Below are 57,278 nucleotides of genomic sequence, written 5' to 3' on the forward strand. Positions count from 1 at the left end.
GTCCTGCAGGATCTGCCCTTGCGCCGGCGCATCGAGGTGCGTCAGGTCAGCCATTGGTTCGGCGACGGCCAGACGCGGCTGCAGGTCCTCGACCGGGTGGACCTGAAGGTCGAGCCGGGCGAATTCGTCGCGCTGCTGGGGCCGAGCGGCTGCGGCAAGTCGACGCTGCTGCGGCTGGTCGCGGGCCTCGATGCGCCGGCGCAAGGGCAGATCCTGCAGGACGGCGCGACCATCGCGGAGCCGGACCCGTCCCGCATCGTCGTGTTCCAGGACCCGACGCTGTTTCCGTGGCGACGCGTGTGGGATAACGTGGCGCTGGGCCTGCAGGCGCGCGGACTGCTGGGCCGCGAACACCATCGCGTCGACGCCGCGCTCGAACGGGTGGGTCTGAAGGACTTCGCGCGCGCCTTTCCGCATCAGCTGTCGGGCGGCATGGCGCAGCGCGTGGCGCTGGCCCGCGCGCTGGTCAACGATCCGCGCCTGTTGGTCCTCGACGAGCCGCTCGGCAAGCTGGACTCGCTGACGCGGCTGGCGATGCAGAGCGAGCTGGTCGCGCTGTGGCAGCGCGCCGGGTTCTCGGCCCTGCTGGTCACGCACGATGTCGAGGAGGCGTTGTTCCTGGCGCAGCGGGTCATCGTGTTCAGCGATCGGCCGGCGCGTATCCGCGCCGAGATCGAGGTCGATCTGCCGTATCCGCGCCATCGCGGCGATCCGCGGCTGACCGAGATGCGGCACGAGGCGCTGCGCCATCTGGGTCTGGACGCGAGTTGGTGATGGGCGAAGGGATGGCGCACGCAATGGCGCGAGTGCGCGAGGAAGCGGTGGGGCGAGCGGTTCGATGAACGGCGTGGTGTTGCCGGTCTGGCTCGATGCGCTGTTGACCATCGTCGAGCAAGCACAGTTCGCGTTGCTGCGGCTATGGCATTGGCTGGGCCTGACCGGCGAAGCGCACGGACAGCCGGCCTGGCCCTGGAGCCATCGCATCGCCGGCGAAACCCTGCTGATCGATCTCGGCGTGGCCCGGCAGCTGGCGTGGAGCGGAATCGCGGTCGGGTTGGCGCTGACGGCGATGCTGCTGGCGCTGGCATGGCGGCGTCGCCGTGCGCTGCTGCTGACGATGGCCGCCGCGTGCCTGGTGTTGGCCCCCTGGCCCGCACCAGCGCTGCTGTTCGCGCGCGCCGCGCCGACCAGCTTTCATGCCAGCCCGACCGGCTTCTCGGTCGAAGCGATCGCACTCGGCGCACGCGTCTATGGACAGCACTGTGCGGCCTGCCACGGCGAAGACGGACGCGGCGAAGGGCCGCTGGCGGCAACGCTGCCGCGCTGGCCGCCGACGCTGGGCGGCCCGCTGCTCGGTCGCCGGGCCGATGGCGAGCTGTTCTGGCATATCGCCGATGGCATGCGCGATGACGATGGCCGCCTCGTCATGCCGGCCTTCGCCGGGGTGCTGCGCGACGAGGAGATCTGGGCGGCGCTCGACTACGCCAAGGCGCTCGCGGCCGGCGAAGGCGCGAAGGCCGCAGGCAGCTGGCCGATGGCCGTGCCCGTTCCCGACATGACGATACGCTGCGGCGCCGACACGCCGCGACGGCTCGCGCAGTGGCGCGGCGGTCAACGGCTGCGGCTGGTGGCCTTCGATGGATCGCCGCAACGTATCCCCATGGAGGATCCGCGTTTCCTGACGCTGCTGGTGACGCCCGACGGCAAGCCGCCTGCCTCGGTGCCGCAATTTCGCAGCGACTGCGTGGCGGTGTCCGGGCTCGCCTGGGATGCGGTGGCGCGGCTCGCCGGTGTGCCGTCTTCACGCCTTGCCGGCACCGAGCTGCTGGCCGATCGCGACGGCTGGCTGCGCGCCCGCGGCACGCCGCAGCAGAAGGGCTGGTCCGATGCCGACCTGCTGTGCGAGTCCGGACAGGCCCGGAAGCCCGCAGCGGGCGGCCAGCCGGCGCTCGACGGGCTGACCGCGCTGCTGCTGAGGATGGACGCCGAGCCGGTGCGCTTCGTCAAGGGCGGCATCGTCCATTAGCGGCAAGGCCGGCACCGGCGCGCGGCCGTGCGCTTTATCGCTTCATCATCGCCACCAGCGTATCGACGAAATCCAGCGCCAGCCGCGACAGCGGCTCGGTCTCGACATGGAAGATCTGCGCCGACGCGGTGATGCGGGTCTTGACCGGCACCGCGACAATGTCGGGCCAGCTCTGCCCGAACACCGTCATCGCGTCGACCAGCGCGATGCCGGCACCGGCCTGCGCCAGCGCCCGGGCGACGTGAGCCTGCTCCACCTGCACGCTGAAGTCGGGCTGGTCGGCCTCGCCGCCGAACATCTCGCGGATCAGCAGGCCGAACGGCACATCGTCGCTGTAGCCGATCAGCGCCTCGCCCGCCAGGTCGGCCGGCCGCACCGCGCTGCGGCCGGCGAGTCGGTGGCCCTCGGGCACCAGCGCGACGATCGGATTGCGCGCCAGCACGCGCGCCTCCAGATTCGGATGCGTCAGCGGCATGGTCGACACGCCTAGCTCGGCCTGTCCCGATAGCAGCGCGCGCAGCATATTGGCCGGGATCTGTGTGCGCACCACGATGCGCACCTCGGGATGCGCGAGACGAAAGCGCGCGATCGCGCGCGGCAGCACCGTCTGCCCCAGATTGGGGCTGCACGACACGCGCAGGCTGCCGGTACGGTTCGCCGCCAGGTCCTCGGCAATCTCGTTGACCCGCTCGATGCCTTCGTAGACCGAGTTGACCTCGGCCAGCATGCGCCGGGCTTCCGGCGTCGGATAGAGCCGCCCCTTGGTGCGACGGAACAGCGCGAAGCCCAGGCGCTGCTCCGTATGCGACAGCAGGCGGCTGATGGCCGGCTGCGACACATACAGCAGCTTGGCGGCCGCGCTGATGGAGCCCGTCAGCATCACCGCGCGGAACACTTCGATCTGGCGCAGATTGATTTTCATGACATAACACGATGTTAAGCATCACCGATATATAAGCATATGACAGTCATGGCTGCGCTCCCTACACTGATTTCGGCGCTTGCACGACGCTTGCACGACGGGATTCACGACGTCCAAAACATCAGGAGAGGGTATGAGCGACATCCATCTGACGTACCTCAACGGCAAGGACATCGCGCAGCTTGCGATGACCGACGCCGAGATTCTGGCCGCGGTCGAGCAGGGGCTGGTGGCGCAGGGCAACGGGCAGACCGTGATCGAGCCGCGCATGCATCTGATTCCGGACCCCGCCTTCAACGGGCACTTCAACGTGCTGCGCGGTTATGTCGCGCCGCTCGGACTGGCGGGCGTCAAGATCGTCGGCGACTTCGTCGACAACTACAAGCAAGGGCTGCCGTCCGAAATGGCGCTGCTCAATCTGTTCGACCCACGCACCGGCATGCCGGTGGCCGTGATCGACGCGACCTTCATCACCGATGCCCGTACCGGGGCGCTGACCGCGCTGGGCGCCCGCCATCTGGCGCGACGCAACAGCAAGGTGCTAGGCCATATCGGCGCACGCGGTACCTCGTACTGGAACATCCGGCTGCTCGACAGCCTGTTCGACTTCGACGAGATCCGCGTGCACTCGCGCCGTCCCGAGAGCCGCAATGCGTTTGCGGCCAGGCTCGAGCGCGACCTCGGCAAGCCGATCGTCGTCACCGAGGACTGGGAGTCGTGCGTGCGCGGCGCCGACATCGTGGTCGAAGCCTCGCGGCTGGAACGGCCCACGCCGCTGCTGAAGACCGAATGGATCGCGAAGGGCGCGTTCGTGGTGCCCTACGGCACGATGAGCGCGGTGGAGCTGTCGCTGACCGACATCATGGACAAGCTGGTGGTCGACGACTGGAGCCAGTGCAAGGGCGGCATGTTCGGCTCGCTGCGCGCGCATGTCGAGGCCGGCAAGCTGTCGGAGCAGACGCTGTACGCCGAACTCGGAGAGATTGTCGCCGGCCGCAAGCCCGGACGGCAGAGCGACGACGAGACCAATCTGTTCTGGCACCGCGGCCTGTCGCTCAGCGACATCGCGCTCGGCCACGCCGTCATGCAGAAGGCGCAGCGCATGGGCATCGGTCAAAGGCTGGTGTACGCATGATCGCCAATGCACGGATGTATTCGGTGTCGGAGCAGGCGGCCGATGCCTGGCGGACGCTGCTGATGCGCGTGGCGCAGCGCGCCGGCGTAGCGCTCGATTACGTCGAACACGAGCCACCGGCGCCGATCCGCTCGCTGTGGGAGCGCGACGACTGCGCCTGCGTGCTGATGTGCGGCTATCCGTTCGCGACCGCGCCAGTGCGTTACCGGCTGCTGGCCGCGCCGGTACCGAACCTGGCGCGCTATGGCGGCTTGCCGCGTTATTTCAGCGAATTCATCGTGCGGGCCGATGCGCCGTGCACCTCGCTGGCGCAGACGTTCGGCACGCGCCTTGCGTGCATGCTGCCGGAATCGAATTCGGGCTACAACGCGCCGCGCCGCTATCTGATGGAGTTCGGGCTGGTGGACGGGGCGTTGTATCTGCCGACCGAAGAGGCCACGCCGACCCCGCAGGACGTGATCGAGGCCGTGATTGCCGGGACGGCGGAGGTTGGCGTGGTGGACAGTTATGTGCTGGACCTGTTGCGCCTGCATGCGCCGGAACGGATGGGCGAGTTGCGCACGCTCGCCGTGACGCATGGCGCGCCGATTCCGCCCCTGGTCGCTTCGGCCGGCATCGACGAAGGCGTCGCCGAGCGGCTCCGCGTCGCGCTGCTGCGCGCGCATTGCGATCCGGATTGCGCCGAAGCGTTCGCCACGCTGCGGCTGTCCCGTTTCGCGGCGGTGGTGCCGGGCGATTACGATCGTCTGGTGCGATGGGCCAATGAAGCCGACCGCGCCGGCATCGCCCTGACCGCTTCGCATCCCGTTGCGCACACGTTCGATCGATTGCTCTGACCACTCGGGGAGATTCACATGACGCGATTGCTTTCCACGATTCTGGGCGCGCTGCTTGCCGCAAGCTTGCCGCTGGGCGCGCTGGCGCAGGGCAGCGGCAGCGGGGGTGGAGGCGCTGCGCAGGGCTTTCCCGCCAAGCCGGTCCGGCTGGTGGTGCCCTTCGCCGCCGGCGGGCCCGCCGATGTGCTGGGGCGCGCGGTGGGCGATGGCCTGTCCAAACGCTGGGGCCAGCCGGTCGTGGTCGAGAACAAGGCCGGCGCGGCCGGTACGATCGGCGTCGATCAGGTCGCCAAGGCCACGCCCGATGGCCATACGCTGGCCGTGGTGCCGGTCGGCAATATCGCCGTCAATCCTTCGCTGATGCCGAACCTGCCGTACAAGGCGGCGGATCTGGTGCCGATCGCGATGCTGGCGACGGCGGAGAACGTGCTGGTGGTCCACCCCGGCGTCCAGGCCAGGTCCCTCGGCGATCTGCTCAAGCTCGCCCGCCAGCAGCCGGGCAAGCTGACCTTCGCCTCGCCCGGTGCCGGCAGCCAGGCGCATCTGGCCGGTGAACTGCTGCAGCTCGACGCCAACGTCAAGCTGATCCACGTGCCCTACAAGGGCGTCAGCCCCGCAATGACCGATCTCGTCGGCGGCCAGGTCACGATGATGTTCGCGCAGATGTCGGCGGCGCTGCCGTATATCCAGGCCGGCCGCCTACGCGCACTGGGCGTGGCCAGTGGCAAGCGCTCGGCCGTGCTGCCCGATGTGCCCACCATCGCCGAGCAGGGCTTTCCGCAATTCGAGGCGGTGTCCTGGTACGCGCTGATGGCACCGGCCGGCACGCCGCCCCAGGTAGTCGAGCAACTGAACCGCCAGACCGGCGAGGTGCTGGCCGATCCGGGCCTGAAGAGCAAGCTGGCGACGCTAGGGATGGACGTCGGCGGCGGCACGCCGCGGCAGCTCGCCGAGACGATCCAGAAAGAGACGGCGCGTTGGGCGGCGGTGATCAAGCAACGGGGTATCTCGGTGGAGTGAAAGGCAGCGGGACGACCGTGCGGGCAAATTTAATCCGGGTAATATTGACATCTGATTTTACCCGGATAAAATGACGCCAATTCACGGAGATCCATCATGTCGAAACCAGCCACCTGCACCGCGTTCATCGGCGAACGCTTGCTGGCTTCCGGCGCGCCCGGCGCCGTCGCCCTTGCCGTCAAGCGAGCCCTCCCGCAACAGGAGAACGACATGTCTGCGCAGGCGGTGTTGATCTTCGATGATCGCAGCGGCCGACAGATCGATTTCGATCTGCGCGGCACGGATCAGGAGATCGTCGCGAGGCTGCAGCCGCAGGGGCAACAGCCGACCTCGGAGCAGGCGGAACGCGAAGGGGAAGAGAACAAGGGCGAACCCCGGACGCCAGGCCGTCCCAGGCTCGGCGTGGTGGCACGCGAGGTAACCCTGCTGCCGCGCCACTGGGAATGGCTCGCCGCCCAGCCAGGCGGTGCATCGGTGACGCTGCGCAAACTGGTGGAGCAAGCGCGTGCCCAGGATGGAGGACGGCAGGCGATTCGCGAAGCGCAGCAAGCCGCTGATCGCTTCATGATGACGATGCTGGGCAACCAGCCCGGCTATGAGGACGCGTCCCGCGCGCTGTATGCCGGTGACCGGCAGCGTTTCATCACGCTGACGAAGTCATGGCCGCGCGACTTGCGGGAACATGTGAGGCGCTTGGCCGAGCCGGCGTTCCCAGAGGAGGCGGCAGGCGGAGAGGCGGCCGAACCGTTGGCCCCGCCGCGCCGTCGCGTCGCCACGCAACAGAAGCAGCCGTAGCGCATCGGATCGTGGTCCGCCGGACCAGAGCTTTTCCGGCATCCGCTGTGCGGCGTACAAAATGAAGCGGCCCGCGCGAGGCGGGCCACTGACGTACCTAGAGTCATCACCGGCATGGTCATCCGGGAGAGGACAGATTAGGGCTGCCCGGCGATTCTACCCCACCTTTGGCGTATTCGAAACTTCGCGACGAGCTCCGCTCGAAAAAACTGCGAGGCTGGCACACCATAGCGCACCGCACGAAAGCATGGAGGAGCTGTGGATTGGCAACAGTTTGAACAGGCCTTTTCGTCGCCGAGGGTCGGCCGCTACCTGGCGCACTGTCGTGGTAATCGGAGCATGGCGATGGAGGCGTACCGCCATAACCTGCTGATCGCCGGCGCTCTCACTCCGTTCCTGGCAGTCGTAGAGGTGTGTTTGCGCAATGCAATCAATCGGCAGCTGGTTGACCACTACGGCAGGTTGGACTGGTGGGAGGCTTGGAGAGGTGTTCCACTGTTCGAGAAGCAGTCTTCGCAGGTTGTGGCCGCGAAGGCGAAACTTCTCTTTCGTAAAGAGCCCGTTACGCCGGACAAGATCATTGCCGAACTGACCTTCGGTTTCTGGGTCACCTTGTTCAACGCCGAGTTTCAGGCTTTTCTGTGGAAACCGCTGAGAAAGATGTTCCGGCATCTTCCCAAAGTCGAGCGTCAGCGCCACAACGTGTCACCCATCTTGAACCGCCTGCGGGCATTGCGAAATCGAGTCTTTCACCACGAATCGGTGCTGTGGCTCAGCCCCAGTGATCTCGGGCAGATCTATAAGGAAGGCGTCGCGATGCTCGCGTGGATCGATGATGCTTTGCCGCGCTGGTGCAACGGCCATTGTCAGGTTCAAGCTGCATGGTCGGCTTGGTCGGAGGCCGACAGAAGGTTGCATACCTTATTGCTGCGGACCAGCCAATCTGGAGCGCCCATGTTGAGCAATACCGAAAATCGAAAGCGGGCACAGCATCTCACCGCGCCGGATGGCGCGATTTCTCCGATCGATGAATAGGTGGCGTCGTCCCTTGACTACTCCCCCTTCTCCGCCAAATACTCCCGCCGCTCGATCCCATGCCGATGCAGCTTGTCGTAGAAGGTCTTGCGGGCAATCCCCAGCGATTCCAGCGTTGCCCGTACATTGCCGCCGTTCGCGGCAAGCGTGTCCCGGATCAGCTGGGCTTCGTAGCGGTCCATCCGTTCGGCCAGCGTGCCTTCGCCGCCGGTGTCGCCTGAGGCCGCGGACGGGGCGGTGGGGGACGTCGGCAGCGTATGCACGCCGAGCACGAAGCGTTCGGCGAAATGCAGCAGTTCCCGTACATTGCCCGGCCAGTGATGCGTGTTCAGGTAGCGCCGTACGGCATCGGTGACCGGCGGTGCCTCGCGCTGGAAGCGGCGCGCGGCCTGGCCGGTGAAGACTTCGAACAGCAGCGGGATGTCTTCGCGCCGCTCGCGCAGGGGCGGCATATATAGCGTGACGACGTTGAGCCGGTAGTACAGGTCTTCGCGAAATTCGCCTCGCTGCGCGGGGTCGCCGAGATCGACCTTGCTTGCGGCGATCACGCGAAGGTCCACCGGGCGCATCTCGTTGGTGCCCAGCGGCGCGACGCTGCGCGTCTCGAGCACACGCAGCAACTTCAACTGCACCGACGGCGGCATGCCTTCGATCTCGTCGAGAAACAGCGTGCCGCCGTTCGCATGTTCGATGCGGCCGATCCGCTTGCGTTGGGCGCCGGTGAACGCGCCCGGTTCGTGGCCGAACAGCTCGCTCTCGATCACGCTCTCGGGCAGTGCCGCGCAGTTCAGCGCGACGAATTCGCCGGCGCTGCGCCGGCTCCAGCGATGCAGCGCGGTCGCCGCCATTTCCTTGCCGCTGCCGGTCTCGCCGACCACCAGCACATCCACGTCCGCATCGGCGATATGGCGGATGGTCTGGCGCAGCCGCTCCATCGCGGGCGTCACGCCGATCAGCGGCCACGCGCTTTCGGCCTGCGCCGCGGCATCCTGCAGCCGGCGATTCTCGAGCACCAGCCGGCGCTGCTCCCACGCATGGCCGACCGCGGTCAGCAGCCGGTGAGTGGCGTAGGGCTTCTCGAGAAAATCGTAGGCGCCGCGGCGCATCGCCTCGACCGCCTGCGCGATATCGCCATGCCCCGTGATGAAGATCACCGGCAGGCTGGCGTCGCGCTCCAGCACGCGCTCGAACAGTTGCAGGCCGTCGAGCCCCGGCATCCGCATATCGGTGACCAGCACTTCGGGGTAGCCGTCGCGCAGGCTGTCGAGAAAGGATTGGGCGCTGGCATGCGCGTCGACCCGATAGCCGGCGAGCGTCAGGCTTTCGGCAGCGGCCGCGCGGACGTCGTGGTCGTCGTCGACCAGCGCAACCCGGCGCACCGGGCCCCGGCTGGCTTGCGCTTCGGTAGTTTGCGTCATGGGGCTGAATTCAGTGTGATGGTGAAGATCGCGCCGCCGCGATCGGCCGGGCGGGTATCCAGCGCGCCGCCGAAGTCGGCGACGATGTCGCGGCTGATCACCAGCCCCAACCCCATGCCTTCCGGCTTCGAGGTCGAGAAGGGCGTGAACAGCCGTTCGGCGATGTCGGGTGCAATGCCGGGGCCGTTGTCGGCGATCTCGATGCGCACGCACGGACTGTCCGCATGGACGGCAATGTCGATCCGCGGATCGTGGCGGCCGGCCACGGCGTCGAGCGCGTTCTGCAGCAGATTGACCAGCACCTGTTCCAGCCGCAGGCGATCGGCCTGCACACGCAGGCCGGTCTGGCCGGAGCGCGTCAGGGCCACCGGCTGCGTGCGCAGCCGCGGGCCGAGCAATAGCAGCGCGCCGTCGATCGCCGCATCGACCGGCGTCGGCTCGCGCGCGCCCGAACCCTTGCGGGCAAACGCCCGCAGCTGGCCCGTGATGGCGCCGATGCGCTCGGTCAGCGCGCCGATGCGCGCGAGGCTCGAGCGCGCCCCCTCGGCCTCGCCGCGTTCCAGATAGCTGCCCGCGTTGTCGGCATAGCTGCGGATCGCAGCCACCGGCTGATTGATTTCATGCGCAACGCCGGCGGCGATCTGGCCGAGGAAGGTCAGCTTGTTGGCCTGCACCAGCTCCTCCTGGGCGGCATGCAGCCGCAACTCGGCCTGCCGGCGTTCCTCCATTTCCGCGCGCAGCTGATCGTTGGCCGCCTGCAGTTCGGCGGTGCGCGCCTGCACCCGCGCGGTCAGCTCGGCGCGAATCGCGGCCTGCTGGGCGTTATGCCGCTGCAGGCGGCGCCGCGCGTAGATCGCGGTGGCGATGGCGATATAAGCGAGCAGCAGCACCACCAGCGCCTGCGCCTGCATCCGTGCCGCGATGCCGGTCCGCTCGTCGCGGGTGGGCGCCAGCAAATGGAAGGTCCAGTGCGTGGAGGGCACGGGCAGCGCAACGTGGATATAGCTGTCGCCGGCCGAATGACCGGGCACGTCGGCACGCACCTCCTCGCCGCTGGCCGGCGGTTTGGGCGCCGGCGCGCCACCGGCCGTGGCGGAAAACGACCGGATCGGCAGCGGGGCGAAGGTTGCATCGCCGAACTGCAGGCTGCGCCGCAACTGGTCGGCCGCCGCTTCGCCCAGCGGCACCAGGGACCGGAAACGCCAGTCCGGCTCGCTCGTCAGCAGCACCACGCCGTCGCTGTTGGCGACGAAGACCGGCTCGGCCAGATGCGCCCAGTCTTCTTCCAGGCCGGGGAACTCGACCTTGACGACCACCACACCGACCGCCTGTCCGGCGGCATCGACCAGCCGGTGCGACAGGTACAGGCCGGGACGACGGCTGATGGTGCCCAGCGCAAAGTGCTCGGCGGCGCCGCCGGCCATCGCGCCCTGGTAGTAGGGGCGGAAGGCGTAGTTCTCTCCAACGAAGCTGTCGGGACCGCGCCAATTGCTCGAAGCGACCGTCAGGCCGCGGCGGTCGACCGCGTAGATCACCGACGCGCCGGTGCCGGCGGCCAGCGCTTCCAGTTTGCCGTTCAGCGCGGCAACGCGCTTCGGGTCGGAGGTTATCAGCGCGCTCTTCAAGTCGGGATCCTGCGCCAGCACGAATGGCAGCGCGCGGTGCTTTTCCAGGTCGCGCCGCAGCGTGGCGACGTTGAACTGCGCGGCCGTGAGCGCGCGCTGGGTGACGGTCGCGGCGGCCTCGCGATGCGCGATCCGCTCGACCAAACGCAACACCGCGACGGTCAGCGCGAGCATCAGCAGCACCGCCAGCGCGACGCCGACAGCGGCGCGCGGCGAGAGCGATGGGCGCGCTGGCGTGTCTTCGGTCGGCAGGGTCGAGGCGGGCGGCTGGGCCATCGGTGGGGAAAACGGGTGGCGGAGTGGAGGTGCGTATCGCGTGGTCCGAGGTCGGGCCCGTGTGCGGTTCGGGTTGTGTGGATTTCCATACAACCGGGCCGAATTCTATGTGGATTTCCACTCAAATGCCAGCGAAGCCACCTGCGCTTCCGGATTTTTTCTTTAAAGATCAACCACTTGTGAAAGCTATTTGGCTGGCACACGCATTGCGATAGCGGCTGGTCCGGCGCCGCATCCGCTCGGCCAGGATATTTCAAGAAACTCGCTACCGCGTGCCCCCATGGCGCCCGGCAGCCCATTGGCAGGGGACACCCGCATGATCGACACCCACACCGCCGCGGCCACGGCCGCGCAGCCTCGTCCGTTCTATCGCCATCTGTACGTGCAGGTGCTGGTCGCCATCGTCGCCGGCATCGCGCTTGGCCACTACTGGCCCGACCTCGGCTCGAGCATGAAGCCGCTCGGCGACGGCTTCATCAAGCTGGTCAAGATGATCATCGCGCCGGTGATTTTCCTGACCGTGGTGACCGGCATCGCAGGCATGTCGGACCTGAAGAAGGTTGGCCGCGTGGCCGGCAAGGCGATGATCTACTTCTTGACCTTCTCGACGCTGGCGCTGGCGGTCGGCATGATCGTCGGCAACGTGGTCCAGCCCGGTCATGGCCTGCACATCGACCCGGCCTCGCTGGATTCGAACGCGGTGTCCGGCTACGTCGCCAAGGCGCACGATTCGACCATCACCGGCTTTCTGATGAACATCATCCCGACCACGGTGCTGAGCCCGATGGTCAATGGCGACATCCTGCAGGTGCTGTTCGTCGCGGTGCTGTTCGGCATCTCGCTGGCGCTGGTCGGCGAGCGCGGCAAGCCGGTGGTCGATTTCCTGCAGGCGGTCACGCTGCCGGTGTTCCGCCTGGTGTCGATCCTGATGAAGGTCGCGCCGATCGGCGCGTTCGGCGCGATGTCGTTCACCATCGGCAAGTACGGCATCAAGTCGGTGGCCAACCTGGCGATGCTGGTCGGCACCTTCTATCTGACCTCGCTGCTGTTCGTGCTGATCGTGCTTGGCCTGGTGGCGCGCTATAACGGCTTCTCGATCGTCAAGCTGATCCGCTATATCCGCGAGGAACTGCTGCTGGTGCTGGGCACCAGCTCGTCGGAAGCCGCGCTGCCGACGCTGATGCAGAAGATGGAACGCGCCGGCTGCGCCAAATCGGTGGTTGGCCTGGTCGTGCCGACCGGCTATTCCTTCAATCTGGACGGCACCAATATCTATATGACGATGGCCGCGCTGTTCATCGCGCAGGCCTGCGACATCCACCTGTCGTTCGGCGACCAGATCCTGCTGCTGCTGGTCGCGATGCTCAGTTCCAAGGGCGCGGCCGGCGTGACCGGCGCGGGCTTCATCACGCTGGCGGCGACGCTGGCGGTGGTGCCGTCGGTGCCGGTCGCCGGCATGGCCCTGATCCTCGGCGTGGACCGTTTCATGTCGGAATGCCGCGCGCTGACCAACCTGGTCGGCAATGCCACCGCCGCGATCGTGGTCGCGCGCTGGGAAGGCGAGCTGGACAAGGAGCAACTGCGCAAGGCGATGGCGGGCGAGGCCGTCGCGCCGGCCGCAGCGGGCACGCCCGAGCTGACGCAGTCGGCGGCGTAGCCTTCGACAACTTCCGAGCCGAATGCCGGACGCGGTGAATCGCGTCCGGCATTTTTTTTGCGCATTGCGGTTCGCTTTTGTGGCGTCTATGCTGGCATGGATCCATACGCGTCACTTTTCCGCCGGCACTGGCGGGCAAGGGTGAGAACTCGATGCAGATTCGCCTCGATCCGGTCGCCTCGGTGCTGATCGCCGTACTGGTCCTGCTGCTCGGTACGCTGATCAATCGCCGGGTTGCCTTTCTGTCGCGCTACAACATTCCCGATCCGATCACCGGCGGCATCCTCTTCGCCGCGGTCGCGGCGGTCGCCCAGGCGCTGTTCGACTTCCGCGTCGTCATCGATGCCGCCATCAAGCCGGTGCTGCTGCTGATGTTCTTTGCCGGTGTCGGCATGGCCGCCGACCTGCGCGCGCTCAAGCAGGGCGGCAAGGCGCTGGTCATCTTCCTGATCGTGCTGTTTCCCTATATCGCCGTACAGAACATCGTCGGCGTCGGCATGGCCAAGGCGATGGACCTGCATCCGATCTTCGGGCTGGTCGGCGGTTCGATCACGCTGGTCGGCGGGCACGGCACCGGCGCGGCCTATGCCGAGCGCTTCGCCGAGATCAACAATCTGCAGTCGGTGATGGAGCTGTCGATGACGGTGGCGACGATCGGGCTGATCGTCGGCGGCATTATCGCGGGGCCGGTCGCGCAGTACCTGATCTCGCGATATCGGCTGCGCTCGCAGGGCGAGGATGAGGCGAGCGTCGAGGCCGAGGCCCATGGTTTTCCCATCACGACCGTCGCCGCGGTTGGCGCGCTCGGCGGCATCCTGGTCGCGGTGGTGGTCGGACGCTGGCTGGCCACGCTGTTCTCGGGCCAGGCCATCACCATACCGGGCTTCCTGTGGTGCATGCTGACCGGCATCGCGATCCGCAACCTGTTGCCGCTTGCCGGCGTGCGCTTCGACGACCGGCCGGCCGAGCTGATCTCCAATGTCAGCCTGTCGCTGTTCCTGGTGATGACGATGATGGCGCTCGATCTGGTCGACGTGGCCCTGTCCGCGGGGCCGTTCCTGGCGATCATCGCGATGCAGGTGGTCTTTATCGTGCTGTACGTGGTGCTGGTGTGCTTCCGCTTCATGGGACGCGACTACGAGGCGGCGGTGCTGTCGGCGGCCTTCATCGGCTTCAATATGGGCTCGACCGCCACCGCCATGGCCAATATGCAGGCCATTACCGCCAAGCACGGACCGGCACCGAAGAGCTTCGTGGTGGCACCGCTGGCCGGCGCCTTCTTCGTCGACATCATGAATGCCTTTGTGCTGACGCTGATGCTGGCGATGCCGCTGATGGGAGGCTGACCGTGCGCCGCCTGTTCACCGCGCTGTTTGCACTGACCGTGGCGCTGCTGCTGGCGGGATGCCAGCGCGGACCGGATGCCGACGCGCTGCGCAAGGATGTCGCCGCGCGGCTCGCGCAGGCGCTCCCGCCGGGGACGGTGGAGCTCGCGGAACTGCGCCGCCAGGGCTCGCAAACCGATCGGCGCGGTCCGCCCGGTGAAGACCGGCGCGTCGTCTACTTCGACGCGGAGCTGAAGCTGACGCGCGACTTCGACTTCGGCGCATGGGATGCGCCCGGCGTCGCCGGCCTGATCTCGGCACTCGGCGCTGCGCCCAAGGGCGTGCAAGGAATCGCGCTGGGCGGCAACAAGGCCGGCGACATCATTCGGGCGCATGGTGCGGCGGTGTACCGTGAGGAGCAGGGCCGGTGGGTGCCCGTGACGTCCGGAGGTTATCGGCCGGTCGCCGCGCCTGCCTATGCGGGCAGTGCCCCGCAGGGCGCGGCGGCGATGCTGGAGGCCATGCGCCGCATCGTCGAATCCGTACCGGCCGAATCCTCGCCCGAACAGCACGCGATGATCACGCAGGAACTGGCGGCCGCGCATGCCAGCATCCGCGCCCGGCTGGCACGCGACAAGCAGGGCTACCCAATGGCCGCCGGTGCGGAGGGCGGGCAATACCTGCGCTTTGCCCAGGCCCTTGCCGCCAAACCCGGTACCCGTGTCGTGCCGCTGGTTACGCGCGGGGGCGACGAGAACCTGCGCATGCTGCGCCAGGGCAAGGCCTCGCTGGCGCTGGCGCAGGCCGACGCGGCGCTCGACGCCTATCGCGGCGACGGCGACTTCGCCGCCGATGGACCGTTCACCTCGCTGCGCGCGATCGGCAGTCTGTATCCCGAAGCCGTCCATGTTCTCGTGCGCGCCGATGCGGCCGTCAAGACGGTGGCGGACCTGCGCGGCAAGCGCATCGCCATCGGGGAAAAGGGCGGCGCTTCGCAGCGGACCGCCCTGCGTGTCCTCGCCGCACATGGCCTGCGGCCCACGGATTTCTCCGGGCGCGAGCTGGGCATCAACGCCTCGCTGGTCGCACTGCGGCAGAACGAGGTCGACGCGGTAATACAGATCATTGGCGTGCCATCGGAGAGCATCCGCGACGCCCTGGCCGCGATTCCGCTGCGCCTGCTGCCGCTCAGCGAGAAGGCCGCCGCCGCGCTCGCCGATTCCGGCCGTGGTTATTTGCGCTATACGGTGCCCGCCGGCACCTATGCGAACCAGGCAAACAGCGTGGCCACCGTGGCCGTCGCCGCGCAATTGCTGGTAGCCGCCGATCTGTCCGACGCCGAGGTCGGCGCAATCGCGCGCAACGTCTATGCGCCCGGCGCGGACTTCACGGCACGCGGCAGCGCCCAGGGCGCGCAGATCTCGCCGGTCACTGCCGCGCAGGGCTTGTCGGTGCCGCAGCATCTGGCGGCGGCCAGGGCAATCGAGGCTCTGGTCAAGGGCGGTGCTGCGCGGCAGGGGAAATGAGCGCCGGCCCCCGGAGCTGACGGCCAACAATCTTTCTATCCGATGGACCGCGTGTCCGCGCCAGCATGTCCTTGCGAAAGCCTCGATGACTCGCGCATATTCAGCGGCGCCTATTGGTATCCACCATTTCCTTGCGTGAATCGCAACCGCGGCCTCGCCTGACCTGCCGGCCTGCGCTGCCCTTGGGATACACAGGAGCCTTCGTTAATCCACTGCGGGGTGGTCCTCTGAAGCGGACGCCGCCACGCCGATGAAAACCATGTCGTTACCAGCGAAAGAGCGTTACCATATGTCGGCAAGTTTTTCATATTTGCCGACATTAGATAACACCATGGCTGCCAGTCAAATCACCCATCGCCAACGCGCCCTGGTTCTTGCCAAGGACCGTGGCATCGCGCGTGCCCGGGACTTCAAGGCGGCAGGGATCCCGCTTGTCTACCTGAAGCGGCTGACCGACTCCGGTGACCTCGTCCGCCTGGGGCGGGGCCTTTACCAGGATGCCGAACTCGTGGGGGAGAGTGCCGCTCACAATCTGGCGGAAGCCGCTCGGCTTGTCCCGAGCGGCGTGATTAGCCTGGTCAGCGCCCTCCGATACCACGGGCTGACGACGCAGCTACCGCACGCGGTGTGGATCACCATCCCCCACAAGGCCAGAGCGCCGAAGGCCGAAAGCATCAAGCTGGAGATCGTTCGAGCGACCGGAGAGGCTCTGACTGCAGGTGTCGAACATTTCCGGATCGAGGGTGTCGCCGTACCGATTTATGGCATCGCCAAGACGATTGCCGATTGCTTCAAACATCGGCGCCATGTCGGCGAGGACGTGGCCATTGAAGCGCTGCGGAACGCATTGGAGCAAAGGCGGACCACGGCAAGCGAGCTGATGCAATTTGCCGCAATCAATCGGGTTGTCCGGCGGATGGACCCCTACATCAAGGCGATGCTATGAAGGGCAAGGCCTCTCGAAATTGCGCGGGGTCTATCAGGGCGAGGCTGCTGAACTACGCCAAGCAGCGGGGTGACGACTATCGGCGCGTCCTTACCCGCTTTGCCATCGAACGTCTTCTCTATCGGCTTGGCCTGACGGATGCTGGGGAGCGCTATGTTTTGAAGGGAGCCACGCTGTTTCTGACGTGGCCTGAGCATATATACCGCCCCTCAGGCGATCTCGATTTGCTAGGCATGGGCGACCCTGACCCGGATGCCATCGTTGGCCTCTTCACCCGGATTTGTCGCGTGGAAGCGCCCGACGACGGCATCGTTTTTGATCCGGCCACATTGAAAGCGGAGCCGGTGCGTGAAGCAAACCGTTACCACGGCATTCAGTTGAGCTTGAAAGGCGAACTGGCCAAGGCGGTCATCCACGTGCAGGTGGACATTGGATTTGGCGACCATGTCTACCCGCCGCCGAAGCGCTGCATTTTTCCTACCCTTCTACCGGATCTTCCGGCCGCCAGCATCCTGATGTATCCGCCCGAAACCGTGGTGGCAGAGAAATTCGAGGCGCTGATTCGCTTCGGCGAGGCGAATGGGAGGATCAAGGATTTTCACGACATCTGGGTCATGATGCGCACGTTCCCGTTCGAGCTTTCCAGCCTGATGGAGGCGATCCGCGGAACATTGCGGCGCCGCGAAACCCCGATCCCTATTGAAATGCCCGTTGGCCTGACCGAAGTGTTCGCGAAGATCGTAGAGGAGCGGGGCTTGTGGACTGGCTTTCTTCGCCGCAGCTCCCCGACGCTACGCCCGCCGCCATTCGTTGAATTGCTGCAGGAACTGCGCCGCTTCTTCGGGCCCATCATCGCCAAGCTCGCGCGACCAGAGGAAGCAACGGGGCGCTGGGATCCCAATAGCGCAGCATGGAACTGAAAGCCCCGCTCAGGACGGCCGCGTGCGCGTTTTTCATGTGCTCGCCTTTCGCCGTGCTGGCTTCTTACCTGTTTCCATCTCCGCAGCCGCCAACCGTAAGCAGTCCACCAGATGCTCGGCACTGGCGCCCAGCCCAGCGTCCCGCGATGCCCGCAGCGTGATGATCCCCACCGGCGGCAACTCGATCGGCACGGCGATGTTGACGATGTCGAGCCTGCCCTCGCTGGCGAACTGTCGTGCCACCGAACGCGCCAGGAAGCCGACCGCGTCGCGCTGCGCGACGAAGGTCGATACCGCCAGATAGGACGAGGTCTCGATCCGGTCCGATGGCGGTTCCAAACCCTGCCCCAGGAACGCCTGCTCCAGCTTGACTCGCAGTGAGGCCCACGGTGGCGGCATCACGCAGGGCAGCTTCGCCAGGTCCGCCCAGCCCGGCTTGCGCCTGCTGGCCAGCGGATGGCCGGGTCGAACGACGGCGACCATCGGCTCGTTGTATAGCGCCTCGGTGGCAAGGTCCGGCGCCGCATAGCCCGGTTCCAGCCGGCCCACGATCAGGTCCAGTTCGGACAGCCGCAGCTTGGGCAGCAGATGCGTCAGGTCGCCTTCCTCGATCAGCACGGTGGCCTGCGCCGAACGCGACTTCAGCCGGGCGGTGGCGCGCGCCAGCAGCACCGGCAGCGCGGCGCCCATTGCGCCGACGCGCACGCGGCCGGCGGCGCCGGTATCGACGGCTTCGATCTCCTCCCGCGTGCGATCGTATTGCGCCAGCACACGGCGGGAGAAGCGGATCAGGGCTTCGCCGGCCGCGGTCGGCTCGGTGCCGCGGGTGGAGCGGGAGAACAGCACCAGACCGAGCATCTTCTCGACCTCGGTCAGCGTCTTGGATACCGCGGGCTGGCTGATCGCCAGGAATTCGGCGGTCTTGCCGAGATGGCGGAACTCGTCCAGCGCCACCAGCAGCTGCAGATGGCGTAGCTTGATATTGGAGCGCAGCGCGCGGTCGATATGGGGCATGCCGCGCAGTCTACCTCGTGGTCTACTTAACGCAAAGGTTATGAAGCAATGACGATAATGGATTGGATCGTTATGTCGTAGCCGGACACAATGCCGCCCATGGCGTTGCCTCGATGCACGCCGGCCACCACCGATAACACAGTGCGAGGACGACAAATGAACCCAGGTTCCCCCACCAATCCCGCGCGCCGCCGTCTGATCCTGGGCGCCAGCGCGGGCGTTGCCACCGCCGCGGCAGCCGCCGCAACCGGGACCGCCGGCATGCTGCTGGCCAGAAGCGCCAGCGCCGCCGCCTATCCCGAACGCCCGATCACCTTCATCTGCCCATGGCCGGTGGGCGGCACCGCCGATCAATCGATGCGCGCGTTGTGCCAGGTCGCCTCGGGCATCCTGAAGCAATCGATCGTGGTCGAGAACCGTGCCGGTGCCTCGGGCATGATCGGCACCCGCGCGCTGGCGCGCGCCAAGCCCGACGGCTACACCATCGGCCAGATCCCGATCTCGGTGACGCGCTTCTCGCAGCTCGGCATGCTGGAGATCGATCCGCGCACCGAGCTGACCTATCTGGCGCGCACCTCGGGCCAGACCTTCGGTATCGCGGTGCCGGCAAGTTCGCCCTACAAGACGCTGCAGGAAGTCGTTGCGGCGGCCAAGGCCAATCCCGGCAGGCTGACCTATGCGCACGCCGGCATCGGCGGTGCCACCCATGTCGGCATGGAGCAGTTCGCGCTGGCCGCGGGCGTGCGTTTCAACGCGATCGCCTACAAGGGCGGCTCGGCGGCCCTGCAGGATGTGCTCGGCGGTCAGGTCGATCTGCTGGCCGATTCCAGCTCGTGGGCGCCGCATGTCGAGTCGGGGAAGCTTCGCCTGTTGGCGACCTGGGGCGAGCAGCGGACGCCGCGCTTCAAGGACACGCCGACACTGCGCGAGCTCGGCTACGACGTCGTTGTGGAAGCGCCCAACGGTATCGGCGCGCCCAAGGGGCTGGACCCGGCGATCGAGAAGCAGTTGCGCGACGCCTTCCGCGCCGCGGTCGCCAGCAAGGAATTCAAGCAGGTGGCCGCGCGCATCGACGCGCCGGTGATGTACCTCGACGGGCCCGACTACAAGAAGTACGTGGCGACGGTCTACGAGCAGGAAACGCAGTTGATCCAGCGGCTGAAGCTCAAGGAAATGCTGCAGCAGAGCTGATCCTGCGAGCCGGACCGTAGTAATCATCGCCCATCGCCCATCGCCCATCGCCATCGCCATCCACAGGAATTGTTCGACGTGAACGTCAATGCCGTCATCCGCCTGCACGCCAACGACAACGTGCTGATCGCGCGCCAGGACCTGGCGCTGGGGCAGCCGCTGGCCGAGCTTGGCGTGCGGGCCCGTGCCCAGGTGCCGGCCGGCCACAAGATCGCCGCCTGCGCGATTGCGAAGGGCGAGCCTGTGCGCAAGTACGACACCGTGATCGGCGTGGCCGACCGCGATATCGCGCCGGGCGAGCACGTGCATTCGCACAATCTGAAGCTGGTCGATTTCTATCGCGATCCGGCCTTCTGCACCGATGTGCGCCCAATCGACTATGTGCCCGAGGCCGAGCGCGCGACGTTCCAGGGCTTCGTGCGCGCGGACGGCCGCGTCGGCACGCGCAATTTCATCGGCATTCTGTCGTCGGTCAACTGCTCGGCCACCGTGATTCGGCATATCGCCGACCACTTCACGCGGGAGCGGCTGGCCGCCTATCCGAATGTCGATGGCGTGGTGGCGTTCGCGCATGGCACCGGCTGCGGCATGTCGTCGCCCAGCGAGCATTTCGATCTGCTGCGGCGTACGCTGGCCGGTTATGCGCGTCATCCGAATCTGGCCGGGGTGCTGATCGTGGGCCTGGGCTGTGAGCGCAATCAGGTCGCGTCGCTGGTCGAGTCACAGCAGCTGCAGCCCGGCAATCAACTGCATACGATGGTGATGCAGGACACCGGCGGCACGCGCGAGACCATCGCGGCCGGCATCCGGGCAATCGAATCGATGCTGCCTGCCGCCAATGCCGCGCAACGCCAGTCCGTTTCCGCCAGTCATCTGAAGATCGGCCTCGAATGCGGGGGCTCGGACGGATTTTCGGGTATCACCGCCAACCCCGCGCTGGGCGCGGCGATGGACATCCTGGTGCGCCACGGCGGCACCGCGATCCTGTCGGAGACCCCGGAGATCCACGGCGTCGAATACATGCTGACGCGGCGCGCCGTCACGCCGGAGGTCGGCCAGAAGCTGCTCGATCGGCTGGCCTGGTGGGAGCGCTATACCGCCGGCCACAACGCGCAGTTCAACGGCGTGGTCGGCCACGGCAACCAGCAGGGCGGCCTCGCCAATATTTTCGAGAAGTCGCTGGGTTCGGCGATGAAGGGCGGAACCACGCCGCTGCAGGCGGTCTACGAGTACGCCGAGCCGATCGACAAGGCCGGCTTCGTCTTCATGGATTCGCCGGGCTACGATCCGGTCGCGGTGACCGGCCAGATCGCCAGCGGTGCCAATCTGATCTGCTTCACCACCGGCCGCGGCTCGATGTTCGGTTCGAAGCCCGCGCCGACGATCAAGCTCGCCTCCAACACGCCGATGTACCGGCGCCTGTCCGACGACATGGACATCAACTGCGGCGTCATCGTCGATGGCGAACTGACGGTTGCCGAAATGGGGCAACGGATCTTCGACCATATCCTGCGCGTGGCTTCGGGCGAGAAGACGCGCAGCGAGCTGCTCGGCCTCGGCGACAACGAGTTCGTGCCCTGGCATATGGGCATCGTCAGCTGATTCGCGTGGGCGGTCGCGCGTTTTCCCGCTCGCCGTCCCGTTCACCGTCCTTCCCAAGACCTCCATCGGATCATGTCCCTGCCGCTTTCCCACACCGCGCTGCTGCGCGGCCAGAACCTGATTGGTCCGCACTGGCTGCCCGCCGCCAGCGGTGACCGCCTCGACGTCACCAACCCCGCGGATGGCGCGACGCTGACGCAAGTCGCGGACAGCGGGGCCGACGATGCGCGCCGCGCCGCCGATGCCGCGCATGCCGCCTTCGCCGACTGGAGCCGCCGCCCGGCCAAGGAACGCGCGCGGCTGCTGCAGCGCTGGCACGCGCTGATTCTCGAACACCAGGAAGACCTGGCCCGCATCATCTCGGCGGAGCAGGGCAAGCCGATGCACGAGAGCCGCGGCGAGGTGCAGTACGGCGCCTCGTATGTCGAGTGGTTTGCGGCCGAGGCAGTCCGCATCTGCGGCGATATCGTGGCGGAGGCCGTGCCGGGCCGCAAGCTGCTGGTGCTGAAGGAACCGGTCGGCGTGGTGGCGGCGATCACGCCATGGAATTTCCCGCTGGCGATGATCGCCCGCAAGATCGCGCCGGCACTGGCAGCCGGCTGCACCGTGGTCGCCAAGCCGGCCGAGGACACGCCGCTGACCGCGCTGGCGCTGGTCTATCTGGCCGAGCTCGCCGGCGTGCCGCCGGGCGTGCTGAACATCGTCACCGCGTCGCGCGAACGCACGCCCGAGGTGGTCGACGTCTGGCTCGCCGACAGCCGCGTGCGCAAGATCACGTTCACCGGCTCGACGCCGGTCGGCAAGCATCTGGCGCGCGAGTCCGCCTCCACGCTGAAGAAGCTGTCGCTGGAGCTGGGCGGCAACGCGCCCTTTATCGTGTTCGAGGACGCCGATCTCGATGCCGCGGTCGAAGGACTGATGGCGTCGAAGTTCCGCAACGGCGGCCAGACCTGCGTCTGCCCGAACCGCATCTACGTGCACGAGGCCGTCCACGACGATTTCGTCGAACGGCTGGCGCGCCGCGTCGGTGCGCTGAAGGTCGGGCCGGCCAGCGAGGAGGGCTCGCAGATCGGCCCGATGATCAATGCGCGAGCGGTGGACAAGATCGCCCGCCATGTCGAGGATGCGGTCGCAAAGGGCGCGCGCGTCGTCACGGGCGGCAAGCGCGTGCGTACCGAGGACGGTCCGCACTACTACGCGCCGACCGTGCTGATCGGCGCCACGCCGCAGATGGCGCTGTCCTGCGAGGAAACTTTCGGCCCGGTCGCGCCGATCTTCCGCTTCGCGAGCGAGGACGAGGTGATCGGCCACGCCAACGACACGCCGTTTGGCCTCGCCGCCTACTTCTATTCGAACGATGTGCGCCGCATCTGGCGCGTCGCGCAGGCGCTGGAGACCGGCATCGTCGGCATCAACGAAGGGGCCATCGCGGCCGAGGCGGCGCCGTTCGGCGGCGTCAAGGAGTCCGGCTACGGGCGCGAGGGTTCTCGCCATGGACTGGACGATTATCTGCATTTGAAGTATTTGTGCCTGGGCCAGCTGGACTGAAGCCCCACCGCAGCCGTACCGATCTGTACAGCGCCGTACAACGCCTTACAAGGCCAGTCCCGAGCCCATCGAACCGCATCGCTTTGACAGGACCCGTCATGCCCGCATCCAATTCCTTCAAGACCGCATTGGCCGCCCGCCGGCCGCAAATCGGCCTGTGGCTGTCGATGGCCGAACCGTATCTGGCCGAGGTCGCGGCCACCGCCGGCTTCGACTGGCTGCTGATCGATGGCGAACATGCGCCAAACGATGTGCGTAGCATCCTTGCCCAGCTGCAGGCGGTTGCCGCGTATCCCAGCGCGCCGGTCGTGCGCGCCGTGGCGGGCGACGTGCCGCTGATCAAGCAGCTGCTCGATATCGGCGCGACCACGTTGCTGGTGCCGATGGTCGATACCGCCGAGCAGGCAAGCATGCTGGTCAGCGCGACGCGCTATCCGCCGCAGGGCATCCGCGGCGTCGGCAGCGCGGTGGCCCGTGCCTCGCGCTGGAGCGGTCGGGCCGACTATCTCGATGTCGCAGATGACGAGGTCTGCCTGCTGGTGCAGGCAGAGACCGTGACCGCGCTGGCAAATCTCGAAGCGATCTGCGCGGTCGACGGCATCGACGGCGTCTTTATCGGACCGGCCGATCTGGCCGCGTCGATGGGCCATCGCGGCAATCCAGGCCACCCGGAAGTCCAGGCCGCGATCGAAAACGCGATGCGCACCATCGTCGCGAGCGGCAAGGCCGCGGGCACGCTGACATCCGATGCCGCGCTGGCGCGACGCTATCTCGAGCTGGGCTGCACCTTCGTCGCTACCGGCGTCGATGTGCTGCTGTTCGCCAAGGCCGCGCGTCAGTTGGCGGCGTCGTTTCGCGAAGCAGGCGCCGCCCCCGCACAGCCGTCCTCCGCCGCCTACTGAACGCTTTCCCGAGTTCTAGTCACCATGTCCCTGGATAGTTCTACTCGCGACGCCACGCTGCGCGCCATGCAAGCCATCGTCGGAGACAACGCCTGCCTCGTTGCCGACGCCGATACCGAGTCCTACGTCACCGACTACCGGCGCATCAGTCGCGGCAAGGCCAGCGTGGTGGTGCTGCCGTCGAGCACCGAGCAGGTCAGCGCGGTAATGGCGTGGTGCCATGCGCACGATGTACCCGTGGTGCCGCAGGGCGGCAATACCTCGCTGATGGGCGGGGCCGTGCCGGACACGCGCGGCGATGCCGTGGTACTGAACCTGCGCCGCATGAACCGGGTGCTGGCGATCGACACCGTCAACGACACGTTGACCGTGCAGGCCGGCGTGACGCTGGCCGCCGCACGCGCGGCGGCGGAAGAGGGCGGCCGCCTGTTTCCGCTGCGCATCGGCTCCGAGGGCTCGTGCCAGATCGGCGGCAATCTGTCGACCAACGCCGGTGGCACCGCGGTGCTGCGCTACGGCAATATGCGCGACCTTGTGCTCGGCATCGAGGCGGTGCTGCCGGATGGCCGCATCTATTCGTCGCTGCGCGGTCTGCGCAAGGACAATACCGGCTACGACCTGAAGCATCTATTCATCGGTGCCGAAGGCACGCTGGGCATCATCACCGGTGCGGTGCTGAAGCTGATGCCGCAGCCGCGTGCGAGCGCGGTCGCCTTCGTCGCCGTGAGGTCGCCGGACGCGGCCGTGCGGCTGCTGGGCGAGGCCAAGCGGCTGTCGGGCGGCGCCGTCACGGCCTTCGAGCTGATCTCGGGCCCGGCACTCGACCTGGTGCTCGACTACCTCGGCAATGTCGCCTCGCCACTGGCGCAGCGGCACGACTGGATGGTGCTGATGGAATTGAGCTCCGGCGCGGATGCCGCCAGCCTCGAAGCGACGCTGCTGGAGATCCTCGAAAGCGGCTACGAACAGGAACTGGTCCAGGACGCGGCGATCGCGGCCAGCGTCGCCGACGCGCAGACCTTCTGGCGCATCCGCGAGGAGATTTCGGACGCGCAGACGCGCACCGGCGGCAGCATCAAGTGCGATGTCTCGGTGCCGTTGTCGCGCATCGCGGACTTCGTCGACGAGGCCTCGCGCCGCGTGCTGGAACTGGTGCCCGATGCCCGCATGGTGATCTACGGCCATATGGGCGACGGCAACGTCCACTTCAATCCGCTGCGACCCAAGGACGCCGATGCGAAGGCGTTCCTTGCGCAGTGGTACAAGCCGGTATCCGATCTGGTCGATGGCCTCGCGCACGGCGAAGGCGGCTCGATCTCGGCCGAGCACGGCATCGGCGCGGTCAAGCGCGACGATCTGCGGCGCTACAAGTCGCAGGTCGAGCTCGAGCTGATGTGGCAGGTCAAGCGGGCGCTGGACCCGAAGAATCTGATGAATCCGGGCCGGGTGTTGCCGGCGATGGGCGAGGGCGGCTGAGCCTTCTGGCCCTGCCGTCCTGGCGTTTGGCCCCTACGCTGAAGCCGGCTCGGCGGCCGGCTCCGACAGTCGCAGCGTGCGAAGCACCGCCTTGGCCACGCCATACGCGCTGCCCGGATTCTGTCCGGTGATCAGCCTTCCATCCTCGACCACATAGGGCGCGAACGGCAGCATCGCCTTGCTGTATTGCGCGCCCCGCTTGCCAAGCTCCTGTTCCAGCCCGAACGGCACGGCGAAGTCGCGCTTGGCCATGATCTCCTCGTTCCACGAGAAGCCGGTCACGCGCTTGCCTTGCACCAGCAGTTCGCCGTTGGAGAGCCTCACGTCCAGCAAACCGGCCGGACCGTGGCATACCGCCGACACCACGCGCCCCTGCTCGTACATCGCCGCAATCAGCCGCGCCAGCGGCTCGCAACCCGGGAAGTCGAACATCACGCCATGCCCGCCGGTCAGGTAGATGGCATCGAACTCGCCCGCATCGATCGCTGCCACATTGACCGACTCGTTCAGCAGGTCCATGAAGATCCGGTCCTCATAGCGTTTGAAAACACTGCTGCGCATGCCGGCACTTCGTGCAAGTTCCGACAGCATCAGGTTCTCCGGATCGATCGGGATCATGCCGCCGGACGGCGACGCCAGCTGCAGCGTATGGCCCGCTTCCTCGGCCACATCCCAGAAGTGCGTGAGTTCGCTGAGCCACAGGCCGGTACGAAAGCCCACTTTTTGGTACTGGTCGACGTTGGTCGCGACCACCAGGATTCGGCGTTGCGATGGCATGGGTGCCTCCTGACTTTCGGGGAAGTTCGAAAGCTGCAAGAAGCGTTCCGCATGCGAAGCCGGTAGGTGGCGTTTCTCCGAGAATGGCCGCCCTGTGCCTCGTTCAGAGGGGCGATTGCAAGGACCCAGTTCGTGGCACGACCTTATTTCACGCCTGTAGTCCTCCAGGGCGAGATCATCGACTTTGCGCACCTGGAGCCGTTCTCTCTAGAAGTGGAACGCAACCTTGCAAAGAAAAGGCTTCGCATCCACGTCACCCAGTTGCTACCAAAAGGTAGGCCACAAATAAGAAAGGCGCCGCTGGGGCGCCTTTCTGTACAGCAGATCCGGACACCACTTACGACCCGCCTTGCGCGAGTACGGCTTTCGCCGCTGGGAAGCGCTCAGTCTCATCCGGTCAGTCGCTTCGATCTGCCGAATCTAAACGACTTGGGCGGGCCGGTCAATCACGCCAGTCAGCGACGGTCCCATCGAAGCAAGGGTTAACCCTTGATCTCGTAAACTCTATTTTCATGGCACAGCTATTGCGTGTAAATTTGTTTACATCGATAGCCGTTCCCCGGATGCACCAATTTGCGTCCAGTCCACTGCAGAGCCATGACTGCTTCCCGTTCCGGCCCCGCTGCCAAGCCGGCCGTTTCCACACCAGGCACCGCACCAGACACCGCGCCCGACGCCTCGGTCTCGCAGCGCATCGCGAAGGCGTTTCCTTCGCTGACGCCGGCGCACCAACGCATGGCGGATTACGTGCTGGCCAACCCGTTCCGCGCGGCGACGATGCGAATCGACGAGTTCGCGCAGGCGGTGCAGGTGTCGGTGGCGACGGCGAACCGCTTTGCCCATGCGCTGGGCTTCGACGGCTACCCGCAATTCCGCGCCGAACTGGTGCGCGGATTCGAGGCCACGCTGGCGCCGGTCGAGAAGCTGCGCACCGAACTGGAGCGGCCGGCCACCGTCACGGAAGTCATCGCCGCCTCGCTGGAGGAAAACGAGCGCAACCTGCAGGCGACGCGGCGCGCGCTCGATGACGATGCGTGCGAACGCGCGGTGACGGCGATCCTCGAGGCCGAGCATGTCTATGTGCTGGGCTTCGGTGCCAGCGGCTATCTGGCCGGACTGCTGCAGCACGGGCTGGACATGTACTGCCGCGCGGTGATCACCGTTGCCGGCGTCGGTGGCGCCTCGACCGCGGCGCGGCAGCTGTTCAAGCTGACCAGCCGCGATCTGGTGATTCCGATCGCCTTTCCCCGTTATGTCTATGACAGCGTCGCGCTGACCGAGCGCGCACGCGCTCACGGTGCGCGGATCCTGGCGCTGACCGACGGCCCGACCTCGCCGCTGGCGCCATTTGCCGATATCGCGCTGTATGTCAGCGCCGGCCGGCAGTTGTCGCCAAACTCGGATGCGGCCGTGCTGGCGATGATCGAGGCGCTGTGCGGTGCGGTCGCGCACCGCGCCACCGGTTCGGTGAAGGCCGCCGCCGACATGACGGAGTTCGTGCTGCCCTGGCTGCATCAGACCCACGCGCGCGCCGACTCCAACCGCACGGCCGGGGCCGGCGAACCGCAATCCAGGCCCCGTCTGGGATCCGGCAAGGCGCCACGGCGCCGGCGCCCGGACACCGGTAACGAATAACGCTCTCGAGCCTCACCGACTTGCCTGCCGTACAGGCGGGCCCAAGCACCATGAACGTAGACCGATCGACCTCCAAGCCCACGCCCGTGATCGCCATCCATGGCGGGGCCGGCACCATCACCCGCGCCGCGATGGACGCGGACAAGGAAGCGCAGTACATCGCCGCGCTCGAGCACGCCTTGCGCGCCGGCCAGCGCCTGCTGGCCGAGGGCGCCAGCGCCGTCGATGCCGTGACCGAAGCGGTGCGGCTGCTCGAGGACTGCCCGCTGTTCAACGCCGGCAAGGGAGCGGTGCTGACCAACGCCGGCACCTATGAGCTGGACGCCGCGGTGATGGACGGCGCCACGCGCGACGCCGGCGCGGTCGCCTGCGTCAAGCGCGTGCGCAACCCGGTGCTGGCGGCGCGCGCGGTGATGGAACGCAGCGAGCATGTGCTGTTCGCCGCGGAGGGTGCCGAAGCGTTCGCTCAGGCGCAAGGCTTGCCGCTGGTCGAGGCCGACTACTACTACACGCCGGAGCGTCATGCCCAATGGCAACGCGCCCGTGCCGGCAGCGGCATGGCCCTGCTGGATCACGATGCCGCGGCGCTCGCCGCACGCGCCAATGCGGATGAGGCAGGCGCCGAGCCGCTCGACCCGGGCACCAAGTTCGGCACCGTCGGTGCGGTTGCGCTCGACGGCCAGGGCCGGCTCGCCGCTGCCACGTCCACCGGCGGCATCACCAACAAGCAGCTCGGCCGCGTCGGCGATACGCCGGTGATCGGCGCCGGCTGCTATGCCGACGAACTGGTGGCGGTGTCGACCACCGGTACCGGCGAGATGTTTATCCGCGCGGTCGCCGCCTACGACATCTCGGCGCGCATGCGCTATGCCGGCAGCTCGCTGGAGACCGCAACGCACGCGGTCGTGATGCAGAACCTGCCGGCGATTCAGGGCCGCGGCGGACTGGTCGCGATCGACGCGGCCGGCAACGTTGCGCTGCCGTTCAATACCGAAGGCATGTACCGCGGTCACGCCCGCGTCGGCGAGCCGGTCCACGTGGCCATCTACCGCTGACACCATGCCCGCAGGTTTCGAGGAACACTCCATGGCCACATCGTCTACCACGCCTTCCGCGTCTTCCGCGTCTTCCGCATCCCGCCTGGTGCTGCCGCCGCAGCGCGTGGTGTCCGTCAACGACCTGACGGTGCGCTTTGCCACGTCCGAACGCACCGTCGAAGCCGTGCGCGGCCTGTCCTTCCATATCGACCGCGGCGAAACGCTGGCGGTGGTCGGCGAGTCCGGGTCCGGCAAGTCGGTGACCTCGCTGGCGCTGATGCGCCTGGTCGAACATGGCGGCGGACGCCTCGCCAGCGGCAGCATGATGCTGCGCCGCCGCGGCGGCGACGTGCTCGATCTCGCCAAGGCTGATGGCGGCACGATGCGCGGCATTCGCGGCGCCGACATCGCGATGATCTTCCAGGAGCCGATGACGTCGCTGAACCCCGTGTTCCCGGTCGGCGAGCAGATCGCGGAATCGATCCGCCTGCATCAGAACAAGAGCCGCGCGGCGGCCCGCGCCGAGGCGTTGCGGATGCTGGAGCTGGTGCGCATTCCGGAAGCACGCCGCGTGCTGGACCGCTATCCGCATCAGCTGTCCGGCGGCATGCGCCAGCGCGTGATGATCGCGATGGCGCTGTCGTGCCGGCCCGCGCTGCTGATTGCCGATGAGCCGACCACCGCGCTGGACGTCACCATCCAGGCCGAGATCCTGCAGCTGATCCGCAATCTGCAGGCGGAGATGCAGATGGGCGTGCTGTTCATCACGCACGACATGGGCGTGGTGGCCGAAATGGCCGACCGCGTGCTGGTGATGTATCGCGGCGAAAAGGTCGAGGAGGGCGAGGCGCCGACCGTGTTCGCGCGGCCCGCGCATCCGTATACGCGCGCCCTGCTGTCGGCGGTGCCCAAGCTCGGCGCGATGGCGGGCACCGATCTGCCGGCGAAGTTTCCGCTGGTGCGGGTCGAAGGCGGCGATGGGCATGCGGGTGCCGATATTCGCAGCGATACGCCGGCCGCGGCGACGCGTCCCGATGCCTCGGCCCAGCCGATCCTGCGCGTGCGCGACCTCGTGACCCGCTTCGACGTGCCGGGCGGCCTGTTCGGACGGCCGACGCGCCGCGTGCATGCGGTCGAGCGCGTCAGTTTCGATCTGTATCCCGGCGAGACGCTGGCGCTGGTCGGCGAATCGGGCTGCGGCAAATCGACCACCGGCCGTTCGCTGCTGCGCCTGGTCGAAAGCCAGAGCGGCACCATCGAGTTCGCCGGCCAGAACATCGGCGAACTGTCGGGGCCCGCGTTGCAGAGCCTGCGCCGCAATATCCAGTTCATCTTCCAGGACCCGTTCGCCTCGCTCGATCCGCGCGTGCCGGTCGGCTACTCGATCATGGAGCCGCTGCTGGTGCACAAGGTCGCCACCGGCAAGGAGGCCGAGCAGCGCGTCGCATGGCTGCTGGACAAGGTCGGTTTGTCGCCGGCCCATGCCGCGCGCTATCCGCACGAGTTCTCCGGCGGCCAGCGCCAGCGCATCTGCATCGCGCGCGCCCTGGCGCTGAACCCGAAGGTGGTGATCGCCGACGAGTCGGTATCGGCGCTGGACGTCTCGATTCAGGCGCAGATCGTCAATCTGATGCTCGACCTGCAGCGCGAAATGGGCATTGCCTTCCTGTTCATCTCGCACGATATGGCGGTGGTCGAACGGATCAGCCATCGGGTCGCGGTGATGTATCTGGGACAGATCGTCGAGATCGGCCCGCGCCGCGCGATCTTCGAGAATCCGCAGCACCCCTATACGAAGAAGCTGATGTCGGCGGTGCCGGTGGCCGACCCCACGCGTCGTCATCTGCGGCGCGAGCCTCGGACCGAGGAGCTGCCGAGCCCGATCCGCGCGATCGGCGACGAGCCGCTGGTGCAGCCGCTGGTTGCCGTCGCGCCGGACCACTTCGTTGCCCGGCATGCGGTCGGCGGCGCTTATTGAGCCCCAACCCGGAGCCAACCCCTGAATCAACCCGGGGCTGCAAGGCCGTCAAGAGCCGATCCAGCCCGTTCACCCTGTGCTACCAGTGCGTCTTACCAAGGAGAATCGACAATGATGCAAGCCAGTTTGTCCCGACGTGGCGCGGCGCGCCTGTTTGCCGGCGGCCTGCTGATGGCCGCGTTCGCGGCCGGACCGGCCTTCGCGGCCAAGGATGCGGTGATGGCGGTGGCCTCGACCTTCACCACGCTGGACCCCTACGATTCGAACGACACGCTGTCGCAGGCGGTATCCAAGACCTTCTACCAGGGCCTGTTCGGTCTGGACAAGGACATGAAGCTGGTCAACGTGCTGGCCGACAGCTACGACGTCAGCAAGGACGGGCTGGTCTACACGATCAAGGTCAAGAAGGGCGTCAAGTTCCACGACGGCACCAGCTTCGACGCCACCGCGGTCAAGGTCAACCTGGATCGCGTCACCGATCCGGCCAACAAGCTCAAGCGCTACACGCTGTTCAACCGCGTCGCGCGCACCGACGTGGTCGACCCGACCACGGTCAAGATCACGCTGAAGGAGCCGTTCTCGCCGTTCATCAATGTGCTGGCGCATCCGTCTGCCGTGATGATCTCGCCGACCGCGCTGAAGAAATACGGCAAGGACATCGCCTTCCACCCGGTCGGCACCGGTCCGTTCGAATTCGTCGAGTGGAAGCAGCCCGACCACCTGCGCGGCAAAAAGTTCGCCGGCTACTGGAAGAGCGGTCTGCCGAAGATCGACGCCATTACCTGGAAGCCGGTGGTCGACAACAACAGCCGCTCGGCCATCATGCAGACCGGCGAGGCCGACTTCGCCTTCAGCATTCCGTTCGAGCAGGCCGCAGTGCTCAAGGCCAGCCCGAAGGTCGACCTGATCGCCGCGCCGTCGATCATCCAGCGCTATCTGTCGCTCAATACGATGGTCAAGCCGTTCAACGACCCCAAGGTGCGCCAGGCGATCAACTACGCGATCAACAAGCAGGCGCTGGCCAAGGTGGCGTTCGCCGGCTATGCGGTGCCGGCCGAGGGGGTGGTGCCGCCGGGCGTCGATTTTGCCGAGAAGCTGGGCCCGTGGCCGTACGATCCGGCCAAGGCGCGTGCGCTGCTGAAGGAGGCTGGCTATCCGAACGGCTTCGAAACCACGCTGTGGTCCGCCTATAACCACACCACCGCGCAGAAGGTGATCCAGTTCGTGCAGCAGCAGCTGCAGCAGGTCGGCATCAAGGCCTCGGTGCAGGCGCTCGAGGCCGGTCAGCGCGTCGAGAAGGTCGAGAGCGTGCCCAGGCCCGAGGACGCCGGCGTGCGCATCTACTACGTCGGCTGGTCCTCGTCGACCGGCGAGTCGGACTGGGCGCTGCGTCCGCTGCTGGCATCCGAATCGATGCCGCCGAAGCTGCTGAACACGGCGTACTACAAGAACGAGCAGGTCGATGCCGATATCGCCGGCGCGCTGCGCACCACCGACCGCAACGAGAAGGCCCGGCTGTACAAGGATGCGCAGCAGCGCATCTGGAACGATGCGCCGTGGGCCTTCCTGGTGACAGAGCAGGTGCTGTATGCCCGCAGCAAGCGGCTGAGCGGCGCCTATGTGATGCCCGACGGCTCGTTCGAGTTCGAGAACATCGATATCAAGTAAGCGTCGCGCCCGCGATCGTTGCTGGCACCGTAGGACTCGTCGTGCCCCGCGCAGGCGGGGACGGCGAGTCCGGTGCGCAACGAAGGCGGGTCTGGAGTCGTCATGTTGAATTACTTTCTGAAGCGCGTGCTGGGCGTGGTGCCGACGATGCTGATCGTCGCGGTGCTGGTCTTCCTGTTCGTGCATTTGCTGCCTGGCGATCCGGCGCGGCTGGCCGCCGGACCGGAGGCCGATGCCGCCACCGTGGAACTGGTGCGCAAGGATCTGGGCCTGGACAAGCCGCTGCACCAGCAGTTCGTCACATTCTTCGGCAACGCGCTGCAAGGGGAATTCGGTACCTCGCTGCGCACCAAGCGTCCGGTCAGCGAGGAGATCGGCGACCGCTTCTTCCCAACGCTGTGGCTGACCGTCGCCTCGATGCTGTGGGCCGTGGTGTTCGGCATGCTGATCGGCATCGGCTCGGCGGTCTGGCGCAATCGCTGGCCCGACCGCATCGGCATGACGCTGGCAGTGTCGGGCATCTCGTTTCCGGCCTTCGCGCTCGGCATGCTGCTGATGGAGATCTTCTCGGTCCAGCTGGGCTGGCTGCCGTCTATCGGCGCCGAAAGCTGGAAGCACTACATCCTGCCTTCGCTGACGCTCGGCGCCGCCGTGGCCGCGGTGATGGCGCGCTTTACGCGGGCATCGTTCGTCGAGGTGCTGCAGGAAGATTACGTGCGCACGGCGCGTGCCAAGGGCGTGCGCGAATCGCTGGTGGTCGCCAAGCACTGCCTGCGCAACGCAATGATTCCGGTCGTCACGATGATGGGCCTGCAGTTCGGCTTTCTGCTGGGCGGCTCGATCGTGGTCGAGAAGGTGTTCAACTGGCCGGGCCTGGGCCGGCTGCTGGTTGATGCCGTCGAAATGCGCGACTACCCGGTGATCCAGGCCGAGGTGCTGCTGTTCTCGCTCGAATTCATCCTGATCAATCTGGTGGTGGATCTGCTGTACACGGTGATCAACCCCACTATCCGCTACAAGTGAGGCCGTCCATGACCGAGCTATCGACCGTGGCCAACGAGGCCGCTGTGCCGAGCGCGGCGGCGCAGGCCGAGCCCGTCCGCACGCCGTGGAGCGAATTCTGGCGCAAGTTCCGCCGCCAGCATCTGGCGCTTGCCGCCGGCGTGTTTGTGATCCTGCTGGTGATCGTCGCGGTGCTGTCGCCGCAGCTGGTGCCCTACGATCCCGAGAACTATTTCGACTATGACGCGCTGAACGCGGGGCCGTCGGCGGCGCACTGGTTCGGCGTCGATTCGCTGGGCCGCGACATCTTCAGCCGCATCCTCGCCGGCACGCGCATCTCGCTGGCCGCCGGCTTCTTCTCGGTGATCGTCGGCGCGATCGTCGGCACGCTGCTGGGTCTGCTGGCCGGCTATTACGAAGGGTGGTGGGACCGGATCGTGATGCGGATCTCCGACGTGCTGTTCGCGTTCCCGGGCATCCTGCTGGCGATCGGCATCGTGGCCATCCTGGGCAACGGCATGGTCAACGTGGTGTTCGCGGTGGCGATCTTCAGCATCCCGGCGTTCGCGCGGCTGGTGCGCGGCAATACGCTGATGCTCAAGCGGCTGACCTATATCGAGGCCGCGCGCAGCATCGGCGCGTCCGACTGGACCATCCTGATGCGGCATATCCTGCCGGGCACGATCTCGTCGATCGTCGTCTATTTCTCGATGCGGATCGGCACCTCGATCATCACCGCGGCCAGCCTGTCCTTTCTCGGCCTGGGCGCGCAGCCGCCGACGCCGGAGTGGGGCGCAATGCTGAACGAAGCGCGCGCCGACATGGTCACGGCCCCGCATGTGGCGATCTTCCCCAGCCTCGCGATCTTCCTGACCGTGCTCGCGTTCAATCTGCTCGGCGACGGGCTGCGCGACGCGCTCGATCCGAAGATCGACCGCCGCTGACCCGGGACACTGCAATGCCGCACGAACCTTCCATCGCGTCCGGCGTGCCGCCGCATATCGGCGATCTGCCGGCCGGCGCGCGCAATGCGATCACCGATGTGCCGGGCGTGCGCGTCGGCCATTGCACGCTGGCCGATGGCGCCGTGCAGACCGGCATCACCGTGGTGCTGCCGCACGCCGGCGATCCCTATCTGGACAAGGTTCCGGCGGCGGCCGCGGTGCTGAACGGCTTCGGCAAGAGCATCGGACTGGTGCAAGTCGACGAACTGGGCGTGCTGGAGACGCCGATCGCGCTGACCAACACCTTTGCGGTCGGTGCCGTAGCGCAGGCGCAGATCCGCCAGGCGATCGCTGCCCACGCCGAGATCGGCCGCGGCTGGCCCACCGTCAATCCGCTGGTGTTCGAATGCAATGACGGCCATCTGAACGATATCCAGGCGATGGCCGTCGGCGAAACGCACTATCTGCAGGCCTGCGCGGCTGCCGACGCCGAAGTTGCGCAAGGCTCGGTCGGGGCCGGACGCGGGATGTCGGCGTTTGGCGTCAAGGGCGGCATCGGCACGGCGTCGCGAGTTGCGGGACCTTACCGCGTGGGCGCGCTGGTGCTGGCCAACTACGGCACGCCGTCGATGCTGACCGTCGCCGGCAGCCGGGTCGGCCCCGAACTGGCACAGCGGCTGGCTGCGCCCGCTGCTGAGGACGTTGCGCCTGCTGCACCGGACGGTGCACCGGAGAAGGGTTCGATCATCATGATCGTCGCCACCGACGCGCCGCTCGATTCCCGCCAACTGGCACGGCTGGCACGGCGCGCGGGTGCGGGGCTGGCGCGCACCGGCTCGGTCTACGGCCATGGTTCCGGCGATATCGCGCTGGCCTTCAGCACCGCCTATACCGTGCCGCACGATGCCACAGCGCCGATGCCCGCCGTTGCGATGGTCCACGAGACAGCGCTGGATCCGCTGTTCCATGCCGCGGCCGACAGCGTCGAACAGGCCATCGTGCATGCGCTGTGGCACGCGCAGACCGTCACCGGCCGCGACGGCCATTGCCGCCGCAGCTTGCTGACGCTGGTGCCCGAACTGAATTCAGCCGACTGAACCGCGCGCCTACGCTGCGTCGGGGGCGCGCCAATCCCATGAAGATCCTCATTTCCACCGATATCGAGGGCGTCGCCGGCGTCTTCCATCCCGAACAGACGCGCCCCGGCAACGGCGAATACGAGCGCGCCCGCGCCTGGATGACCCGGGAGGCCGATGCCGCGGCCCGCGGCGCCTTCGCTGCCGGGGCCGAAGCCGTCTGGGTCAACGACTCGCATGGGGGCTTCCGCAACCTTCTGCCGGACCTGCTGGACCCGCGCGTGCGGCTCGTGCTCGGCAAGCCGCGCTACGCCGGCATGATGAGCGGCATCGAGCAGGGGTGCGATGGCGTGTTGATGATCGGCTATCACGGCCGTGCGCAGGGGCGCGGCATTCTGGCGCATACGATCAACAGCGGCGCGTTTGCCAGCGTGAGCCTCAACGGCATCGAGCTGGGCGAAGCGGGGCTGTATGCCGGACTCGCTGGCGAGGCCGGCGTGCCGGTGCTGATGGCGAGCGGCGACGATGTGTTCGTCGAGGAAACTTCGGCGCTGCTGCCGTGGGTGCGCTATGTCGCCACCAAGCGCGCGCAGGGGCAGGGCACCGGCGACTCGATGACGCCGGCCGCGGCGTGCGAAGCCATCGCCGCGGCAGCCGAAGCCGCGGTCCGCTCGCTGCAGACCGATCGGACCGCGGTGCAGCCCTTTACCATTCCCGGCCCGGTGACATGCCAATTGCGGACGCTGACGCCCGCGCATGCGGACCTGTTCTGCCAATGGCCCACACTGCGGCGGCTGGACGGTGTCACGCTGCGCTTCGATGCCGCCAGCGTGTCCGACGCGGTGCGCATGCTGAACTGCCTGTCGGCGATGTCGTTCATGTTGCGCTAGCGGTGAAATGCCGCAGTGACCGTGTTGCAGCATGGGTATTCTCCCCTCTCCCGCTTGCGGGAGAGGGGCCGGGGGAGAGGGCAAGCGGCGGTCGCTATGCGGCCATCGTTCGAAACCACCTCCCTCTCCCCAACCCTCTCCCCCTGAGGGGGAGAGGGAGAACACCATAGAGGTTCGCCAGCGTCCGCGGCCTCAAGTCACCGGCAACGTCTTGCTGAACACGCTGACCCCATCCAGATCGCGCAGATCCACGGTCAGCGCCTTCGTCGCCGGATCGATATTGACCTCGCCGAAGAACTGGAAGCCCGAATACGGCGACAGGTTCGCCTGGCCTGCAGGCGGCGCCTTCTGGAAGACCAGTTGCGGCCCGAAGGTGGCGTCGAGCTGATTGGGGCCGAAGGTGCCGGCGTTCAGCGGACCGGCAACGAATTCCCAGAACGGCGAGAAGTCGGTGAACTGGGCCTTCGACGGATCGTAGTAATGCGCGGCGCAATAGTGCACGTCGGCGGTCAGCCAGACCACATTGGGCACGCCCTTGATCGCGCGCAGCAGTCGTGCGGTTTCGAGCTCGCGGCCCAGTGCAGCGCCGTCGTTGCCGTTGGCGATCGCTTCCCAGCGCGCATTGCCGGCCGCGTCCTTGCCGTCCGGTACCCACAAACCGATCGGCATGTCGGCGGCGATGATCTTCCAGGTCGCCTGCGATTGCTTGACGCCATTGACCAGCCATTCGAGCTGCTCGTTGCCGAGGAAGACGGTGTCGCCGTTCTCGGTGGTCTGCAGGTTGGCCGTATTGCCGCCGCGATACGTGCGCATGTCCAGCACGAATACGTCGAGCAGCGGGCCGTACGAGACCTTGCGATAGAGCGTCTGCTCCGCCGCGGTGCTGCCGATGCGCATCGGCGCGTACTCGCGGAAGGCCTGCGTGGCGCGCGCGACCAGCGTGGCGATGTTCTTTTCGGTGTAGCGCGCATCGGCGCTCAAATCCTTGGTCGGCGACCAGTTGTTGGTGACCTCGTGGTCGTCCCATTGCCAGATCTGCGGCACCTCGGCCGAGAAGCGACGCACGTTCTCGTCCATCAGGTTGTAGCGGTAGCGGCCGCGGTATTCGTCCAGCGTCTCGGCGACCTTGGAGACCTCCGGCGTCACCAGGTTCTTCCACACGCGGCCGTTCTCCGCGGTGGCCTCGGCCAGGATCGGGCCGTCGGCATAGATCGTGTCGCCGCTGTGCAGGAAGAAGTCCGGTTCACGGCGGCGCATCGCCTCGAAGATCTTCATGCCGCCGAATTCCGTATTGATGCCCCAGCCCTGGCCGGCGACGTCGCCACCCCAGACGAAGCGCACGGGGCGGTTGGCGTCGGTGCGCGGGATGGTGCGGAACTGGCCCGGCACCACCACGCCGGTCGCGCGCGGGTTGTCGATGCTGTCGTAGGCGACGCGCAGGAAGATCGATTCGCCGGCAGGCAGCCCCGACAGCTCCACGCGGCCCGTGAAGTCGGACGCGGCGCTGACGGTGGGGCCGAGCACCTTGCGCGGATTGCGGAAGCTGTCGGTGGTGTCGTACTCCACCCGCAGCTGCGCGGGACGGTCGGCGCGTGCCCATACCACCGCGCGACCGTCGCCCACATCGCCGATCTGGATGCCGTACGGCAGCTTGGGCCGTTCGCTGTCGGGCACGATGACCACCGGCGCCTCGGGCGAGTCATCGGAACCGCAGGCGGTCAGGCCGAGGCTGGTGCCGAGGCCGAGCGCGCCGGTGTGGATCAGGAAACGTCGACGGGGGTAGGGGGTTCGGGTCATGTCCTGCCTCTTGCCTTTCAGGGTGTGGGGAAGGGAAAGGCAGGACCTTAGCGGGCGATTGCGAAAAAATGATGAAAGGCGGAGGCAGCCGGGGCGAGGCCCGCCGCACCGGGATGGCATGGTCGTTGCGAAACACCAGTTCCTGCAAACCACCATCAAGGAGAAGGCGATGAATCCCTCGCAACCCGGCACGGATCAGGGCGGTGCCAATATCGTGGGGTCTGGGGTCGGCGAAGGCCCGGGTCCGGAAGTGATGGCCGCCTCCAGCCTCGAGGACACCAAGGTCTATTCGTCGGACGGCGAGCATGTCGGCGAGATCAGCGAGATCATGCTCGACGTGCCACGCGGCCGCATTGCCTATGCCGTGCTGACCACCGGAGGCTTTCTCGGCATCGGCGACACGCTGCACGCGATCCCGTGGAATGCGCTGGTCATGGATACCGACCAGAAATGCTTCCGCCTCGGCATCACGGCCGATCGGATCAAGGCGGCGCCCGGCTTCAACAAGGACCAATGGCCGCGCATGGCCGACCCGCAGTGGGGCACGCAGCTGCACCAGTACTACGAGCGCGAGCCGTATTGGATGTCTGGCGGCGGCACGCTGTGAATTCGAGGGCGCGCGCCGCATGCAGTCGATGCGGGCGCGTCGTTCTTACAGCGGCATGTAATTCCGCCATGGCCGATGCGGCCGCAAGCGGCACGCGCCGCGCGTACGGACCGGTCTGGCCGAAGCCCGTCAGTCATGTCGAGGATGCAGACGCCGGACAGCGGGCCTTGTTGCGAGCGGGATCGCTTGTCCTGGTGGGGCAATTCAGTGGGGCATACGGGCGTGGAAAAACGCTGGATTCCCGCTTTCGCGGCAACGACAGACGGGATACGCGGGCGTGAGCGAGAAGTTTCAACCAGCTTCGAGCGGCTTCAGGCGGCTTCAAGCGGCTTCAAGCGGCTTCAATCGAGTCGCGTGCCGGTCGCCTTGACCTGTGCGGCCCACCAGGCCGTCTCGCTGCGGATCTGCGCGGCAAACGCCTCGGGGCTGTTACCGACCGGTTCCGCGCCCAGTTCGATCACCCGCTTGCGCATCTCCGGCGTGGCCCGGATACGGGCGCAGGCCTCGTGCAGCTTCGCGATGACGGGCCGGGGCGTGCCGGCCGGCGCCATCAGGCCCTTCCACGCGGTGACCAGATAGCCCTTGACGCCGGCCTCCTCGAAGGTCGGCACATCGGGCAGCGCGGCGGCGCGCTTGTCGCTTGCGACCGCGATCGGCCGCAGCTTGCCCGCCTGCACCTGGGCCAGCAGCGCCGGCATGTTGTCGATCATCAGGTCGATATGGCCGGCCATCAGGTCGGCGACGGCCGGGCCGCTGCCCTTGTAGGGCACGTGCTGCATCTGCAGGCCGGCGGTGCGGTTCAGCAGTTCGCCGCCGAGATGCGCAACGGTGCCGTTGCCAGGCGAGCCAAACGACAGCTCGCCCGGATGGCTGCGCGCATAGGCCAGGAACTCCGACAGGTTGCGCACGGGCAACTGCGCCTTGACCGCCATCAGGTTGTGCTCGCGCGCCAGCACCGTGACCGGCGCCAGATCGCGCGCCGGATCGAACGGCATCTTGCTGTACAGGCTCGGATTGATCACGGTCGGTCCGGCCGCGGCCAGCAGCAGCGTATGGCCATCCGGCGCCGCGCGCGCGACGCTCTCGCCGGCGATATTGCCGCCCGCGCCGGGCTTGTTCTCGACCACCACCACCTGGCCCAGTTCGGTCTTCAGTCGGTCGGCGAGCAGGCGCGCCAGGATGTCGGAGGAACCGCCGGGCGCGAACGGCACCACGAGCCGGATCGGCTTGCTGGGGTAGGGCGCTTCGGCGCGGGCCGCGCCGCTGAGCGTGGCAGTGCCGATCGCCAGCGCCATCGCGGCGACAAGGGTCTTGAACATGGTGTCTCCTGTTGTTTTATATCGGCCGCGGCGCGAGGATCAGGCGCCGGCCTGCGCCAGCGTGCGCTTGGCGATATTGAGCTGGTGGATCTGGCTGGTGCCCTCGTACAAGCGGAACAGCCGCACGTCGCGATAGAAGCGCTCGATGCCGTAGTCGGCGATATAGCCGTAGCCGCCGAACATCTGCACGCAGCGGTCGGCAACGCGCCCGCACATCTCCGAGGCGAAGTACTTGCAAATCGACGCCTGCATCGTCACGTCCTCGCCGCGGTCGCGCTGGCGCGCGGTCTCCAGCACTAGCGCGCGGGCCGCGTGGATCTCGGTCTGGCAGTCGGCGATCATCGCCTGCACCAGCTGGAAGCTCGACAAGGGTTCGCCGAACTGCTTGCGCGTGCTGACGAAGCGGATCGCATCGTCGAGCATGCGGATGGCCGGTCCGATGCACAGCGCCGACAGATGGATGCGCTGCTTGTTCAGCACCTTCATCGCCGTACGGAAGCCCTGGCCTTCGACACCGCCAATCAGGTTGGCGGCCGGCACGCGGCAATCGTCGAAATGGACCTCCGACACCGGCGAGCCTTCCTGGCCCATCTTGCGGTACGCCGGCCCGGTGCTCAGGCCCGGCGTGCCGCGCTCGACCAGGAAGGCCGAGATGCCGGAGGCGCCGGTGGTATCGGGATCGGTGCGCGCCATCACCGTAAACAGTCCCGCGATCGGCGCATTGGTGATGAAGCACTTGGTGCCGTTGATGACATAGTCGTCGCCATCGCGGCGCGCCGACGTGGTCAGCGCCGTCGCATCCGAACCGGCCTCGGGCTCGGTCAGCGCAAAGGAGCCGGTGATCTCGCCGCTGGCCAGGCGCGGCAGATAGCGCTGCTTCTGCTCTGGCGTGCCGTCGGCGACCAGCGCTTCCGAGCCGATGCCGGTATTGGTGCCGACGCGCGCGCGGAAGGCCACCGAGCATTGCGACAGTTCGATCGCCGCCAGCACCAGCTCCTCCGTGGTCATGCCGGCGCCGCCATAGGCCTCTGGAATCGAAAAGCCGAACAGCCCGATGTCGGCCATCTCTTGGACCAGGTCGGCCGGCACCTCGTCGCACGATGCCACCTCGGCCTCGCGCGGCACCAGGCGCTGCTGCACGAAGCGGCGCAGTTGCGCCAGAAATGCGGGATAGGTGTCGGAGTCTCGGATCATCGCTATGGCTTCCTGTTGCGGTTGGCAGCGGATCGCGAGGCATGCCCTGCGGTCCGGCATCGGAGTGGAAGGCAGCGTAGCAATGCAGGCGGAAATAGTGGATCGTTGTTTCGCTATCTTGAACGACTTGCCGACGCCAAAGCGGCCGGGCGCGCTATGATCGAGGCCAGCGAGGCGATGCGCGCGGCGTGCCGCCTCCGTCTTTCATACATCTCGAACCGCCGCCTTCGATGGCCCCTCGCCCTCATCATCCCGATCCAGCGTTTGCCACCACGCTCGCGCACGGGCTGTCGCTGCTGCAGTGTTTCGGCATCGGCGACAGCGTGCTCAGCAACAAGGAACTGGCCGAGCGCACCGGCCTGTCGCCGGCGACGGTCAGCCGGCTGACCTACACGCTTGCCGCACGCGGTCTGCTGCGCTACGACGCGCAACTGCGCCGCTATCGGCTCGGATCGACCACGCTGGCGCTGGGCTACCCGCTGCTGGCCACGCTTCGCATCCGCCAATTGGCGCGGCCGCTGATGAAGCAGCTGGCCGACGAGATCGATGGGTCCGTGTCGCTGGGCTTGCGCGACCGCACGCAGATGGTCTATGTCGAGACGAGCCGCGGCCACGATGCGCTGGCGTTTCGGCCGGATATCGGCGCGACGCTGCCGATGCTGCTCACAGCGATCGGCCGGGCCTGGCTGTGCCATGCGTCGCCGCAGGAGAGCGGACCAGTACTGACGGCCTTGCGCAAGGCCGATCCGGCGGAGTTTCGACGTCAGGCGCCTTCGCTCGAACACGCACGGCAGGAGATGGGCAAGTTCGGTTTCTGCACCTCGCGCGGCGAATGGCAGAGCGACATTCATGCGGTGGCGGCACCGCTGCCGACGCGTATCGATGGCGAGATCATGGTCTTCAACTGCGGCGTGCTGGGCGTGCGGATGACGCCGCGCAAGCTAGAGCGGCAGATGGGGCCGCGCCTTCTGCGGATGGTCGCCAGGATCGAGGCTGCACTGAGGACGAGCCGGTGACGCGCCCCGGTTCCCGCGCCGGTTCGCGTACCAGCGCGGCGCAGTCCGTGTCGCAGTCCGTGTCGCCGTCCCTTTCGCGCACGAAGGAGCCTGCCGACAAGGACCGCCAGTTCGCGGCCACGCTGGCCAATGGCATCGACATCCTGCTGGCCTTCGACAGTGGCGACGCGATGCTCGGCAATCGCGATTTCGCCGAGCGTACCGGGCTGTCGAAGACGACCGTGGCCCGCCTGACGCACACGTTGACGGCGCTGGGCTATCTGCGCCACGATACCGTGCTGCGCAAATACCGGCTCGGTGCGGCGGTGCTGTCGATGGGTTATCCGCTGCTGGCCAGCATGCATCTGCGTCAGCTGGCACGGCCAATGATGAAGGCGCTGGCCGACCGGATGTGCGGCGCCGTGTCGCTCGGTATCCGCGACCGCACGCAGATGATCTATGTCGAGACCGCGCGCTCGACCGACAGCCTGATAGTGACCCCGGAGATCGGCGCCGCGCTGCCGATGCTTACCACGGCCATCGGACGCGCGTGGTTGTGTCGTGCGCCGGCGCACGAGCGCGATGCGGTGCTCAATCAGCTGCGGCTGCAGGATCCGGAAGCCTTCGCCAGCCTGCAGCCACGGCTGGCGGACGCGCGCCGCGACCTCGAGCGGCAAGGCTACTGCACCAACCGCGCCGAATGGCGGCCCGAGGTCTACGGTTTCGCCGTGCCGATGTGCCAGCCGGTCGGTTCGCAACTGTTCGTGCTGAACTGCGGCGTGCCGGTTCGGCAGGGCAGTTTCGCGACGGTCGAGAAGCAGGCCGGGCCGCAGTTGCGGGCGCTGATGCTCGATATCGAGCGGATGCTCGGCTTGCGATAAGGCCTGATCGCGGGCGTTCCCATCGACGACCGCGCTTTTCCAACGACAACACAGGAGACACGATGCCATACATCATCGAAACCTTCGACAAGCCCGACCACCAGCACGTGCGCAAGGCCCAGCGGCCCGCGCATCTGGCGTTTCTCGAAACCAGCAAGGCGCTGCTGCTCGCCTGCGGCGCCAAGCTGAACGACGATGGCAGCGATGCAGGCGGGGGGGTCTATATCGTCGATGTCGATACCCGCGAGGCCGCGCAGGCGCTGATCGAAGCCGATCCGTTCCATCAGGCGGGCCTGTTCGCCGAAGTGCGGATCACGCGCTGGCGCAAGGCCTATCTCGACGGCGTCTGCTGTCTTTGACCGTACCGCTACCCGCAGGAGATGGCCATGCTCTTCATGGTTGAAATGACCGTCCGCATTCCCCAGTCCGCCGACCCGCAAGCCGTCGAGAAGCTCAAGGCCGACGAGAAGGCGCTGTCGCAACAGCTGCAGCGCGAAGGCAAGTGGCGCCATCTGTGGCGCGTGGTGGGCCAGTACGCCAACGTCAGCGTCTTCGATGTCAAGGACAACGACGAACTGCATGCGCTGTTGACCTCGTTGCCGCTGTATCCGTTCATGGAGATGAAGGTGACGCCGCTGGCGCAGCACGGTTCCGCGATCGCGCAGAACTGATGCGTCTCGTCCCGCGCGATCGCTTGTCGCGCCGCGCGGGACATCACTGCAACCGCATCAATCGACCTTCGCGCCAGAACGCTTGACCACCGTCGACCATTTGCGGATCTCGCTGTCGACAAAACGCGCAGTTTGCTCCGGCGACATCGGCATCGGCTCCGAGCCCCGGTCGACGATGAACTTCTGCAGCTCGGGCGATTGCAGCGCCTTCACCGTTTCGGCGTTCAGCTGCGACACGATGGCCGGCGGCGTGCCGGCCGGCGCCATCAGCACCGCCCAGCCGAGCGCCTCGAAGTCCGGCACCACTTGTTCCTGCACGGTCGGCACATTGGGCAGCTGCGGCACGCGCTTGCCCGCGGTGACCGCCAGCGGTACCGCCTTCTTCGACTGGATCAGCGGCAGCGCCGCGGTGATCGAGTCGACCATCACGGGAATCTGATTGCCGAGAAAGTCCGCCTGCGCAGGGCCGCTGCCCTTGTACGGGATATGAACCATGAAGATGCCGGCGCGCGCCTTCAGCATTTCGGCCGACAGATGCTGCGTGCCGCCGATGCCGGCGCTGGCGTAGCTCAGCTTGCCCGGCGCCGCCTTCGCCTTGCCGATCAGATCGCGCAGCGAGGTGATTCCGGATGACGGCGTCGACAGGAAGACCAGCGGCACGGAGAACACACCCGAGATCGCCTGGAAATCGCGGCGCGGATCGTAGCCGATCGACGCGTAGAGCGTCTGGTTGATCGCCATCGCGCTGCCGGCCATCACCAGCGTATAGCCATCGGGCGCCGCGCGAGCGGCCAGTTCCATGCCGATATTGCTGCCGGCGCCCGCACGATTCTCGACCACCACCGACTGCCCCAGTTGCTTGCCCAGCCGCTCGCCAAGCGCGCGCGCAAAGATGTCGGTCGCCTGACCGGGCGGAAAGGGCACGATCAGCTTGATCGGACGTTCGGGGTAGGCGGCGTGTGCCGCGGCGCTCGCCATCAAGGCAATCGCCGCCAGGCACGTGATGCGTGGCTTCAAGGTTGTCTCCTTCCAACAAGGTCATTAGGTGTGTGGCTCGGGAGGCCAGGTGCGGACGATAGCACCCCCTGACCCTCGATATCGCCACGCTAGCCTTACATATGATCTATAGGCCACCTAATCTCGTATTGCCGAAAGCAGATTGCATGCTCATCTTGCGAAATGCGTTTCGCAAGAATAAGATGCGGGTTCACTGGGAGGCGGACGATGTTCGAGCGAATCTCGCAAAAGCTGATCGGGTATCGGGTCAAGGCGGCACGCGAGGCCAAAGGCTGGACGCAGGATCAACTCACCCAGGCGCTCGGCCTGAACGACCGGCAATCGGTATCCGATATCGAAAACGGCAAGCGCGCCCTGAAGTCGGACGAAATGCTTGCCATATCCGAACTGCTGGACCGAGACGTCGATTTTTTTCTCGACCCGTTCGCCGTCGCAGGTGAGGCACAGTTTTCCTGGCGAGCGGCGCCCAGCGTGCCGGAAGTCGAGCTCGATGGATTCGAGTCCCGGGCGGGAAAATGGATCGGCTTACTGCGCTGGCTACGCGAAGGGCAGGGCGGCGGCACCAACCCGCTCAAGCATAGCTTGCGCCTGAGTGCGCAGTCGTCGTTCGAGGACGCCATCGCTCGCGCCGAGGCCTTGGTTGCCGCGCTGGACCTGGGCACGGTTCCGGCTGAGCGGCTTGCCGAGCGTATCGAGCGCGATCTGGATATCCCGGTCCTGTTTGTCGACGCTGTCGAAACGACCAGAGGCGACTCCATTTCGGGCGCGACCTGTCACTTGCAGGATCTCGGCGTGATCCTGATCAATCGCAACGAATCCGAGGCTCGTCGCTTCTTCGATCTCGCTCACGAGCTGTTCCATGCGCTGACATGGGACGCCATGAAACCCGACCGCCGAGAGTCGAACTCGTCCGAAGCGCGGGGAAGGGTAAAACGCATCGAGCAACTTGCCGACAATTTCGCCGCGGCGTTGCTGATGCCGAGCCACTCTCTCGGGCAATTGATCGACCCACGGCGATGCTCGGATATCGAACATCTCGCCGATGTCGCCGCTGAATTGCGCGTTTGTCCCATTGCGCTGGCCTGGCGTCTGTACAACATGAAACGTATTGACGCTGCTACGCGGGACGGACTTCGCAAAGAGCGTCAACGATTCAGTGCCGGTCGGAAACCGAAGCGCTTCTCCGACAGCTTCGTCAGCATGCTTCACGCTGCCATCGATCGCGGTCAACTCTCTGCCCGCAAGGCGGCCAAGGCGATGGGCATGAGCCTGCCGATGTTGAGCGACCTGTTCGCCGAGCATTCTCTTCCGGCACCGTTCGAGCTATGAGGGCCGACATCGCATGGCGAAGGTCACGGTATTCGTCGACACCAACATCATCCTGGAGGCGTTCCGGACGGGGTGTTGGTCCGCCATCTGCGAGCGTTACGCAATTGAAACGGTAGAGAAGTGTATTGAAGAGGCGCTTACCGGCGATCTTTCCGATCCCGGTCGTATTACGGTGGACCGCAGCGCCCTGGTCGGTGGCTTGAGTCGAAGGCATGCCGTCGGGAGACGCGAACTGGTCGACCTGGTACTCGCTCATCCCCACTGTCAGGCCTTGGACGACGGAGAGCTGCATTTGCTTGCCTGGCTGCATGCAAACAAGCGGCTGCCACAAGCCCTGATCCTGCTGTCAACGGCAGACAAGGCCGCAATCGTCGCGACGGCTCGTCTGGGGTGGATCGATTCGTTGACGTCGCTTGAGCAACTTGCTCGCACGGCGGGCGTGACGCCAGGGCAGATCTGTCGCCTCGCCCGGCATTACAGGGAGGACTGGCTGGGGGAGATCAAGACGAAGATTCGGCTCGGCATCCTCCCGTAGCTGCTTTCGTCCGAATGCGAAGGCCCGGCCGTCCGTGCTTTGACGGCCAGCGGACGGCAGCCGCGCGCGGGGCGGGGACGGGAGCGACCCAGTGGCCCGGCTCCCGTACTCCCGCCAACCTCACGACTTCGTAATATCAAACACCAGATTCACCGGCGACGGACCGAACGAGCCGTTCGGCACCACGCCAGTCTGATTGACCCCGCGCTGGGTCCAGTCGCAGACGCCGGTCGGGAAGATCGCGCGCAGCCGGTTCAGCTGGTCGGGCGTGAACGGCACGCTGTAGTCGGCAGGATTGACCGGCTTCAAGGTGCACTTCATCACGTCCCCCGAGATCGGGCCGCCGGCTGCAATGCGTGGCGCGGTCCACGAGGGGAACAGCGAATTGCAGGTCGTGTCCGGTGTGCTGCTCAGGGTCTGCGGTTCGGCCACGAAATCGGTCTGGGACCGCCAGCAGCCGTCGACCGCGTTCTGGGGCTTGTGGGCAACGACCCGTTGCTTCTGCGGCGTCGGCGACTTGTCGTCCTTGTAGGCAGCGACCCAGCGGATGAAGGTGTCCCACGCGGTATCGGCCGGCACCGGGTTGCCGCGCCACATCACGTGGTTGGCGGTATCGCCGTTGGCCTTGAGCATCCGCTCGCGCTGCGCGAAATGGAACCACTGGTAGTGATAGGCCGTGTCCTCGTTATAGGTCCCCGTCACGTCGAACACCGGGATCGTGGCAAGACCGCCGTTGCCGCCGAGCTGCAGACCGGACTGCTGCGCCCGCAGGATCGCGCCGAGATCACCGAGCGAACGGGCGGGGACGTAGTTCGCATCCTGATCGTAGCCGCCCACCTTTTCGTTCAGATCGAGGAACTGGTCGACCGTGATCGCGCCGCCGTTCAGCGCCGCGAGCCCGTACTGCACGCCAACGTTGTCGAATGGACGCAGCGCGAAGCCGGTGGCCTTGTCGATGCCGTAGATGTTCCTGGCGGCGTCGTACACCGTCGGGCGCGCGCCGGTCGGATTATTGACCGGGTGATAGCGCAGCTCCTGCGGCACGGCGGCATTGAACACGCCCGAGTTGTAGCCCGGGAAGTCCTGCCGTGCCGGCACCGGATCGGTACGGCCGGCCTGATTGGCGGCATCCTCGAAGGCCTTGCGGCTCTTGTAGCCGGTCACTGCCGCGATCTGCGCGTCTGTCAGCGCGTTCGGATTGCCCATCAGATAGTGCGTGATCAGATGCCCATCCGAGCCCGACAGCGCGATCGACAGCGGGTCGGGGAAGGTGCACGCAATCAGCACGCCGTCGAACAGGCCGGGAATGCGGTCGGCGGGCTGCGAGCTGCCATAGGAGCCGCCCGAGCAGCCGGCGCTGACGGTGAAGACCGGCACACCGAAGGTCTCGATCACCGCCTCCTTCGACATCATCGCCGCCTCGCTGGCCAGCACCGCGTTGCAGTTGTTCGACGCGTGCTGCAGCGTATTGGCGAACGTGGCGTAGCCCTCGCCGAGCCGCCTGACATTGAGCAGCGTGAAGTCGAACCCCGCGACCGAGATATTGCCCTGCGCCGCGCCCTGGATGTACCAGCCGCCCGGACAGCCGAAGCCCTCGACCGCGATCAGCCGCTTGTTCCACGCCTTCGGCGGCTTGAGCGGCGTGGGGGCCGACTCCCTGGTGGGATCGTGCAGCACGGCGTTCTGGTAGATGCCGCGATTGACCGTGCCGGTTTCCACGCGCACCACGAAGGGCACGGTGCGGCCGTCCAGCGTAGTCGTGCTGGCGACATCGGCGGGCAGGGACGTGGTGCTCGGCATCGGCACCAGCGCGCCGCCGGTGTTCTTCTGATAGACGTAGTGCACGCGCGTGGTCACGCTGCAATTGGCGTCGGGCGGCGGACCGAGACGCGAACCATCCGGCAGCACGAAGCTTTCGGTCTGGCAGATGAACGGCGTTTGCCACGGCCCCGAAATGACCGGCCCGGTGATCGGGTAGTTGGTCATCTTCAGCGTGGCCGTTTCGCGGCCGATCTTCGCTGTTAGCGTATTTTCGCCGTCACGCAGGCCGGTTACCACCGCCTGCAAATGGCGAAGATCGTCCAGCAGCGGGCGGAACTCCCGCGTCACGTCGTCGCCGTTGAGCTGGATCTGCAGCGGGCGGCGATCGAGCCTGATGTGGCGCGGCACGGTGATATCGATCAACGCGTTGCCGCCGGTCACGTAGTCGGGGGAGGATGAGAGCAGCTGGATGGTCGGTGCCGCTTCGGGACCGTCGTCATCGTCGTGGCCGCCGCCGCATGCTGTCAGGGCCGCAAGCATGGCGCACGCGAGCGCCATCCTGGGCCATCGCCGTAGGATGTTCATGTCGTCGACTCCTCGTTCGTAGTGAGTCGTGGGGGATTGCAAGCCGCTTGGGGCTTGTGCCGACATGCATGCGTAGGTCGAGCTTAGTGTCCGGTTCTGCCAAATACAATGTCGAGGAAAGCTGACCAGAAGCGGATATCCGGGACGGCACATGGCGCTGGTCCGCTTGCCGGAGGGACGAACACCTTGAACAAAGTCGCCCGCGGCGAACTCGTCGACGAGCCGGCCCTGGCGGGACGCGCGCGCATCGGTCGGCAGCAGAAGGGACAGGGCGTTTGCGGTACACTGTGCCGCTCGGGAGGCACCCCGCCTCCCGCTGCCCGCAGCCCTTGTCCCGATCGTCGATGCGCCGGTTTTTCCTGATCCTGCTGGTCATGCTGTTGCCGCTCCAGTCCGTCTGGGCCGCGGCCACCGCCTATTGCCAGCACGAACAGCGGCCGACGGCGCAATGGCATCTAGGCCATCATCAGCACCAGCATCGGGCCGACGGCAAAGCCGAAGTGGAGGCCGAGTTCGAGGCCGAGGTCGAGCCTTACAAGGCTGACACCAGGCAAGTCGACATCAAGGCCGACGCCGAACACGACACCGACGCGAACGGCCTGTTCGATCCCGACTGCGGCACCTGCCATCTGGCCTCGTTGCCATTTGCGCGTCCCGACGCGACCGGCATGCCGGTACTGCGCCTGCCGCGGACCGTGCTGCTGACGCACGATTTCCACTACAGCTCGCTTCACCCCCGCGCCCCCGATCGCCCACAGTGGCTACGTCTCGCTTGAGCGGCGAGACGACCGATTCGATCTGATTCCCGGCTGAATTTCCGTCTCGCCGATTTCCCTTGGTGACTTTTCCAGGTGCAATTCGATGCGACGATTCATCGCGCCGCTATGTATGGCGGCAATCCTTTACGTCCCCGGTTGGGTGGGCGCACAGCCGCAGCCATACCCGCCCGCGCCGGACCCTTCCGCATGGCCACGCGAGGCCGCTGAGCCGCTGACGCTCGACGCGGCGCTGGCGCTCGCCGCTGCGGGCAATTTCTCACTTTCCGCCGCGGCCAGGGGGGTCGATGCCACCGAAGGCGCGATCCTGCAAGCGCGGACCTTCCGCAATCCCGAAGTGGCGGTCGCCGTCGAGGACACGCGGCGAGAGACCCGCGCCACCACGGCGCAGGTCAATCTGCCGATCGAACTGGGCGGCAAGCGCGCCGCGCGGATATCTGCCGCCGAACGGGGACGCGACGTCGCCCAGGCGCAATGGCGCAGCACCCAGGCCGAGCTGCGTGCCACCGTGATCGCCGCCTTCTTCGGCGTGCTGGTGGCACAGGAGCGCGTCAGGCTGGCCAGCGCCTCGGTCGAGATCGCGCGCAAGGGCGCCGACGCCGCGGCCAGGCGGGTGGCCGCGGGCAAGGTCTCGCCGCTCGAGGAGACCCGCGCCGCGGTCGAGCAGGCCAATGCCGAACTCGAACTGGCCGATGCCAGCGCCGAACTGCAGTCGTCCCGGCAGGCGCTGGCTGCGCTGTGGGGCAATGCCGCGCCGCAGTTCACCGAAGTCCGCGGCGATCTCGATGCGCTGCCTTCCCGCCCGGCGCCCGAGCAACTGCTGTCCGCGCTGGAGGACTCGCCGCTGCTGCATACCAGCCGTCTCGAAGTGGGGCGCCGGCAGGCGCTGGTGGATGTCGAACGCAGCCGCCGCTATCCCGACATCACCGTCAGCCTGGGCACCAAGCGCGACAACGAGGCCAATCGGACCATGCCGGTGCTTGGCGTGGCAATCCCGCTGCCGCTGTTCGACCGCAACCAGGGCAACCTGTACGAATCGATCCGCCGGGCCGACAAGGCAGCGGACGAATTGCTCGCCGAACGGATCCGGCTGGCCAACGCACTGCAACAGGCGAGCAACGAGCTGGCGGTATCGCGAACCTCGGCGCAGACGCTCAAAAGCACTGTGCTGCCCGCGGCAGAGCGCGCCTTCGACGCCGCCAGGCGTGGGTTCGAAGCCGGCAAATTCGACTTCCTCAATGTGCTGGACGCCCAGCGCACGCTGTTCCAGGCACGCATCCGCTACCTCGGCGTGCTGGCCCGCGCCTATCAGGCGGCCACCACCATCGACCGCATCGTCGGACGCTAACCGGGACCGATTTCGATCATGGCAATCACACCGAAGCAAAAGGCCGCCATCGCGGCCATTCTCGCGGTCGGCACGCTGGCGACCGCGGCCGTGCTGCTGACCGGCCGCCCGGGCTCCGCGGACCCGCACGGGGACCACGGCGACGAGCATGGACATGGCGCCGGGCAACCATCCGTTTCCACATCCGCATCGGCCGCAATGCCGGCCGCAGGCAAGCATGCCGACGGCAACGCACCCATCGCACTGACCGACGAACAGATCCAGCGCGCCGGCATCGGGATCGAAACGGCGGGCCCGACGACGATCCAGTCCACCCTGCAATTTCCCGGCGAAATTCGCTTCAACGAGGACCGCACCGCCCACGTCGTGCCGCGCCTGGCCGGGGTGGCGGAAAGCGTGCCGGCCACGCTCGGCCAGCAGGTGAAGAAGGGGCAGCTGCTGGCGGTGATCGCCAGCACCGCGCTGTCGGATCAGCGCAGCGAGTTGCTTGCCGCGCAACGCCGCCTGGAGCTGGCCCGCGCGACCTATCAGCGCGAGCGCAGGCTGTGGGAAGAAAGAATTTCCGCCGAGCAGGACTATCTGCAGGCGAAGGCAGCGTTGGAGGAGGCCCGCATCGCCGTGCATAACGCGCAGCAGAAGCTGACTGCGGTCGGCGCCACGGCCTCTGCTTCCCGCCTCAATCAGTTCGAGCTGCGCGCGCCATTCGACGGCGTCATCGTCGAGAAGCACCTGGCGCTGGGCGAGGCCGTCGCGGACAACGCCAATATCTTCACGATCTCGGATCTGTCGACCGTTTGGGCGGAGTTCGTGGTCTCGGCCAGAGACCTGGAACACGTGCGGGTCGGCGAGACGGCGCGCATTCGTTCTGCCGCGTCGGAGAGCAAGGCGGAAGGGAAAGTTTCGTATGTCGGCTCGCTGCTGGGTGAGCAGACCCGCACCGCCAAGGCCCGCATCACGCTGACGAACCCGAGTCTGGCCTGGCGTCCGGGCCTGTTCGTCACGGTCGAGGTGCTGACCGCCAAGGTGGGGGTTCCGGTCGCGGTGCAGGCCGATGCCATCCAGGACGTCGACGGCAACAGCGTGGTGTTCGTCGCCGGCCCGAAGGGGTTTGTCGCGCAGCGCGTCGTGCCGGGACGCAGCGACGGCCATCTGGTCGAGATCCGCGACGGGCTTCGGCCGGGCGTCCGCTATGCCGCGCGCAACAGCTTCGTGCTGAAGTCCGATCTCGGCAAGGACGCTGCCGGGCATCAGCACTGACACGGGAGATCGCCATGTTCGAACGTGTCATCCGATTCGCCATCGCGCAGCGCTGGCTGGTGCTGCTCGCGGTGCTCGGCATGGCGGCATTGGGGGCGTACAGCTACACGCGCCTGCCGATCGACGCCGTGCCCGACATCACCAATGTCCAGGTCCAGATCAATACCTCGGTGCCGGGCTATTCGCCGCTGGAGGCCGAGCAGCGGATTACCTATCCGATCGAGACCGCAATGGCTGGGCTGCCGGGCCTCGAGCAGACCCGCTCGCTGTCGCGCTACGGGCTGTCACAGGTCACCGTGATCTTCGACGAAGGCACGGACATCCATTTCGCACGCCAGCTGGTCAACCAGCGCATCCAGGAGGCGAGGGAGCGGCTCCCCGCCGGCGTGTCGCCGGCCATGGGCCCGATCTCGACCGGGCTTGGCGAGATCTATCTGTGGACCGTCGAAGCCGAGGAGGGCGCGCGCAAGCCGGACGGCTCTCCCTACACGTCGACCGATCTGCGCGAACTGCAGGACTGGGTCGTCAAGCCGCAACTGCGCAATGTGCCAGGCGTGACCGAAGTCAATTCGATCGGCGGCTTCGACAAGGAGTATCTGGTCGCGCCCAGCCTGGAGAAGCTCGCCTCGTATGGACTGACGCTGTCCGATATTGTCACCGCGCTGGACCGCAACAACGACAATGTCGGCGCCGGCTATATCGAGCGCAGCGGCGAGCAGTATCTGGTGCGCGCGCCGGGTCAGGTCCGCAGCGAGGCCGATATCGGCGACGTGATCGTCGGCAGTGCGCAAGGGCAGCCGATCCGCATGCGCGACATCGCCGAGGTCGGCATCGGCAGGGAGCTGCGCAGCGGCGCCGCCACCGAGAACGGCAAGGAGGTGGTGCTGGGCACCGTCTTCATGCTGATGGGCGAGAACAGCCGCGCGGTCGCACAGGCGGTGGGCGCGCGCGTCGACGCGATCAACCGCACCTTGCCGAAGGGCGTACGCATCGTGCCGGTCTACGATCGGACCCGGCTGGTCGACAAGGCGATCGCCACCGTCAAGAAGAACCTGCTCGAAGGCGCAGTCCTGGTGATCGCGGTGCTGTTCCTGTTCCTTGGCAATATTCGCGCGGCCATCATCACGGCGCTGGTGATCCCGTTGTCGATGCTGTTTACCTTCACCGGCATGGTGAGCTACAGGATCAGCGCCAACCTGATGAGCCTGGGTGCATTGGACTTCGGCATCATCGTCGACGGCGCGGTCGTCATCGTCGAGAACTGTGTGCGCCGGCTGGCCCATGCGCAGGCGCATCGCGGCAGGCCGCTGACCCGATCCGAACGCTTTGAGGAGGTGTTCGCCGCGGCGCGCGAGGCCCGGCGGCCGCTGTTGTTCGGCCAGCTGATCATCATGATCGTCTATCTGCCGATCTTTGCCTTGACCGGCGTCGAAGGCAAGATGTTCCACCCGATGGCCTTCACCGTGGTGCTGGCGCTGCTGGGCGCGATGCTGCTGTCGGTGACGTTCGTTCCGGCTGCCGTCGCGCTGTTCATCGGCGAACGGGTCGGCGAGAAGGAAAACCGGCTGATGGCTTGGGCCAGGCGGCGCTATGCCGTCTGGCTGGAACGGTCGCTGGCGAACACGCCCGTCGTGCTGACCTTCGCCGGCGTAGCCGTGGTGCTGTGCCTTGCCATCGCGTCCCGGCTCGGCAGCGAGTTCATCCCCAACCTGAACGAAGGCGACATCGCGATTCAGACGCTGCGCATCCCGGGCACCAGCCTGTCGCAGTCGGTCGAGATGCAGAAGCAGCTCGAACGTACGCTGATGGCGAAATTCCCGGAGATCGAGCGGGTGTTCGCGCGCACCGGCACCGCGGAGGTGGCCTCGGACCCGATGCCGCCCAATATCTCCGATGGCTACATCATGCTCAAGCCCCAGTCGGAATGGCCGACGCCGGTCAAGAGCCGCGAGGCGCTGCTCGCCGCGATGCAGGCGGAGGCCGCCAAATTGCCCGGCAATCGCTACGAGTTCTCGCAGCCGATCCAGCTGCGCTTCAACGAGCTGATTTCGGGCGTGCGGTCCGACGTGGCGGTCAAGGTGTTCGGCGACGATCAGGCGGTGCTCGACCGCACCGCCGAGCGGATCGCCGCAGTAGTGGGAACCGTGCCCGGCGCGTCGGAGGTCAAGGTAGAGCAGACCACGGGCCTGCCGATGCTGACGGTCCATATCGACCGGCACAAGGCGGCACGCTACGGGCTCAATCTGGCCGATATACAGGACGCCGTGGCCATCGCCATCGGCGGCAAGGAGGCCGGCATTTTTTACCAGGGCGATCGCCGCTTCGCCATCACGGTGCGGCTGCCCGATGCGGTCCGGCAGGATATCGATGCGCTGCGCCGCCTGCCGATCGCCTTGCCGAAGAGCGGTGGGGCCGATGCGCGGACCAGCTATATTCCGCTGGCCGAGGTCGCCTCGCTGGAGATCGCGCCTGGCCCCAACCAGATTTCGCGCGAGAACGGCAAGCGGCGCGTCGTCGTCAGTGCCAATGTCCGTGGCCGCGATATCGGCAGCTTTGTGCCGGAAGCGCAGGCGGCAATCGAGCGTTCCGTCAGCATGCCGGCCGGCTACTGGTCGAGCTGGGGCGGCACCTACGAACAGTTGCGCTCCGCCACGCAGCGGCTGCAGATCGTCGTGCCGGTTGCCTTGCTGCTGGTCCTCGTGCTGCTGCTCGCGATGTTCAACAACATCAAGGACGGCATGCTGGTGTTCACCGGCATTCCGTTCGCGCTGACGGGCGGCATGCTCGCGTTGTGGCTGCGGGGGTTGCCGCTGTCGATCACCGCGGCGGTGGGCTTTATCGCGCTATCGGGTGTCGCGGTGCTGAATGGCCTGGTGATGCTCTCGTTCATTCGGTCGCTGCGGGAGGAAGGCAAGCCCCTGGATGAGGCGATCCGCCTCGGTGCGCTGACGCGGCTGCGGCCGGTGCTGATGACGGCGCTGGTCGCCTCGCTCGGGTTCGTGCCGATGGCGATCGCTACGGGCACAGGGGCGGAGGTACAGCGGCCACTGGCCACTGTGGTGATCGGCGGCATCCTGTCGTCGACTGCGCTGACCTTGCTGGTGCTGCCGGTGCTGTACCGATTGGCGCATCGACGCGATGAAACGGCGCAGGCACCGCCGGTGCCTCAGTCGGCTTGAACCGCGGGGAGGGCGTCCACTTCGGAGGAGGTCTTTCGGGAAATGCACCGACGCATCTTGTGGATGTCGGCCAGATCGGCGCCATGTAGAAACTGGCATCTCAGCCGGCTTTGCTGAAAATCGGTCTCGACCGTGTCTCCCTGGAGGGACGGTCCGCCGGCTACCGAGTCGCCGCCGGGCGCCAGCAGCGCAAGCGTGGCGCCGGCAGCCAACAGCGCGGCAAACAGCGCGGCAAACAGGGCGGCAAAAAGACAGTGAACTGAAGACTTCATCGGCGCAGGCTCCCGGGTGGTATCGAATGACGCCATCCCCCGGCGCCGTCACGGAGTTTGCGAGCTGCCACCGGAAATGCTGTTCGGAATTTCAGCCCTTTTTTGCTCCTGGCCAGATGTCCCTCCAACAAGCCGCCGGCGCTCGCCGGCGGTGTCTCCGATATCCGCTTCCTGACATCGGTGTCATCCGATGTCGATGGCCATTGTTCGTCGCCATTGAATAGACCTGGCAATGGCAGCCGGATTGTGGGCCAGCGGCGCAGCCGACAGAATGCGCCAACGACGGCCCAATGCCGCGGCGGAGAACAGAACCATGAAACTGATCATCAACGACACCGAGCACGACCTGCCGGTCGAGCCGGACATGCCTTTGCTGTGGGTGTTGCGAGATGCGGCCGGCCTGACCGGGACCAAGTTCGGTTGCGGCATGGCGCAGTGCGGTGCCTGCACCGTTCACGTCGACGGCGTGGCGCAGCGCAGCTGCGTATTGCCGGTCTCGGCGGTGCAGGGGGCGCGGATCACCACCATCGAGGGACTGTCCGCGGGCGGCGACCACCCGGTGCAGCGGGCCTGGACCGAACTGGACGTGGTGCAGTGCGGCTATTGCCAGTCGGGTCAGATCATGTCCGCGTCCGCGCTGCTGCGGCAGAACCCGGCGCCGACGGACGCGGACATCGATGCGGCGATGTCGGGCAATCTGTGCCGATGCGGAACCTACCAGCGCATTCGCGCGGCGGTCCACCGGGCCGCCGAGCTGTCGCGGGAGCGGACGTCGTGAAGGCCCCGCTCGATCTCTCGCGGCGCCGTTTCCTCGCCGCCGGCGCGGTGCTCGGCGGGGGCCTGGTGATCGGCTTTTCGGTGCCATCGGTGCGCCGACTGTTGGATGGCGACCCTGTTGAGGTCGCCATGGCGGCCGAGCCGGCACCGTTCATACCCAACGCTTTTCTCCGCATCGGCGCGGACGACAGCGTGACGGTATTGCTTGCGCATTCCGAAATGGGACAAGGCGTGTGGACCTCGCTGGCCCTGCTGATCGCCGAAGAGCTCGACGCCGACTGGACGCGCATCCGCGTCGAGCATGCGCCTGCGGCACCGGCCTATGGCATCGCCATGTTGGGAGGCATGCAGGGAACGGTCGGCTCTCGCAGCGTGCGCAGCGAATTCCTGCGCTACCGACAGGCCGGCGCCGCGGCGCGCGCGATGCTGCTGCAGGCGGCGGCCGCGCGTTGGCAGGTCCCGGTGGACGTGCTGCGCACCGACAGCGGTGCGGTGGTGCATCAAGAGCAGCGCTTGCGCTATGGCGAGCTGGTGCACGAAGCCGCGACGCTGCCGGTACCCGCCGCCGACGCACTGCGATTGAAGGACGCGCACGATTGGAAGTGGATCGGCAAGGGCGCGCGGCGCCTTGATGCCGCCGACAAGATCACCGGCCGCGCGCGCTTCGGCATCGACGTCAAGCTCGACGGCCTGCTGACCGCGGTGGTTGCCCGCGCGCCGGCGTTCGGCGCCAGGATGGTGTCGTTTGACGACAGCGCCGCGCGGGCGGTGCCCGG

General features: G+C 66.8%; 49 protein-coding genes (1 of these 49 running past the window's edge). 38 read left to right on the top strand and 11 right to left on the bottom strand.

The window, feature by feature from the left end; translation table 11 throughout:
- Nucleotides 1–3 precede the first annotated feature (3 nt).
- Together HTY53_RS04865 and HTY53_RS04870 are read left to right on the top strand one after the other, a co-directional pair.
- Entirely contained in the window at nt 4–774 is a 771-nt protein-coding gene (locus tag HTY53_RS04865) for an ABC transporter ATP-binding protein (protein ID WP_174105560.1), read from the top strand.
- Nucleotides 775–838: 64 nt separating this feature from the next.
- On the top strand, nt 839–2,026 hold the full coding sequence (locus tag HTY53_RS04870) for a c-type cytochrome (protein ID WP_174105356.1): 1,188 nt from the start codon (nt 839–841) through the stop codon (nt 2,024–2,026).
- Between the two features lie 34 nt (nt 2,027–2,060).
- On the opposite strand, the gene HTY53_RS04875 is transcribed toward HTY53_RS04870, so the two are convergent.
- A complete protein-coding gene (locus HTY53_RS04875; protein WP_174105357.1) occupies nt 2,061–2,948 on the bottom strand; it encodes a LysR family transcriptional regulator in 888 nt (295 codons plus the stop codon).
- A 133-nt stretch (nt 2,949–3,081) separates the two neighbouring features.
- Between HTY53_RS04875 and HTY53_RS04880 the strand changes: the two genes are divergently transcribed.
- From HTY53_RS04880 to HTY53_RS04900, 5 genes are all read left to right on the top strand, one after another.
- Nucleotides 3,082–4,083, top strand: a complete 1,002-nt coding sequence (locus HTY53_RS04880) for an ornithine cyclodeaminase family protein (protein WP_174105358.1) — start codon at nt 3,082–3,084, stop codon at nt 4,081–4,083.
- Nucleotides 4,080–4,919 carry a phosphate/phosphite/phosphonate ABC transporter substrate-binding protein gene (locus HTY53_RS04885; RefSeq protein WP_174105359.1) on the top strand — a complete coding sequence of 280 codons (840 nt, stop codon included), beginning with the start codon at nt 4,080–4,082 and terminating at the stop codon, nt 4,917–4,919. Before HTY53_RS04880 ends, HTY53_RS04885 begins: the two co-directional genes overlap by 4 nt.
- 18 nt (nt 4,920–4,937) lie before the next feature.
- Nucleotides 4,938–5,939 carry a Bug family tripartite tricarboxylate transporter substrate binding protein gene (locus tag HTY53_RS04890; protein WP_174105360.1) on the top strand — a complete coding sequence of 334 codons (1,002 nt, stop codon included), beginning with the start codon at nt 4,938–4,940 and terminating at the stop codon, nt 5,937–5,939.
- A 96-nt stretch (nt 5,940–6,035) separates the two neighbouring features.
- Nucleotides 6,036–6,734, top strand: a complete 699-nt coding sequence (locus HTY53_RS04895) for a DUF2239 family protein (RefSeq protein WP_174105361.1) — start codon at nt 6,036–6,038, stop codon at nt 6,732–6,734.
- Nucleotides 6,735–6,992: 258 nt separating this feature from the next.
- The gene (locus HTY53_RS04900) at nt 6,993–7,769 is read left to right on the top strand and encodes a hypothetical protein (protein ID WP_174105362.1); all 777 of its coding nucleotides are present in this window, start codon (nt 6,993–6,995) and stop codon (nt 7,767–7,769) included.
- Between the two features lie 17 nt (nt 7,770–7,786).
- Here the strand turns inward: HTY53_RS04900 and HTY53_RS04905 are convergent, their stop codons facing one another.
- Both HTY53_RS04905 and HTY53_RS04910 read right to left on the bottom strand, forming a co-directional pair.
- Nucleotides 7,787–9,187 carry a sigma-54-dependent transcriptional regulator gene (locus HTY53_RS04905; protein ID WP_174105363.1) on the bottom strand — a complete coding sequence of 467 codons (1,401 nt, stop codon included), beginning with the start codon at nt 9,185–9,187 and terminating at the stop codon, nt 7,787–7,789.
- The gene (locus HTY53_RS04910) at nt 9,184–11,088 is read right to left on the bottom strand and encodes a sensor histidine kinase (RefSeq protein WP_174105364.1); all 1,905 of its coding nucleotides are present in this window, start codon (nt 11,086–11,088) and stop codon (nt 9,184–9,186) included. The genes HTY53_RS04905 and HTY53_RS04910 overlap by 4 nt, the downstream gene beginning before the upstream one ends.
- Nucleotides 11,089–11,404: 316 nt before the next feature.
- Here HTY53_RS04910 and HTY53_RS04915 point away from each other — a divergent pair, with 316 nt between their 5' ends.
- The 5 genes from HTY53_RS04915 (at nt 11,405) to HTY53_RS04935 (ending at nt 17,462) form a co-directional block, all read left to right on the top strand.
- Complete coding sequence (locus HTY53_RS04915) at nt 11,405–12,745, top strand: dicarboxylate/amino acid:cation symporter (protein WP_174105365.1); 1,341 nt, start codon at nt 11,405–11,407, stop codon at nt 12,743–12,745.
- Between the two features lie 152 nt (nt 12,746–12,897).
- The gene (gene gltS, locus HTY53_RS04920; protein WP_174105366.1) at nt 12,898–14,091 is read left to right on the top strand and encodes a sodium/glutamate symporter; all 1,194 of its coding nucleotides are present in this window, start codon (nt 12,898–12,900) and stop codon (nt 14,089–14,091) included.
- Nucleotides 14,092–14,093: 2 nt separating this feature from the next.
- Entirely contained in the window at nt 14,094–15,596 is a 1,503-nt protein-coding gene (locus HTY53_RS04925; protein ID WP_368040911.1) for a TAXI family TRAP transporter solute-binding subunit, read from the top strand.
- Nucleotides 15,597–15,846: 250 nt separating this feature from the next.
- The gene (locus HTY53_RS04930; RefSeq protein ID WP_217435509.1) at nt 15,847–16,542 is read left to right on the top strand and encodes a type IV toxin-antitoxin system AbiEi family antitoxin domain-containing protein; all 696 of its coding nucleotides are present in this window, start codon (nt 15,847–15,849) and stop codon (nt 16,540–16,542) included.
- Nucleotides 16,539–17,462 (top strand): nucleotidyl transferase AbiEii/AbiGii toxin family protein, encoded by a 924-nt coding sequence (locus HTY53_RS04935; protein WP_174105367.1) that lies wholly within the window; start codon nt 16,539–16,541, stop codon nt 17,460–17,462. Before HTY53_RS04930 ends, HTY53_RS04935 begins: the two co-directional genes overlap by 4 nt.
- A 33-nt stretch (nt 17,463–17,495) precedes the next feature.
- On the opposite strand, the gene HTY53_RS04940 is transcribed toward HTY53_RS04935, so the two are convergent.
- Entirely contained in the window at nt 17,496–18,476 is a 981-nt protein-coding gene (locus HTY53_RS04940; protein WP_174105368.1) for a LysR substrate-binding domain-containing protein, read from the bottom strand.
- Nucleotides 18,477–18,632: 156 nt separating this feature from the next.
- Here HTY53_RS04940 and HTY53_RS04945 point away from each other — a divergent pair, with 156 nt between their 5' ends.
- From HTY53_RS04945 to HTY53_RS04965, 5 genes are all read left to right on the top strand, one after another.
- Complete coding sequence (locus HTY53_RS04945) at nt 18,633–19,667, top strand: tripartite tricarboxylate transporter substrate binding protein (RefSeq protein ID WP_174105369.1); 1,035 nt, start codon at nt 18,633–18,635, stop codon at nt 19,665–19,667.
- A 78-nt stretch (nt 19,668–19,745) separates the two neighbouring features.
- Complete coding sequence (locus HTY53_RS04950) at nt 19,746–21,269, top strand: UxaA family hydrolase (protein ID WP_174105370.1); 1,524 nt, start codon at nt 19,746–19,748, stop codon at nt 21,267–21,269.
- A 72-nt stretch (nt 21,270–21,341) separates the two neighbouring features.
- On the top strand, nt 21,342–22,817 hold the full coding sequence (locus HTY53_RS04955) for an NAD-dependent succinate-semialdehyde dehydrogenase (protein WP_174105371.1): 1,476 nt from the start codon (nt 21,342–21,344) through the stop codon (nt 22,815–22,817).
- Nucleotides 22,818–22,915: 98 nt separating this feature from the next.
- On the top strand, nt 22,916–23,719 hold the full coding sequence (gene hpaI / locus HTY53_RS04960) for a 4-hydroxy-2-oxoheptanedioate aldolase (protein ID WP_174105372.1): 804 nt from the start codon (nt 22,916–22,918) through the stop codon (nt 23,717–23,719).
- 66 nt (nt 23,720–23,785) lie between these two features.
- On the top strand, nt 23,786–25,195 hold the full coding sequence (locus HTY53_RS04965; protein WP_174105373.1) for an FAD-binding oxidoreductase: 1,410 nt from the start codon (nt 23,786–23,788) through the stop codon (nt 25,193–25,195).
- 33 nt (nt 25,196–25,228) lie between these two features.
- Here HTY53_RS04965 and HTY53_RS04970 read toward each other — a convergent pair whose 3' ends face one another.
- Complete coding sequence (locus HTY53_RS04970) at nt 25,229–25,972, bottom strand: type 1 glutamine amidotransferase domain-containing protein (RefSeq protein WP_174105374.1); 744 nt, start codon at nt 25,970–25,972, stop codon at nt 25,229–25,231.
- Between the two features lie 597 nt (nt 25,973–26,569).
- Here HTY53_RS04970 and HTY53_RS04975 point away from each other — a divergent pair.
- The 8 genes from HTY53_RS04975 (at nt 26,570) to HTY53_RS05010 (ending at nt 36,202) form a co-directional block, all read left to right on the top strand.
- Nucleotides 26,570–27,607 (top strand): MurR/RpiR family transcriptional regulator, encoded by a 1,038-nt coding sequence (locus HTY53_RS04975; protein WP_174105375.1) that lies wholly within the window; start codon nt 26,570–26,572, stop codon nt 27,605–27,607.
- 50 nt (nt 27,608–27,657) lie between these two features.
- On the top strand, nt 27,658–28,662 hold the full coding sequence (locus HTY53_RS04980) for an isoaspartyl peptidase/L-asparaginase family protein (protein ID WP_174105376.1): 1,005 nt from the start codon (nt 27,658–27,660) through the stop codon (nt 28,660–28,662).
- Nucleotides 28,663–28,693: 31 nt separating this feature from the next.
- On the top strand, nt 28,694–30,622 hold the full coding sequence (locus HTY53_RS04985; protein ID WP_174105377.1) for a dipeptide ABC transporter ATP-binding protein: 1,929 nt from the start codon (nt 28,694–28,696) through the stop codon (nt 30,620–30,622).
- 111 nt (nt 30,623–30,733) lie between these two features.
- Nucleotides 30,734–32,290, top strand: a complete 1,557-nt coding sequence (gsiB, locus tag HTY53_RS04990) for a glutathione ABC transporter substrate-binding protein GsiB (RefSeq protein WP_174105378.1) — start codon at nt 30,734–30,736, stop codon at nt 32,288–32,290.
- Nucleotides 32,291–32,392: 102 nt separating this feature from the next.
- Nucleotides 32,393–33,313, top strand: a complete 921-nt coding sequence (gene gsiC / locus HTY53_RS04995; RefSeq protein ID WP_174105379.1) for a glutathione ABC transporter permease GsiC — start codon at nt 32,393–32,395, stop codon at nt 33,311–33,313.
- A gap of 8 nt (nt 33,314–33,321) precedes the next feature.
- The gene (gene gsiD / locus HTY53_RS05000; protein ID WP_174105380.1) at nt 33,322–34,236 is read left to right on the top strand and encodes a glutathione ABC transporter permease GsiD; all 915 of its coding nucleotides are present in this window, start codon (nt 33,322–33,324) and stop codon (nt 34,234–34,236) included.
- 14 nt (nt 34,237–34,250) lie between these two features.
- On the top strand, nt 34,251–35,333 hold the full coding sequence (locus tag HTY53_RS05005) for a DmpA family aminopeptidase (protein WP_174105381.1): 1,083 nt from the start codon (nt 34,251–34,253) through the stop codon (nt 35,331–35,333).
- Nucleotides 35,334–35,371: 38 nt separating this feature from the next.
- Nucleotides 35,372–36,202 (top strand): M55 family metallopeptidase, encoded by an 831-nt coding sequence (locus HTY53_RS05010; RefSeq protein WP_174105382.1) that lies wholly within the window; start codon nt 35,372–35,374, stop codon nt 36,200–36,202.
- Nucleotides 36,203–36,394: 192 nt separating this feature from the next.
- Here HTY53_RS05010 and HTY53_RS05015 read toward each other — a convergent pair whose 3' ends face one another.
- The gene (locus tag HTY53_RS05015) at nt 36,395–37,999 is read right to left on the bottom strand and encodes an alkaline phosphatase D family protein (protein WP_174105383.1); all 1,605 of its coding nucleotides are present in this window, start codon (nt 37,997–37,999) and stop codon (nt 36,395–36,397) included.
- A gap of 169 nt (nt 38,000–38,168) precedes the next feature.
- Here HTY53_RS05015 and HTY53_RS05020 point away from each other — a divergent pair, with 169 nt between their 5' ends.
- Nucleotides 38,169–38,606, top strand: coding sequence for a PRC-barrel domain-containing protein (locus HTY53_RS05020; protein WP_174105384.1), 438 nt, complete (start codon nt 38,169–38,171; stop codon nt 38,604–38,606).
- 341 nt (nt 38,607–38,947) lie between these two features.
- Here HTY53_RS05020 and HTY53_RS05025 read toward each other — a convergent pair whose 3' ends face one another.
- Together HTY53_RS05025 and HTY53_RS05030 are read right to left on the bottom strand one after the other, a co-directional pair.
- Nucleotides 38,948–39,925 (bottom strand): Bug family tripartite tricarboxylate transporter substrate binding protein, encoded by a 978-nt coding sequence (locus HTY53_RS05025; protein ID WP_174105385.1) that lies wholly within the window; start codon nt 39,923–39,925, stop codon nt 38,948–38,950.
- A 39-nt stretch (nt 39,926–39,964) separates the two neighbouring features.
- Nucleotides 39,965–41,119 carry an acyl-CoA dehydrogenase family protein gene (locus HTY53_RS05030; RefSeq protein ID WP_174105386.1) on the bottom strand — a complete coding sequence of 385 codons (1,155 nt, stop codon included), beginning with the start codon at nt 41,117–41,119 and terminating at the stop codon, nt 39,965–39,967.
- A gap of 230 nt (nt 41,120–41,349) precedes the next feature.
- On the opposite strand from HTY53_RS05030, the gene HTY53_RS05035 reads away from it, so the two are divergent.
- The 4 genes from HTY53_RS05035 (at nt 41,350) to catC (ending at nt 43,666) form a co-directional block, all read left to right on the top strand.
- The gene (locus tag HTY53_RS05035) at nt 41,350–42,135 is read left to right on the top strand and encodes an IclR family transcriptional regulator (RefSeq protein WP_174105387.1); all 786 of its coding nucleotides are present in this window, start codon (nt 41,350–41,352) and stop codon (nt 42,133–42,135) included.
- Nucleotides 42,136–42,182: 47 nt separating this feature from the next.
- Nucleotides 42,183–42,995, top strand: a complete 813-nt coding sequence (locus HTY53_RS05040) for an IclR family transcriptional regulator (RefSeq protein ID WP_174105388.1) — start codon at nt 42,183–42,185, stop codon at nt 42,993–42,995.
- A gap of 62 nt (nt 42,996–43,057) precedes the next feature.
- The gene (locus HTY53_RS05045; RefSeq protein ID WP_174105389.1) at nt 43,058–43,354 is read left to right on the top strand and encodes a YciI family protein; all 297 of its coding nucleotides are present in this window, start codon (nt 43,058–43,060) and stop codon (nt 43,352–43,354) included.
- A 27-nt stretch (nt 43,355–43,381) separates the two neighbouring features.
- Nucleotides 43,382–43,666, top strand: coding sequence for a muconolactone Delta-isomerase (gene catC / locus HTY53_RS05050; RefSeq protein WP_174105390.1), 285 nt, complete (start codon nt 43,382–43,384; stop codon nt 43,664–43,666).
- 57 nt (nt 43,667–43,723) lie between these two features.
- Here the strand turns inward: catC and HTY53_RS05055 are convergent, their stop codons facing one another.
- Nucleotides 43,724–44,644: a tripartite tricarboxylate transporter substrate binding protein gene (locus HTY53_RS05055; protein ID WP_174105563.1), complete on the bottom strand. Its 921-nt coding sequence runs from the start codon at nt 44,642–44,644 to the stop codon at nt 43,724–43,726.
- 246 nt (nt 44,645–44,890) lie between these two features.
- Between HTY53_RS05055 and HTY53_RS05060 the strand changes: the two genes are divergently transcribed.
- Both HTY53_RS05060 and HTY53_RS05065 read left to right on the top strand, forming a co-directional pair.
- A complete protein-coding gene (locus HTY53_RS05060; protein ID WP_174105391.1) occupies nt 44,891–46,012 on the top strand; it encodes an XRE family transcriptional regulator in 1,122 nt (373 codons plus the stop codon).
- A gap of 13 nt (nt 46,013–46,025) precedes the next feature.
- Nucleotides 46,026–46,547, top strand: a complete 522-nt coding sequence (locus HTY53_RS05065; protein ID WP_174105392.1) for a hypothetical protein — start codon at nt 46,026–46,028, stop codon at nt 46,545–46,547.
- A 120-nt stretch (nt 46,548–46,667) separates the two neighbouring features.
- On the opposite strand, the gene HTY53_RS05070 is transcribed toward HTY53_RS05065, so the two are convergent.
- Nucleotides 46,668–48,848 carry a DUF6351 family protein gene (locus HTY53_RS05070; RefSeq protein WP_174105393.1) on the bottom strand — a complete coding sequence of 727 codons (2,181 nt, stop codon included), beginning with the start codon at nt 48,846–48,848 and terminating at the stop codon, nt 46,668–46,670.
- A 389-nt stretch (nt 48,849–49,237) separates the two neighbouring features.
- On the opposite strand from HTY53_RS05070, the gene HTY53_RS05075 reads away from it, so the two are divergent.
- The 4 genes from HTY53_RS05075 (at nt 49,238) to HTY53_RS05090 (ending at nt 55,453) form a co-directional block, all read left to right on the top strand.
- Nucleotides 49,238–49,669 carry a cobalt-zinc-cadmium resistance protein gene (locus HTY53_RS05075; protein ID WP_174105394.1) on the top strand — a complete coding sequence of 144 codons (432 nt, stop codon included), beginning with the start codon at nt 49,238–49,240 and terminating at the stop codon, nt 49,667–49,669.
- An 85-nt stretch (nt 49,670–49,754) separates the two neighbouring features.
- Nucleotides 49,755–51,017 carry a TolC family protein gene (locus HTY53_RS05080; RefSeq protein ID WP_174105395.1) on the top strand — a complete coding sequence of 421 codons (1,263 nt, stop codon included), beginning with the start codon at nt 49,755–49,757 and terminating at the stop codon, nt 51,015–51,017.
- 18 nt (nt 51,018–51,035) lie between these two features.
- Nucleotides 51,036–52,274 carry an efflux RND transporter periplasmic adaptor subunit gene (locus tag HTY53_RS05085; RefSeq protein ID WP_174105396.1) on the top strand — a complete coding sequence of 413 codons (1,239 nt, stop codon included), beginning with the start codon at nt 51,036–51,038 and terminating at the stop codon, nt 52,272–52,274.
- A gap of 14 nt (nt 52,275–52,288) precedes the next feature.
- Nucleotides 52,289–55,453 carry a CusA/CzcA family heavy metal efflux RND transporter gene (locus HTY53_RS05090; protein ID WP_174105397.1) on the top strand — a complete coding sequence of 1,055 codons (3,165 nt, stop codon included), beginning with the start codon at nt 52,289–52,291 and terminating at the stop codon, nt 55,451–55,453.
- Here HTY53_RS05090 and HTY53_RS05095 read toward each other — a convergent pair.
- The gene (locus HTY53_RS05095) at nt 55,441–55,761 is read right to left on the bottom strand and encodes a hypothetical protein (RefSeq protein WP_174105398.1); all 321 of its coding nucleotides are present in this window, start codon (nt 55,759–55,761) and stop codon (nt 55,441–55,443) included. The genes HTY53_RS05090 and HTY53_RS05095 overlap by 13 nt on opposite strands.
- Nucleotides 55,762–56,038: 277 nt before the next feature.
- On the opposite strand from HTY53_RS05095, the gene HTY53_RS05100 reads away from it, so the two are divergent.
- Nucleotides 56,039–56,503, top strand: a complete 465-nt coding sequence (locus tag HTY53_RS05100) for a (2Fe-2S)-binding protein (RefSeq protein ID WP_174105399.1) — start codon at nt 56,039–56,041, stop codon at nt 56,501–56,503.
- On the top strand, nt 56,500–57,278 hold the 5' end (the start) of the coding sequence (locus HTY53_RS05105; protein WP_174105400.1) for a xanthine dehydrogenase family protein molybdopterin-binding subunit. 1,393 nt of this gene lie beyond the right edge of the window; only the first 779 of its 2,172 coding nucleotides appear in the window; the start codon lies at nt 56,500–56,502; its stop codon lies off the right edge, out of view. The genes HTY53_RS05100 and HTY53_RS05105 overlap by 4 nt, the downstream gene beginning before the upstream one ends.

The organism is Cupriavidus gilardii (assembly GCF_013314895.1).
GTDB lineage: Bacteria > Pseudomonadota > Gammaproteobacteria > Burkholderiales > Burkholderiaceae > Cupriavidus > Cupriavidus gilardii_C.

Coding starts and splice junctions, on each gene's coding strand:
- gsiD (WP_174105380.1), top strand. CDS start 33,322: ATGACCGAGCTATCGACCGTGGCCAACGAGGCCGCTGTGCCGAGCGCG.
- HTY53_RS04905 (WP_174105363.1), bottom strand. CDS start 9,187: ATGACGCAAACTACCGAAGCGCAAGCCAGCCGGGGCCCGGTGCGCCGG.
- HTY53_RS04970 (WP_174105374.1), bottom strand. CDS start 25,972: ATGCCATCGCAACGCCGAATCCTGGTGGTCGCGACCAACGTCGACCAG.
- HTY53_RS05005 (WP_174105381.1), top strand. CDS start 34,251: ATGCCGCACGAACCTTCCATCGCGTCCGGCGTGCCGCCGCATATCGGC.
- HTY53_RS05045 (WP_174105389.1), top strand. CDS start 43,058: ATGCCATACATCATCGAAACCTTCGACAAGCCCGACCACCAGCACGTG.
- HTY53_RS05020 (WP_174105384.1), top strand. CDS start 38,169: ATGAATCCCTCGCAACCCGGCACGGATCAGGGCGGTGCCAATATCGTG.
- HTY53_RS05090 (WP_174105397.1), top strand. CDS start 52,289: ATGTTCGAACGTGTCATCCGATTCGCCATCGCGCAGCGCTGGCTGGTG.
- HTY53_RS04965 (WP_174105373.1), top strand. CDS start 23,786: ATGCAAGCCATCGTCGGAGACAACGCCTGCCTCGTTGCCGACGCCGAT.
- gsiB (WP_174105378.1), top strand. CDS start 30,734: ATGATGCAAGCCAGTTTGTCCCGACGTGGCGCGGCGCGCCTGTTTGCC.
- HTY53_RS04915 (WP_174105365.1), top strand. CDS start 11,405: ATGATCGACACCCACACCGCCGCGGCCACGGCCGCGCAGCCTCGTCCG.
- HTY53_RS04945 (WP_174105369.1), top strand. CDS start 18,633: ATGAACCCAGGTTCCCCCACCAATCCCGCGCGCCGCCGTCTGATCCTG.
- gltS (WP_174105366.1), top strand. CDS start 12,898: ATGCAGATTCGCCTCGATCCGGTCGCCTCGGTGCTGATCGCCGTACTG.
- HTY53_RS04940 (WP_174105368.1), bottom strand. CDS start 18,476: ATGCCCCATATCGACCGCGCGCTGCGCTCCAATATCAAGCTACGCCAT.
- HTY53_RS04975 (WP_174105375.1), top strand. CDS start 26,570: ATGACTGCTTCCCGTTCCGGCCCCGCTGCCAAGCCGGCCGTTTCCACA.
- HTY53_RS04980 (WP_174105376.1), top strand. CDS start 27,658: ATGAACGTAGACCGATCGACCTCCAAGCCCACGCCCGTGATCGCCATC.
- HTY53_RS04880 (WP_174105358.1), top strand. CDS start 3,082: ATGAGCGACATCCATCTGACGTACCTCAACGGCAAGGACATCGCGCAG.
- HTY53_RS05070 (WP_174105393.1), bottom strand. CDS start 48,848: ATGCTTGCGGCCCTGACAGCATGCGGCGGCGGCCACGACGATGACGAC.
- HTY53_RS05055 (WP_174105563.1), bottom strand. CDS start 44,644: ATGGCGAGCGCCGCGGCACACGCCGCCTACCCCGAACGTCCGATCAAG.
- HTY53_RS05075 (WP_174105394.1), top strand. CDS start 49,238: ATGCGCCGGTTTTTCCTGATCCTGCTGGTCATGCTGTTGCCGCTCCAG.
- HTY53_RS05060 (WP_174105391.1), top strand. CDS start 44,891: ATGTTCGAGCGAATCTCGCAAAAGCTGATCGGGTATCGGGTCAAGGCG.
- HTY53_RS05095 (WP_174105398.1), bottom strand. CDS start 55,761: ATGGCGTCATTCGATACCACCCGGGAGCCTGCGCCGATGAAGTCTTCA.
- HTY53_RS04935 (WP_174105367.1), top strand. CDS start 16,539: ATGAAGGGCAAGGCCTCTCGAAATTGCGCGGGGTCTATCAGGGCGAGG.
- gsiC (WP_174105379.1), top strand. CDS start 32,393: ATGTTGAATTACTTTCTGAAGCGCGTGCTGGGCGTGGTGCCGACGATG.
- HTY53_RS05100 (WP_174105399.1), top strand. CDS start 56,039: ATGAAACTGATCATCAACGACACCGAGCACGACCTGCCGGTCGAGCCG.
- HTY53_RS05085 (WP_174105396.1), top strand. CDS start 51,036: ATGGCAATCACACCGAAGCAAAAGGCCGCCATCGCGGCCATTCTCGCG.
- HTY53_RS05025 (WP_174105385.1), bottom strand. CDS start 39,925: ATGTTCAAGACCCTTGTCGCCGCGATGGCGCTGGCGATCGGCACTGCC.
- hpaI (WP_174105372.1), top strand. CDS start 22,916: ATGCCCGCATCCAATTCCTTCAAGACCGCATTGGCCGCCCGCCGGCCG.
- HTY53_RS04985 (WP_174105377.1), top strand. CDS start 28,694: ATGGCCACATCGTCTACCACGCCTTCCGCGTCTTCCGCGTCTTCCGCA.
- HTY53_RS05015 (WP_174105383.1), bottom strand. CDS start 37,999: ATGACCCGAACCCCCTACCCCCGTCGACGTTTCCTGATCCACACCGGC.
- HTY53_RS05065 (WP_174105392.1), top strand. CDS start 46,026: ATGGCGAAGGTCACGGTATTCGTCGACACCAACATCATCCTGGAGGCG.
- HTY53_RS05035 (WP_174105387.1), top strand. CDS start 41,350: ATGGCCCCTCGCCCTCATCATCCCGATCCAGCGTTTGCCACCACGCTC.
- catC (WP_174105390.1), top strand. CDS start 43,382: ATGCTCTTCATGGTTGAAATGACCGTCCGCATTCCCCAGTCCGCCGAC.
- HTY53_RS05080 (WP_174105395.1), top strand. CDS start 49,755: ATGCGACGATTCATCGCGCCGCTATGTATGGCGGCAATCCTTTACGTC.
- HTY53_RS04910 (WP_174105364.1), bottom strand. CDS start 11,088: ATGGCCCAGCCGCCCGCCTCGACCCTGCCGACCGAAGACACGCCAGCG.
- HTY53_RS05030 (WP_174105386.1), bottom strand. CDS start 41,119: ATGATCCGAGACTCCGACACCTATCCCGCATTTCTGGCGCAACTGCGC.
- HTY53_RS04875 (WP_174105357.1), bottom strand. CDS start 2,948: ATGAAAATCAATCTGCGCCAGATCGAAGTGTTCCGCGCGGTGATGCTG.
- HTY53_RS04955 (WP_174105371.1), top strand. CDS start 21,342: ATGTCCCTGCCGCTTTCCCACACCGCGCTGCTGCGCGGCCAGAACCTG.
- HTY53_RS04930 (WP_217435509.1), top strand. CDS start 15,847: ATGAAAACCATGTCGTTACCAGCGAAAGAGCGTTACCATATGTCGGCA.
- HTY53_RS05010 (WP_174105382.1), top strand. CDS start 35,372: ATGAAGATCCTCATTTCCACCGATATCGAGGGCGTCGCCGGCGTCTTC.
- HTY53_RS04895 (WP_174105361.1), top strand. CDS start 6,036: ATGTCGAAACCAGCCACCTGCACCGCGTTCATCGGCGAACGCTTGCTG.
- HTY53_RS04890 (WP_174105360.1), top strand. CDS start 4,938: ATGACGCGATTGCTTTCCACGATTCTGGGCGCGCTGCTTGCCGCAAGC.
- HTY53_RS04870 (WP_174105356.1), top strand. CDS start 839: ATGAACGGCGTGGTGTTGCCGGTCTGGCTCGATGCGCTGTTGACCATC.
- HTY53_RS04885 (WP_174105359.1), top strand. CDS start 4,080: ATGATCGCCAATGCACGGATGTATTCGGTGTCGGAGCAGGCGGCCGAT.